Source organism: Nocardia sp. NPDC049707 (assembly GCF_040674855.1).
In the GTDB taxonomy this organism is placed as follows: domain Bacteria; phylum Actinomycetota; class Actinomycetes; order Mycobacteriales; family Mycobacteriaceae; genus Nocardia.
The window spans coordinates 1-57,671 of the sequence record NZ_JBFANN010000015.1; the positions used below are offsets into that span (position 1 = coordinate 1).

The 57,671-nt window shown below is 65.8% G+C and carries 21 protein-coding genes (1 of these 21 running past the window's edge); 10 read left to right on the forward strand and 11 right to left on the reverse strand.

All coding sequences use genetic code 11. The features are described 5' to 3' along the window. Positions 1 to 92: 92 nt before the first annotated feature. Complete coding sequence (locus AB0J29_RS15895; protein WP_364785636.1) at positions 93 to 449, reverse strand: helix-turn-helix transcriptional regulator; 357 nt, start codon at positions 447 to 449, stop codon at positions 93 to 95. A 334-nt stretch (positions 450 to 783) separates the two neighbouring features. Here AB0J29_RS15895 and AB0J29_RS15900 point away from each other — a divergent pair, with 334 nt between their 5' ends. The 5 genes from AB0J29_RS15900 to AB0J29_RS15920 all read left to right on the forward strand — a co-directional run bounded on the left by AB0J29_RS15900 (position 784) and on the right by AB0J29_RS15920 (position 4,968). Further along, positions 784 to 1,269 carry a DNA-directed RNA polymerase subunit beta gene (locus tag AB0J29_RS15900; RefSeq protein WP_364785639.1) on the forward strand — a complete coding sequence of 162 codons (486 nt, stop codon included), beginning with the start codon at positions 784 to 786 and terminating at the stop codon, positions 1,267 to 1,269. Between the two features lie 81 nt (positions 1,270 to 1,350). After that, entirely contained in the window at positions 1,351 to 1,662 is a 312-nt protein-coding gene (locus tag AB0J29_RS15905) for a hypothetical protein (RefSeq protein ID WP_364785642.1), read from the forward strand. Between the two features lie 107 nt (positions 1,663 to 1,769). Further along, positions 1,770 to 2,792 carry a dTDP-glucose 4,6-dehydratase gene (rfbB, locus tag AB0J29_RS15910; protein WP_364785645.1) on the forward strand — a complete coding sequence of 341 codons (1,023 nt, stop codon included), beginning with the start codon at positions 1,770 to 1,772 and terminating at the stop codon, positions 2,790 to 2,792. Then, positions 2,782 to 3,774 carry an ATP-grasp domain-containing protein gene (locus AB0J29_RS15915; protein WP_364785648.1) on the forward strand — a complete coding sequence of 331 codons (993 nt, stop codon included), beginning with the start codon at positions 2,782 to 2,784 and terminating at the stop codon, positions 3,772 to 3,774. Before rfbB ends, AB0J29_RS15915 begins: the two co-directional genes overlap by 11 nt. 51 nt (positions 3,775 to 3,825) lie before the next feature. Continuing rightward, entirely contained in the window at positions 3,826 to 4,968 is a 1,143-nt protein-coding gene (locus AB0J29_RS15920; protein WP_364785651.1) for a DegT/DnrJ/EryC1/StrS family aminotransferase, read from the forward strand. On the opposite strand, the gene AB0J29_RS15925 is transcribed toward AB0J29_RS15920, so the two are convergent. Then, positions 4,954 to 6,129 carry a UDP-N-acetylglucosamine--N-acetylmuramyl-(pentapeptide) pyrophosphoryl-undecaprenol N-acetylglucosamine transferase gene (locus AB0J29_RS15925; RefSeq protein ID WP_364785653.1) on the reverse strand — a complete coding sequence of 392 codons (1,176 nt, stop codon included), beginning with the start codon at positions 6,127 to 6,129 and terminating at the stop codon, positions 4,954 to 4,956. The two genes, AB0J29_RS15920 and AB0J29_RS15925, sit on opposite strands and share 15 nt — an antisense overlap. 203 nt (positions 6,130 to 6,332) lie before the next feature. Here AB0J29_RS15925 and AB0J29_RS15930 point away from each other — a divergent pair, with 203 nt between their 5' ends. Genes AB0J29_RS15930 through AB0J29_RS15945 form a run of 4 tightly spaced genes read left to right on the forward strand, consistent with a single transcriptional unit; the run spans position 6,333 to position 8,377 of the window. Continuing rightward, positions 6,333 to 6,767 carry an SRPBCC domain-containing protein gene (locus tag AB0J29_RS15930; protein WP_364785656.1) on the forward strand — a complete coding sequence of 145 codons (435 nt, stop codon included), beginning with the start codon at positions 6,333 to 6,335 and terminating at the stop codon, positions 6,765 to 6,767. Next, positions 6,757 to 7,089, forward strand: coding sequence for a metalloregulator ArsR/SmtB family transcription factor (locus tag AB0J29_RS15935; RefSeq protein WP_364785659.1), 333 nt, complete (start codon positions 6,757 to 6,759; stop codon positions 7,087 to 7,089). The genes AB0J29_RS15930 and AB0J29_RS15935 overlap by 11 nt, the downstream gene beginning before the upstream one ends. A gap of 32 nt (positions 7,090 to 7,121) precedes the next feature. Continuing rightward, positions 7,122 to 7,907 carry a DUF899 domain-containing protein gene (locus AB0J29_RS15940; RefSeq protein ID WP_364785662.1) on the forward strand — a complete coding sequence of 262 codons (786 nt, stop codon included), beginning with the start codon at positions 7,122 to 7,124 and terminating at the stop codon, positions 7,905 to 7,907. Then, positions 7,904 to 8,377, forward strand: coding sequence for a hypothetical protein (locus AB0J29_RS15945; RefSeq protein WP_364785665.1), 474 nt, complete (start codon positions 7,904 to 7,906; stop codon positions 8,375 to 8,377). The genes AB0J29_RS15940 and AB0J29_RS15945 overlap by 4 nt, the downstream gene beginning before the upstream one ends. On the opposite strand, the gene AB0J29_RS15950 is transcribed toward AB0J29_RS15945, so the two are convergent. The 6 genes from AB0J29_RS15950 to AB0J29_RS15975 form a co-directional block, all read right to left on the reverse strand. After that, on the reverse strand, positions 8,311 to 9,429 hold the full coding sequence (locus tag AB0J29_RS15950; RefSeq protein WP_364785668.1) for a serine hydrolase domain-containing protein: 1,119 nt from the start codon (positions 9,427 to 9,429) through the stop codon (positions 8,311 to 8,313). The genes AB0J29_RS15945 and AB0J29_RS15950 overlap by 67 nt on opposite strands. A 364-nt stretch (positions 9,430 to 9,793) precedes the next feature. Further along, the gene (locus AB0J29_RS15955; protein ID WP_364785671.1) at positions 9,794 to 10,612 is read right to left on the reverse strand and encodes a thioesterase family protein; all 819 of its coding nucleotides are present in this window, start codon (positions 10,610 to 10,612) and stop codon (positions 9,794 to 9,796) included. 49 nt (positions 10,613 to 10,661) lie between these two features. After that, positions 10,662 to 11,357: a GntR family transcriptional regulator gene (locus AB0J29_RS15960; protein ID WP_364785674.1), complete on the reverse strand. Its 696-nt coding sequence runs from the start codon at positions 11,355 to 11,357 to the stop codon at positions 10,662 to 10,664. A gap of 10 nt (positions 11,358 to 11,367) precedes the next feature. Then, positions 11,368 to 12,429, reverse strand: coding sequence for a 2-dehydropantoate 2-reductase (locus AB0J29_RS15965; protein ID WP_364785677.1), 1,062 nt, complete (start codon positions 12,427 to 12,429; stop codon positions 11,368 to 11,370). A 60-nt stretch (positions 12,430 to 12,489) separates the two neighbouring features. After that, positions 12,490 to 12,696, reverse strand: a complete 207-nt coding sequence (locus AB0J29_RS15970; RefSeq protein ID WP_364785680.1) for a DUF397 domain-containing protein — start codon at positions 12,694 to 12,696, stop codon at positions 12,490 to 12,492. Then, entirely contained in the window at positions 12,686 to 13,582 is an 897-nt protein-coding gene (locus tag AB0J29_RS15975) for a helix-turn-helix transcriptional regulator (RefSeq protein ID WP_364785683.1), read from the reverse strand. Before AB0J29_RS15975 ends, AB0J29_RS15970 begins: the two co-directional genes overlap by 11 nt. Before the next feature lie 434 nt (positions 13,583 to 14,016). Here AB0J29_RS15975 and AB0J29_RS15980 point away from each other — a divergent pair, with 434 nt between their 5' ends. Continuing rightward, positions 14,017 to 14,328, forward strand: a complete 312-nt coding sequence (locus tag AB0J29_RS15980; protein WP_364785686.1) for a hypothetical protein — start codon at positions 14,017 to 14,019, stop codon at positions 14,326 to 14,328. 349 nt (positions 14,329 to 14,677) lie between these two features. Here the strand turns inward: AB0J29_RS15980 and AB0J29_RS15985 are convergent, their stop codons facing one another. The 3 genes in view from AB0J29_RS15985 to AB0J29_RS15995 are tightly spaced (at most 26 nt apart) and all read right to left on the reverse strand, a layout consistent with a single transcriptional unit that may run on beyond the window. Next, on the reverse strand, positions 14,678 to 14,896 hold the full coding sequence (locus AB0J29_RS15985) for an MbtH family protein (RefSeq protein WP_364785689.1): 219 nt from the start codon (positions 14,894 to 14,896) through the stop codon (positions 14,678 to 14,680). A 26-nt stretch (positions 14,897 to 14,922) separates the two neighbouring features. Beyond that, complete coding sequence (locus AB0J29_RS15990; RefSeq protein WP_364785692.1) at positions 14,923 to 40,212, reverse strand: non-ribosomal peptide synthase/polyketide synthase; 25,290 nt, start codon at positions 40,210 to 40,212, stop codon at positions 14,923 to 14,925. Then, on the reverse strand, positions 40,212 to 57,671 hold the 3' portion of the coding sequence (locus AB0J29_RS15995; RefSeq protein ID WP_364785695.1) for a non-ribosomal peptide synthase/polyketide synthase. 237 nt of this gene lie beyond the right edge of the window; the window shows 17,460 of its 17,697 coding nt (coding positions 238-17,697); its start codon lies off the right edge, out of view — the gene reads right to left on this strand; it ends in the stop codon at positions 40,212 to 40,214. The genes AB0J29_RS15990 and AB0J29_RS15995 overlap by 1 nt, the downstream gene beginning before the upstream one ends.

Consider the following 57,671-nt stretch of genomic DNA (forward strand, 5'->3'; position numbering starts at 1 on the left):
GAACGACCGACGCTTACGAGGAGGCATGCAGACATCCTAACCAGCAGGAACAACCATCCCGCTAACTCAGTGTCCACTCCCCGGGGTGAACCTCACACATGACGAGGGCCGGTTTCATTGCCCGATGCATCGGACACCGCACCGTCGAGCCATCCTGGAACCAACACGGACGCGCTGATAGCTGTGGAGTATCCGACACGTAGAAAAGAGCGCCGTTCCACATCAGCCCTTCCGAGGTTGAGCAAGGTAGCTACAGGGTGTTGGATGCCACCGAAACGCCTTTCATACCACGCTATGACATCGGACGTCGGCGTACGCCCTCCGGTCTCGTAGTACCAGAGCGCAGATTTGCTATAGGGGATCTGAGCAGCAAGCGCAGCCAGGGATACCCCAGCGGCTTCGCGGGCCGCTCGGAGCTGCGCGCCGATGACAACGGCGGGACCGTCCATGCCGTCGAATCTAGCCTCTTTGTGAACGCGCTGTGGATGCCAACCCGTATTTTTCCGGACCCTCCCGTGGTCAGCTGGATATGCGCCAGGAGAGACAACTCTTCTCCTTCATCAGGGAGTTCGTTTCAGGGGCCTGGCGCACCTTAGCCGCAGCTGAACTGGGGGCAATGACGTTGAAACCAGAACCACCGCACCGGAGGCCACTCGTCGGCCCGCCCGCCGCACTAGCGGTCGAAGTCCCTACCGATGTTGTCGAGCGGTACCTAGACGCCCTACGCGAGTGGCAATCCGAACAGACCGACATTGAACAACCCGAACAAGGGATCTAAAACCGATGGACCACAAAACTTTTGGCGACAGCCCGTTGACCCGATGTCACTTCTACAGGCAGGTATGCGACCTGCCCGCCACCGTCGACCCGCCACACCTCGGCCGCATCGTCATGAAAGCCGAGCACGTTTGGGCACTGATACTTCCCGCATATCTCGGCCAAGCGGTGAAAATTCACATGCAGCAGCATGATTCGCACATTGGTCCGATTCTGTCGCATCCCCGCTCGAATCGATGGACGCTGCTCGTGCGACCAGACATCCCCGATGATGTACGTCTGTTCGCCGAGATGTTCCGCCTGAACGTATCCGTGGTACGAACCGGTGGCACCGTCGCGTTACCGTCGCCCGCCGACCAAGGTGAGCAGTTCCGGCGCTGGATCGAAGCACCCCGATGCACGTTCCGGCCCTCCGGCCTTGTGGTGGTTGATGCGATTCGCGCCTGCTCGGAACCATGTCGGCCTGTGCAGCGGAGGAGGGCTCATATCTGAATGTGATCGCTCCAAGCACGCCTAGAGCGAGGAGCCAATCCGGACCGCTCCCGCCGTCCGGATACCGGGAATGAAAATCCCATGCAGCCACGAGCAATCGGACTGTTGCGCCTGGATGTCACCGATGACAGACCGCGCGATGAAGCCGTGATCGGCAGCTTGGCTCACCGTCTCGACTGCACACTCGTCGGACTGGTCACCATCGCGCCGGACACCTACATGCCGACAACACTGGTCGTTCACACCGCGCACAAGGTTGAGGCAGCAGTGATCGTGACGCCGGATCGCACACATTTCGCTGGGGCCGCGCGCAGTCAGTATGGCGTGCGATCTGGTGACCCCGGTTGGGACCGTGACGCGCTCCAGCAGAGTGCAGTGAACCCTCCGGCCTGACCTGGAACTGGGTTGACATTCCAGCTTCGGCGTGTGGACAGACGGGCAACCCTGGCCGCGATTGGCTTGAAACATATTCATACACAACGACTCCCGACGGTGGAAATATGGAAAACGTTCTGGTCACCGGCGGCGCGGGATTCATCGGATCGCGCTTCGTCAAACGACTACTAGCCTCCGACGACACCGGCAAGGTGACCGTCCTGGACGCACTTACCTATGCGGGACACCGCAGCAATCTCGGCGCAGCGATGTTGTCCGACCGGCTGACCCTGGTGGTCGGCAATATCCTCGACGTAAGGCTCGTCGACGATCTCGTTGCAGAGCACACGACCATCGTCCACTTGGCCGCGGAGTCACATGTCGACCGCTCCTTTTTCCAGAGTGGCCACTTCCTGAGCACGAACGTGCTGGGTACGCACATCTTGCTCGATGCCGCACGGCGATCGGATGTCCGCAAGTTCGTGCATGTTTCCACCGACGAGGTCTATGGACCGCTACTGACGGGATCGGCATCCGAGGAATATCCGCTGCGCCCAACAGTTCCCTATGCGTCGTCGAAAGCAGCATCGGACCTGGTGGCCTTGTCGTACTGGCGAACCTATGGTGTGCCGGTATGCATCACCCGCAGCAGCAACAACTTCGGCCCTGCCCAGCACCCCGAAAAGATCATTCCCGCATTCATCACCGCCCTACTGAAGGGCGGGAAGGTCACCTTGCACGGCGACGGCGGTCACGTGCGCAACTGGCTGTGGGTCGAGGACAACTGTCAGGGCCTGGAATTGGTGCTGCGACACGGCCAGCCCGGTGAGGTCTACAACATCGGTGGCGGCACCGATCTGACGAACGAACAGCTCACTAGCCTGATCCTGAACCAGTTGGACACGGACTGGGGCCAGGTGCAATACGTCGCCGATCGCCCCTCCAACGACCGCCGCTACTCCATGAGCTGGGACAAGATCGCGGGCCTCGGCTACCGGCCTACACAGGATTTCGAAGACGCACTCGCTCAAACCGTGCGGTGGTACCGCGACCATCCCGATCGGTGGGCACCGCAGCTCCGCAACCCCGACGCACCCGTATCGGCAATCCAACTCGAGACCCCTCAGGCGACCAACCATGTCCATTGATCGAGTGGCCGCATCGCGCCGCGTACTCGTAACCGGGGTCGGAGGTCAACCGGGATTCGACCTCGCCCGGCGACTCCAACAGCACGGCTGCACCGTCATCGGCACCGATGCCAACCCGGTTGCCAACGGACTACAGCTGCCCGGCCTGATCGCCCGCCTATCCTTACCCTCCACCCACCCGAGCTACGGCATCGAACTGCTGAAGCTGTGTGAGGACCTGCGGCCCAACGCAATGTTGTCCGCCGTCGAGTGCGAACTGCCACAACTTCTCGCACTCCGCGCGACACTGAACCAGATCGGTGTTCGGACCTGGCTACCGTCGCAACGCGCGGTCAACGCCTGTCGGGATAAAGCCGAGTTCTATACGGTCTTGACCGAGCACGGGATCCCCACTCCGCGGACCTGGCTACCCCACCAAATCGCCACCATCCCCGATGGCTGCCCGCTGGTCGTCAAACCGCGCCACGGTCAGGGCTCACAGAACGTGGTGTACTGCCGGACCTGGCAGCAGGCGCTGATCTTGTGCGAATTGGTGCCCGACCCCATCATCCAGGCCCGCGTCGATGGCCGCGAGTTCACGGCGGACTGTCTTGTCGACAACAGCGGGCGCGCATCGGTGATCCTGCGATACCGGCTACTCACCAAGGGCGGACTTTCCATGGTGGCCAGCACATTCCATGATCCAGAAGTTGCCGACCGCGTTGCCGAGACATTGGTTGCCGTCGGAATCGTTGGGTTGTGTTGCGTACAGGGCTTCGTTCGTGACGGCCATGAACAGCGCATCGTTCTTACCGAGGTGAACGCTCGCGCCGCCGGTGGATTCGTGCTCGCCGAAGACGCAGGCGCCGACCTGATCGGACAAACTCTTGCCGGGCTGTGGGGCGGACCGGTCGCGCACGACCGATTGCGGTATCGGCCCGGTGTTTGTTTGACCAAGTATGTCGAAACACTCGCCGTCTCGCGAGACGAGCGCGGATGGTAACTCCGCACCATCGAATTCCACAGTGTTCCAATGTATTACGAGAGAAGTTTGATGTCCGCTTTTGAGAGAAACGCGTCACCCTGGATGCACGGCCCGGAATACGCGGTCGTGGCCGAGGCAATGCGGATCGGTCAGTGGGGCCACAACACCGCTACCGAGGCATTCGAAGCCGAACTCGCCGCTTTCCTCGGAGTTCCTGATGTGGTTGCGGTCAGCTCATGCACCGCCGCGCTGCATATCGGACTGCTCCTAGCCGGTGTCGGTCCAGGAAACGAGGTGATCGTTCCGTCGCAAACGTTCTGTGCCACAGTCCAAGCCATCCTGATGGCAGGAGCACACCCCCGGTTCATCGATATCGACGCCGACACACTGTGCGTGGACAGCGCCGCCGTGCAAGCAGCGATCACACCCAGCACTGGCGCGGTCATACCAGTGCTTTACGGCGGTCGCGCAATCGATCTCACCGAGATCAAACCTGAACTAGATCGAAGAGGAATCGCAGTCGTCGAAGACGCTGCGCATGCGTTCGGATCTCGACTCGGCGACAAGCGGGTCGGCGCGACCGGCATGCTGACCTGCTTCAGCTTCGGCCCGATCAAGAACCTCACGTGCGGCGAAGGCGGAGCACTGATCCCGCGCAGCCCCGCCGAGGCTGACGCGGCCCGCACGTTGCGCCTGCTCGGCGTCACCCAGTCCCAAGCCGCGCGGATCCGAACCACCTCCTACCAGGTAGACGGTGTCGGATGGCGCTATCACCTCTCGGCAGTTCATGCAGCGATCGGTCGGGTCCAGCTCGCACGTTTCGCCGATATCGAAACCGTCCGGCGGCGTCTTTGGCGTGCCTACGCTCGCGAATTGTCGGGCTTGGAGTACGTCGCGTTGGTAGACCTCGATATCGAGCACACTGTCCCGTTCAACTGCGTCGTGCGCGTGGTCGACGAGCGCGACAAGGTGTTCGAGACCTTGCGCGACCGCGGCATCGGGGTCGGGGTGCATTACCCGCCCAACCACACTCAACCAGCGTTCCGGCAGTGGTACCGCCCGCTACCGGTCACCGAGACAACGGCCCGGCAGACCATCAGCCTGCCCTTTCACCCTGCCATGACCGAGCACGACATAACGCACGTCGTATCGGAGCTGCGGACCGCCCTTGCCGACCTCAGGCGCAATTCGGTCCAGTCAGCCCGCCGCTGATAACACAACCCGCGCAAGACGATCCGCAGCATCAGGGCGACCACACGTCCGAGCCTGCTGTGCAACGGCGTTGCGGCGCTGCGGATCAGCGAGCAGCGGCTCGAGGGCGGTGCTCAGGCTCTCGGTGGACACTTCGTCCAGCAACGCCATCGCCGCTCCCTGCTCGGCGAGGACGCGCGCGTTGTGGGCTTGCTCCCCACCAGCGGACGACGCGAGCGGGATCAGTACGGCAGCCTTGCCCAGCGCAGTAACTTCGGCGATCGTGCCCGCTCCGCTGCGGGAGATCACCACATCCGCTAACGCCAGCACATCGGGCAGCTCCGCGCCGACGAACTCGGTGAGCCAGTATCGGTCTGCCACATCAGGATCGAGACCGCTCGCGTACTCTCGCAGCCCCGCGATACCGGACTTCCCACACTGATGAATGACGTTGGCACGCGACAGCAGCCACGGCAACAGCTCCCGTACCACAGCATTGATCTGTACCGCCCCCTGCGCGCCGCCAGTAACGTACACGGTCGGCAACGTTGGGTCGAACCCGTCCAACCCGAGCGAGGCGAGCGCCTTATCTCGTTGGCCCGCAAAAATTTCCGGCCGGACCGGATTGCCCGTGACTACCGTCTGTGTCGACCGCGGGAGCAATTCGACGCTCGACTCCGAACTGACAGCCACCACATCCGCGACTCTCGCCAACAACCGATTGGCCAACCCCACCCGAGTTGTCTGCTCATGAATCACCAACGGCCGACGCCGTAACCACGCGCCCAACCCAACCGGCACAGCGACATAGCCGCCAGTCGCAAGCACCACATCCGGCGCGAATCGACCCACCATCCGCCATGCCTGCGCGACACCGATCGGCACCCGGCACATGTCGGTCAAGTTCGCACGGGAGATCATCTTCAGCAGATTTCGGTCACGGCGGATCTTGCCGGTGGCCACTGCGGCGAATGCGATGTCATTGTCGGCGGCGACCCGCGCTTCGAGGCTGTCTGCCTGCCCGATCCATAAGACCTCGAGCTTTATGTCCTGGGCTGTGAGCTGATCCCGCAGAGTGCGGACTGTCGTCAATGCCGGAAAGGTATGCCCACCTGTGCCACCACCGGCGACCACCAAACGGATAACCGTCCGCCCACCGGTAGGCGGAACTGCGTTCGTCATGCCAGGAAGCCTAGAGATGGTTGATTCCAAGGGGTGGCCGGCCTTGCGGACCCGTCACCTTGTGCGGCCTCCGGTGCTACCCATGGCAGCCCTTCGCCGCCGAGTACGGCCCGTTCCGGTGGCGGAGATTCAGGCCAAGGTTGACGCAACCCATCGGTTGCAATAATATCGCAACCAGTAAGTTGCTACTAATGGAGGTGGTTATGGGATTTCCTGATCGCATCGAGCGGACGATCGAGCTGACACACCCACCGGCGAAGGTGTGGTCGGCGCTGACCACGGCCGAGGGGTTGGGCACGTGGTTCGGCAATGAGGCCGGCATCGAGCTGCGCCCGGGCGGTAAGGCGTGGATGCGCTGGAACGAGGGGGGACACCACGCAGACATGCGGGTGGAGCGGGTAGAGGAACCGCACGTATTCGGGTTCACCTGGCATATCTTCGGGCTGCCTGAGAAGGATCCGCGCCGCACCTATGTGGAGTTCACGCTGGAGCCGGTGGCGGCGGGTACACGACTGACCGTGGTCGAGTCCGGTTTCGCTCAGCTCGCGGAGGACGCCTACAAGACGGCGTTCGAGGGCAACACCCGCGGCTGGCAGAGCGAGCTCGGAGAGCTGGTCGGCTACCTCGATGCGGCCTGACCAGGAAGCGATTGCCGAGCAGGTCTTCGTGGCCTTGGCGGACCCCAGCCGGCGTGCGATCCTCGCCGCGCTGGCGTCCGCCGGGCCCACCACGGCGACCGACCTGGCGGCCCGGCTGCCGATCACCCGGCAGGCGATCGCCAAACACCTGGCGCTGCTGTCCGAGGCCGGTCTGGTGACCGCGGAGCCGGGCGAGCGCCGTCGGGTGCGTTACCGACTATGTTCCGCGCCGATGCAAGTGGCGCAACAATTCCTCGCTGCGATGGCGCGTGACTGGGACAGCCCACTCGACGCGTTGAAGACCATCCTCGACCGGGCCTGATCAACAATCCGAAATCGAAGAGGAGTATCGCTATGAAGACACCGCAGATCGTTTCGCAGAACGAGTGGGAGGCAGCGCGTCTGAAGCTGCTGGTGCAGGAGAAGGAGGTGATGCGGGCCCACGACGCGCTGGCTGCCCAGCGCCGCCGCATGCCCTGGCTGGCCGTCGACAAGCAGTACGTGTTCGAAGGATCAACGGGCCCGGTGAGCCTGCTCGACCTGTTCCAGGGCCGCCGCCAGCTGATCGTCTACCGCGCATTCTTCGAGCCCGGCGTGCTCGGCTGGCCCGATCACGCCTGCCGCGGCTGTTCCATGATGGCCGACCACGTCGGCAATCTCGCGCACCTGAACGCCCGCGACACCACGCTCGTATTCGCCTCGCGCGCACCGCAACCCGAGATCGAGCAGGTGAAGGCCCGGATGGGCTGGTCGGGGATCCCGTGGTACACCATGACCGACGAGTTCGATGTGGACTTCGGCGTCGATGAATGGCACGGCACCAACGCCTTCATCCGCGAGGGCGACCAGGTGTATCGCACGTATTTCATCAACCGCCGTGGCGACGAGTATTTCGGAAACACCTGGAGCTACCTGGACATGACGGCCCTCGGCCGCCAGGAGAACTGGGAGGATTCGCCCGAGGGCTACCCCCAGACACCGACGTACGAGTGGTGGAACTGGAACGACGAGTACGCCGCCACGGTTGACGAGACCGCCTCGGACTGGCTGGGCAAGGTCGCCGGCGCCATCGACAGGGGCGAAGCCGGCCGTCAGCAGCAGGAAGCACCGCACGACTGCTGCGCACACCCGGTGCAGTGATGCACTACCCGTCGATCCCGGCCCGGTCCCGGGTGGGCCGGGCGGGAGCGGCCCTGTCGCTGCTCTCGGCGACCCTGCATGCTGCCTGCGACGGAACCCATTGCACCGCAGTGTGGTTGGTTGTGTTGCCGGCGTTGATGTCGCTGGGCTGCCTGTGGTGCGCCTGGCACCTGTGGACCCGGCCGTCCCCTGGGGCCTGGGCCATGACCGCGGCGATGAGCAGCGCAATGCTGGTGCTGCACTGTGCCGTTCCGATGCCGGGCGCGGTGATGCACTGGGCTTACCTGGCCGCCCTAGCCGACGTGACGCTGTCCGGCGGGATGCTGCTCCGCCCCTGGTTCGGGTTCGGCAGGCTGTCTTCAGGAAGCGGCAGCGACATCACCGGCCCATGCGGCGTTCTTCATCAGGGACACAGGGCGTGCGAAAGCATGGTCGTGACATCGGGCATGGCTTTCGGCGACTTGGTGTAGGCGTAGGTCACCGCCCTGCCATCCGGCGTCGCGCCGGAGATGGTGACGAATCCGGTGATGCCGCCGGTGTGCCCGGAATACTCTGCGCCACAGGGCAAGTGGGTCGAGTCGAGGCCGAGCCCGTAGTTCATATCCGCCTGTCCCATCGGCACACCGGTCCGCATTTCCCGCAGTTCGGCGGCCGGGACCACCTCTCCGGCCAGCAGCGCCTGATAGAAGCGATTCAAATCGTTGCCGGTGGCGACCATCCCGCCCGCACCCCCCGGCACCGACGGTTCGATGCGTGACACATCGGTGACCACACCGTCGATGTCGGCGTACCCCTTGGGATGTGGGCCACGGATATCGAGTTCGCCCGGTCCCGGTAGGTAGGTGTCGTCGAGCGCCAACGGCCGCAGGATGCGCCGATTCAGCTCATCGACATACGGTGCGCCGGTGACCCTTTCGACCAGCATGCACGCAACGAGGTAGTTGGAGTTGCTGTACTCGAACCGCGTCCCCGGCGCGAAATCCGCTGGCTTACTCAGGGTGATCGCGAGTTGCTCCTCTGGAGTCATGATCCGCCCATCCACCGCCGCTTGATACTCATCCACCCGCGGATCATCGGCGAATTCCGGCAGACCACTCTGGTGCCGCAGGATCTGGCGCACCGTGATTACCCGCCCGTCGATCCCCTCCCCACGCAACACCCCAGGTAGATAGGTATCGACCGGCTCATCGAGCCGAATCTTCCCCTCTGCCACCAACTGCAGCACCACCGAACTGACAAACGTCTTACTGATACTGCCGATCCGCACCTGCTGCGGCGGCTCGGCTGGAATCGGCGCGCGGGTTCCGATATCGGCAACACCACTGGTAAGAGTGACCGTCTGCCCATTCTCGGTCAGCGTCGCGATCATCCCGGTGATCCCGTCCTCCACCGCCCGATCGAGATCTGCCTGCACCATCCGAATCCGATCCGCCGAAACCCCCACTGGCGCAGCGGAATCCTCCGCACATCCCCCGAGCAGGGCAACCACACCAACAGCGATACCGACCGTCACAAGGCGCATGCCCCGACGCTAGCGATATCCCCCGCCCTGCACATCGGGGTCGCTCCCTGAGATCTCCCTCGGGAGGCCCCTGGTATCGCCCGGTGATCGTCTGCCGCGTCGATGAGTGGGCCGCCGAGGTCGGGTTGGAGCTCTTCATCCAGACGCCACTTGACCGAACACGCGGGATTCGGTCCAAAGCAGCAACACAGGTTGGCGGCGGTCCCCATGTTGCGGCGCTGGGTGATCAGGTCGGTACTGAGACCACCCACGGGCTCGGGCAATGGCAGGTCTTCCTCTGTCATCCGCAGGAACACCTGTTCGTGGCGGGTGGTCACGTCGTCCAGCCTGATCTGGGTGATGCGGGACGCCGCTGTCATCCGGGTCAGCGCGTGCCGAGCAGCAGGGTTTGGGTGCCGCGTCCGATCGGGCCCTTCTGATCGAACAGGCGGGACTCGGCCAAGCCGATGCCACTGTGTTCGGGGTAGGTGACCGCGTCCAGACACAGCCACTCGCCGACCGGGTCGCGGTGCAGGATCACGGTGAGGTCGGTGTTGATGAAAAAGGATCGGCTCCATGGCAGGACTGAGCTGACTCCGTTGCCGAAGTCAGCGGCGGCGAGGGCCCGCTGCAATGGGCTGAGCGAGGTACCGGCCACGATCGGGTAGCGCAGGCGAATCCAGCACACGGCCGGGCCCGGGGTCTGGAAAGCGCCCGAGACGAAGCGGTATTCGACCCCGGTATGGAAGCCGACCGGTTGAGTGCTCGGGAAGCTGTGCTCCGGGCCGGGCGTCACGGTGTCGGGGCCGGGGTGGATGCCGGTCGGCAGCATCTCGGTCGGCACGTCGAGTTCCGGCTCCACCGGTTGAAGCCGCCAGGCGGTGGCCTTCAGCACTGGTCCCCGGTCGGAACTCAGTGTGGCCTCGATCAATTCGACATCGCGCCCGGGTTGAGCGACTCGCGCCTCGGCTCGGGTGACCCGCGCTGCGGCCCGCAGCGGCGTGATCGGCACCGGCCCGAGGAACTCCACCGTTACTCGTGCGACCCGGCACTGCGGTCGCGGCTCGCACTGCTCGATCACATGCGCCAATAGTGCCGAAGGCGCCCCACCGTGCTGTGCATGCGGCGACCACGGCCCACGGGTGAGTTCGGTGGGATGGAACAGGTCCGGGTCCGAGGAATCGGGCAGGTAGAAGGCATCCATGGTGTTACTCCTTCGGGCCACCGGAAGTACCAGCGGTGCACTGCGCAACTCAGCGTGTCACTTCGCGGCGGTTGATGGTCTTCACGATTGCGTCGCGCACGGCGTCGGCATGCTGGCGGAGTGTGGATACCAGGGCCGCGGCGTCCCTTTCCTCCAGGGCGTGCGCGATCTCGATATGTTCGTTCCGGCGTTGAGTTTCGTGTGCACCAGCGTCCAGCACCAGGTAGTGAGAGATCAGCAGGTGAAGGTTCAGCGACCGATAGGCATCGCAGAGGTAGGGGTTGTTTGCGCCGGCGATGATCCGTCGGTGAAACTCGACATCGTTGTCGATGAATTCGATCCGGCGAGCTAGTTCGTCCGGTGTCTGCTCCTCCTGCGACGGCACGGAGGTCAGGGCGGGGACCAGTGCGAGCGCATCAGCGATCTGTTCGTCGGTGATCCGCTCGGCGATGAGGGGAGCCGCAGCATCCTCATACAGTGAGCGCATCTCGAACATCTGCACGACCCCGGTCGCGGTCAGCCTGGTCACCGACGTGCCACTGCGGCCACGAATATGGAACAACCCTTCGCCGGCGAGCCGGTCGACGGCGGCTTTGACCGGCGCCCGGCCCAGACCGGTCGCAGCCGACAACTGACCGACCGACGTCCGCTCACCGGGTCGAAGCTCCTGGTAGAGGAGCATCGATCGGATCCGGCTGTACGCGGCATCGGTCAGATCTCCGCCAACGCCTGCTGGTTCCGTCACCCGTGCCCCTCTACGCGGCCGTGGCGTTATCGAGAGCTACGCGCATTCCATGTGCGGCTCGGGTGGCCGGAGTCGGGACGCCGTGGGTCTCGCCGAGTTGGATGACATAGCCGGTGAAGGCATCGAGCTCGATCTTTCGTCCGGCCGCGAGGTCCTCGGCCATGGACGAGGAGATGTCCATCCGAGCGGCGGTGTCATCGACGCGGGCCTTGTGATCGGGTGCCAATGGCGCGCCGGCCGCGAGGGCCACAGCCGCGGCTTCGCCGACGAGCATGTCGAACACATCAGCAGTCGCCGGGTGTGACAGCAGCTCACCCAGGCGCTTCTTCGTGATCGCCGTGAGGGGGTTCAGGCCGCAGTTGAGCAGGAATTTCTGCCACTTCGACGCGCCCACATCGGGTTCGACCGCCGCTTTGATGTTGGCGCTGGAGAACAACTCCTGCACTTCGGAACTCACGGCGAGATCGGCGCCGACATACGGGCCGACGATCAGCGACGGCGGTGCTGAACAGCGGATCACACCGGGCCCCAGACGATTCGCGCCGATGTAGAGCACGCCGGAGAGGATATGCGACGGTCCAAGCTTGTCAGCGAGGATCTGCTCGTTCTGCACACCGTTCTGCAGGCACAGCACATGGCCGTCGGGTTTGACCAGAAGCCTGACAGATTCTGTCGCAGCCTCGGTGTCGTAGGACTTCACACAGAACAGGACCAGATCAGCCCGATGATCGACGTCTTCGGCAGCCAGCACATGATCAGGCCGAATGGTTTCTCGCTCGCCGCAGGCGTCTTCCAACACAATGCCGTGCTCGCGGATCTGCCGCAGACTCTCGTCCCGGGCGATCAATGTTACCGGCACGCCGGCCTTGGTCAGCTGTGCGGCGTCGAACTCACGGTCCACAACGCCAGCGGTGAACGCCGCCCATTCACCTGAAGTGAAGACCAGGGCCGGGGCGATGGGGTTCTTGGAATCGCGGACGCCGACCATGCCACCGTCGAGGAATGCGACCTCGACACACCCGCCATTGGACTCGCTGTAGCTGCTCTCGCCAGCGCGCCCCGGAGATGTCAACGGTCACCGTACTTCTCCTTCACCACCTGTTGTGAACCGAACTCGGCAGAGTGGAACGAGCTAGGGGTGAGTGAATTCGCCGTCCACAACGCCAGCAGTGAAGGCAGCCCATTCACCAGGGGTGAAGACCAGCGCCGGGCCAGTCGGATTCTTCGAGTCGCGCACACCAACCGCGTCGCAGTCGAGGAATGCGACCTCCACGCACTGACCATTTGAGGCGCTGTAGCTGCTCTTGAACCAGCGTGCTCCGGACGTGTCAACGGTCACCGTACTTCTCCTTCGCCACCTGTCGCAGCAGGTCTCGCGTGCTCTTCTCATCCAGCGCTATCTGCCGGATAATGTCAGCCATTTCAGTATATCGCTCCACCAGCTCGGGCTTCTCGAGGTAAAGGTCGCTAACCATACCGCCATCGAGGTACACCACTGGCGGTTCGATCGCCTTGCCCTGGCTGTCGACGCCGAAGTCCAGAATCGCGAACGAACTGTGCAAGATTCCGCGCGTGAATCCCGCTGAATGCGGATGTATTCGAAGGTTGACATTGTCGAGCGTGCTGACCTCGGCGAGTTGGCGAAGCTGCGCCGCCATCACCCGTGGACCTCCGACAACCCGATGCAAAGCGGATTCATCGAGAAGTATCTCCAACGCCAACGGCTTGGTTTTCCGGGTGACTACCACTTGGCGGCGCAGCCGCACCTCCACCCGGCGCTCGATCTCATCGCGGGTCCCGTCATACAGAAACGCACCGATCAGCGCGCGTGCGTAGTCGGCGGTTTGAAGTAGACCAGGGATCTGAACTTCATAGGACGTGAGATGCCGCGCCGACCGCTCCAAGCCGACGTAGATGTTGAACGCATCCGAGAACATCCCGCCGAGAGACGTAATACCGTCCTCACCCTTGGCAGTAGCGGCACGGAAGGCAAGGTCAACGGCCTGTTTGGTCTCGCCGTCATCCACCTCGTACAGCGAACATAACTCGCGCACGTCCTGACGCCGCGGTTTGACGGTGCGGCCAGTCTCGAGGCGCTGTAAGCCGTTGTAGCTCAGTTGAACTGCCTTGGCGGCATCTTGGATTGCGAAGCCCTGCCCCTCACGCTTCTCGCGGAGGAAACGGCCAAGCTGGCGACGCAGCAGCGTCGGTGACTCCTCAGGCATGTCATTGCTCCCCACAGTGAATGCTGTTTCGCTCGAATTCCGAACACTGTTTTACAGCACATTCGCCCAGCGTCTTGGGGCTTTCGACGGGTTCATCTGAACATTCGGATTTCACTCGTGCGGCTACCTGCCCGGTGGTCTGCTGAACTTGCGCTCGGAGAGGACTTTTCCCACATCAGGAGTTGTTTTCAGGGCCCCGGGCGCACATCTATCCGTTGAGGTCCGGGAGGTCGGCAGATGCCGAAGAGACAACTGCCACAGCGAGATCCGTTCGTCGGTCCGCCAGCCAGCTACTGCGGCCCGCCAGCCGATGTGGTCGAGTGGGTCGCGGACGCGGTTCGCGAGTGGGCAGATCAGTCGGTACTCACCGAGTCGTCCCGGTGCCGGGGTGTCGAGTCCCCCGGGATCGGGCGTACCAACGGCGAGGTTTCGTGATGCGTCGAGATGCCTTGCGCACCACGCGAACCCAGGACGGCAGCAAGGTCGCGGTGTGGCAGCTGATCGGAAGTTCCGTGCGTATCCTGCGCCTGCAACTCCCCCGTCGGTCTTTCACCGCCTACCGACTCCCGTCGCGCACGCTGCTTCCCGGAGCCCAACCCGGCACGATTGTGTTCGACACATACCCGGACTTGGCCGACGCCCGCGAGCTGCTCCCCCGGCACGAGGACCTGTGGAACATCCTGCGCGATGACTACTGGACCGCCCTGCTCAACCCAGCAGATCACCCAGACCCGTTGGAGCCGTGACTCATATGTCTCGACTTCCGCCGAACGAAATCTGCCCGTCCGTCAGTGCACTGCTCGTTGACTTCCACCGAGACACTTGGTTCAAGCTCGAACTCGCCCCGTCGGACAGCCGCCCGCTGTGTGAACTCGCGGACGGTTCACTGTGTGAGGTCGGCGAAGACGGATGGCTCACGGAGTGCGCGGCTCCGGACAGCCGCTACGATTCGATGCTTGCGTGTGGAGCACACTCCAACTTCTAGAGTTCGGGAAGCGGGCCCGGATGATCGTTGATACCCCGCGCACCCGGCCAGAGGGGGCGGGGCCGCACCGGCCGGCAGGGGGGATGTCCGTGCCGGCGCGCCCCACCAATTCAGTTGGCCTCGGGCCGCATCGCGGTAATGAGTGAATTGGGACGCATGTCCAGCCAGTGGTCCTCGACGTACTGCAGGCAGGAGTGGCGCGTGGCCGCGCCGTAGGCGATGGTCCAGCCGCCGGGGACGGCGGCGAAGATCGGCCACAGCGAGTGCTGGCCCTCGGCATTGATCAGGACGTAGAACTGGGCGTCATCGTCGTCGAAGGGGTTGGTCATCTGGTCGGCCTTCCTGGTGGGAGGGTTCAGGCCCGGTCGGCGTGTGCCAAGACGTTGGTCAGGACGTGGCCGATGCGGGCGAGGGCGGATTCGGAGGTCATGCGCCAGTGCGTGGCCTGGACGGCGTGGTTGTGCACGATGCCGTCGACGACGTCGGACCAGCTGGCCGCGCCGGTGGCCCCGGTGGGGTCGTCGAGCGCGGCGGTGAAGTAGACGAGGTTGCCTTTATAGGGCCGTGGCCGGTAGCGGGTGATGAGCTCCAAGGAATGCGTACCCGCGTCGAGGAGACGGCCGAGGCGGTCGAATCCGAAGGAGGCGAACGGTTCCGGGAGTTCGGCGATGCGACGGGCGAGTTGGGTGCGATCGAGTTCGGTATCGGCGTCGTCGGCTCGTTCGCCGAGTAGCCCGCCGAGCAGATCGGCCAGCGGAACCGTCGCCGTCTCGTCCACCGTAATGTGCAGCGGGCTGTCCATCATGGCCAGCAGCGCGACATGGTGGCCCTGGCCCTGCAATTGGTTCGCGACGGCGTGCGCGAGCACACCGCCCAGTGACCAGCCGAGCAGATGGTAGGGGCCCTCCGGCTGGACCGCGCTGATCTCGCGGACGTAGTGCGCGGCCCAGTCCTCGATGGAATCCGGCAGTGCCGCAGCGGAATTCAGCACCGGGGACTGGATGCCGTAGATGCCGCGCTGCGGATCGATATGTGCGGCAAGACCGGCGAACGACCAGGCCACGCCGCCGACCGGGTGGATGCAGAACAGCGGTTCCCGAGAACCCCCGGGACGCAGTGGCAGTAGCACATCGAAGGCGGCCTGAGCGTCGACGCGACCGCGGCCGCAGCGGTGCGATTCCAACTGCGTGATCAGGTCGGCGGGCGTCGGCGCGGCGAACAGCCAGACCACCGGGATGTGTTCGGCGAGTGCGGCACTCAGCTGAGTTGCCAGTCGAGTGGCCAGGAGCGAATTGCCGCCGCATTCGAAGAAGTTGTCGTCCATGCCGATTCGCTCGACCGCCAGTACTTCCGCGAAGACTGTGCAGACCAGCAGCTCCAACTCGGTTTCCGGAACCCGGAATGCTCGGGTACCCAACTCGGGCTCGGGTAGTGCGGTCCGGTCGACCTTGCCGTTGGCGTTGAGCGGCAGGGCGGACAGTTGGATCAGCACCGGCGGAACCATGTAGCTGGGCAGGGTTTCGGTCAGCGCGGAGCGCAGCGCATTCGGATCGATCGGCTCGGCGGCGGTGAAATACCCGACCAGCAGGTCACCGCGATGGGTACCGACGACGGCGTCGACCACCATCGGACGCGAGCGCAGGGCATGCTCGATTTCGGCGAGCTCGATGCGGTAGCCGCGTACCTTCACCTGGAAGTCACGGCGCTCCACGTACTCGAGATTGCCGTCGGCGCCCCAGCGGACCATATCGCCGGTGCGATACAGCCGGGTGCCCGGTGCGCCGAACAGGTTGGCCACGAACCGTTCCGCGCTCAGGTCGGGCCGGCCGTGGTAGCCGCGGGCCAGCTGCGCGCCGCCCAGGTACAGCTCACCGGTCACGCCCGTCGGCACCGGATGCAGCCGGTCGTCGAGCACGTAGACCTGATTTCCGGATTCCGGTGTGCCGATAGGAACCACCGTCTGCCGGGTACCGGCGCCGGTGCGGAATCGGGTCACCGAGACCGCCGCCTCGGTGGGGCCGTACAGGTTATCGATGCGGGCGGCGGTGCGTGCGCCGATTCGGTCTACGGTCGCGGCGGGCAGTGCCTCGCCGATGACGAGCAGTCGCCGCAGCGATATCGGCAGTCGCTGATCACCGCGGATCTCGGCCATCATGGCCAGCAGCGATGGCACCAGCGTCACGGTGGTGACCGAGGCGCCCCGGATCAGATCGAGCACGCTGGCCGGATCACGCTGTGCGCCTTGCGGTGCCAGCACCACGCGGGCACCGGTGCGCAACGCCCACCAGAACTCCCAGACGGATAGATCGAAGGCCGCCGAGGTCATCAATAGGGTGGCGTCGTCGGTGTCGAGCGCGTATTCCGATTGCAGCCAATCCAATTGGTGTGCGATGGCAGCATGCGGGACGGCGACGCCCTTCGGAGTTCCGGTTGATCCCGAGGTGAAGATGACATAAGCGGTATGCGCGGGAGTCAGCGTGGTCCGCCGCTCCGCCGCACGTATCGGACTGCCGTCGAGAACCCCGGCGGCAATCGAGATATCCAGCACCACATCGTGATCCGCTACTGACTCGGGCAGCATGGGCCGCTCGGCCGAGGTCAGCACCAGCGCGGGTTCGGCGGCGGCGAGTACGTTCGTGGTGCGGTCGAGCGGGTGGTCCGGATCGAGCGGGACATACGCACCGCCCGCCGCCACCACCGCGTACATCGCGACCAGCAGTTCGACGCTGCGTGGAATCGCCAGGGCCACCAGTGATTCCGGGCCGATGCCGCGGCCGATGAGCGCGCGGGCGAGCCGGTTCACCCGCGTGGCGAACTGGCCGTAGGTGACCGTTACGGCGTCATCGACGATTGCCACCGCATCGGGCGTCTCGGCGACCTGTGCCTCGAAAGCGGCGATGAGGGTGGCCGGAGTGGATTCGTATTCGGTCCGGTTCCAGGACACCAGCATTCGGTCGCGTTCGGCGGTGTCCAGCAGCGCCAGATCCCCGACCGGCACCCGCGGTTCGGCGCAGACGGCGGTCAGCAGGCGTTGCAGTCGTCCGGCGAAACCGGCGACCGTGGCTTCGTCGAACAGCGCGGTCGCGTAGGTGATCGATGCGGCCATACCCGCCGCATGTCCATCCTGGTCATACCTATCGGTGACGACCAGGTGCAGGTCGAATTGCGATACCTCGGAGTCGAAATCGGCTGCCGTGGCGGTCAATCCGTCCAGCGCGAAGTCCGCCTCGGCCTGGTTGTGAAAGGAGAAGCCGACCTGGAACAGTGGATGCCGCGCGGTCGACCGCTCCGGATTCAGCACCTCCACCAGCCGTTCGAACGGTACGTCGGCATGGGAGAAGGCGGCGACATCCGCGGTGCGGACCCGATCCAGGAGTTCGGTGAACCCGGTGGCCGTATCGACTCGGGTGCGCAGCACCAGGGTATTGACGAACATGCCGACCACATCGTCGAGTTCGGCCGCGCCACGGCCCGCGACCGGGGTTCCGACGGCGATATCCGCAGTGCCGGACAGGCGAGCCAGCAGCACGGCGAAGGCGGCGTGCACGACCATGAACAGTGTCGCTCCGGAGTTCCGGCCCAAATCCGCCAGCCGCGCCTGTAGGTCGGCGTCGATAGTGAAATCGATATGGCGGCCGCGGGTGGCGACGATGGCGGGTCGGGGGCGGTCGGCCGGGAGGGTGAGTTGTGCGGGTAGTCCGGTGAGAGTTTCGGTCCAGAACCGGAGTTGCCGGGAGATCAGCGAATCCGGGTCGTCTTCGCTGCCGAGCAGATCGCGTTGCCAGCGGCTGTAATCCGCGTATTGCACCGGCAGTGGGGACCATTGCGGCGCCAAACCGTGCTTACGTGCCGCGTAGGCGGTCATCACGTCACGCGCCAGCGGGACCAATGACGAGCCGTCCGCGGCGATGTGGTGCACAACCACGACCAGCACATGATCGCCGAGGGCCGCCGGGCCGGCCACGGGTCGGAACAGCCTGGCGCGCAAGGGAACCGAGTCGGTGACATCGAATCCGCCGCCGACGAAGTCAGCGACCGCCGAGGTCAGATCATCGATGGGCACCGGAATGGGTGCCAGCACCGGCGCTCCCGCCTCCGCCATCGGCAAAACCACCTGTACCGGGCCGGTTTCGCGCTGCGGATATACCGTGCGCAGCACTTCGTGACGTTCGACCACATCGGTGATGGCCGCATTGAGTGCCGGAATATCGAGATCGCCGGTGAGCCGCACCGCCAGCGGAATGTTGTAGGCGGTGGACTGGCGGTCGAGACGGTTGAGGAACCACATGCGCTGCTGGGCCAGCGAGAGCGGGACCGGGTCGGTGCCGGTGCGCCGGGTCAGTCGCGGACGTGCGCGCATTGGCTCGGCGGTATCGAGGGCCGCCGCCAAGGCCGATACCGTCGAGTTCTCGAAGACGAGTCGCACACCGACCGAAGCGTCGAATCGAGCGCTCAGGCGCGCAGCCAATTGTGTTGCGGTCAACGAGTTTCCACCGACCGCAAAGAAATCGTCATCGAGGCCGACCGCCGTAAGGCCCGATACCTCGAGGCCCAGCACCTCGGCGAAGACTTCGGCCACGATCCGCTCGGCGGCGGTCTCCGGAGCGCGGAAGATCGCGGTGCGGAACTCGGGTGCGGGCAGTGCCTTGCGATCCAGCTTGCCGACCGGCGTCAGCGGGATCTCGTCGAGGACCATGATGGCGGCGGGCACCATATAGGACGCCAGTGAGCGCGCGGCGAAGGCGGTGAGCTCCGCGGTATCGATCGCCCGGTCCGCTACCACATACGTGACCAGCGAAACGGTTCCCGTGGCATCGGTATGCCCGATGGTCACGGCGAATTCGACGCTCTCGTGGGCCGCGAGCACCGCATCGATCTCGCCGAGTTCGATGCGCAGACCGCGCACCTTCACCTGATGGTCGGCGCGTCCGACGTACTGGATGGCGCCGGATGCGGTCCAGCGCACCAGATCACCGGTCCGGTACAGACGTCCGCCCGCGGGACCATAGGGATCGGCGATGAAACGATCCGCGGTAAGTGCCGGCCGTGCGTGATATCCGCGAGCCAGACCCGGCCCACGCAGGTACAGTTCGCCGGTCACCCCATCCGGGACGGGTTGCAATCGCGTATCGAGCACCACCGCGGACATGCCGTGAATGGTGGTGCCCATATCGAATTCGCCGGGCCGCAGCGGTGCGCTGATAGTGGTGATGATCGTTGTCTCGGTCGGGCCGTAGGCGTTGTAGAAGCCACGTCCGGTTCCCCAGCGCCGCACCACATCCGGACCGTAGGACTCGCCGCCGACAGCCAGGTGGGTGAGTTCGGGTAGTTCGTTCGGATCCAGTGTTTGCAGCACGGCCGGGGTGATGAAGGCATGCGTCACCCGTTGATCCCGGATAAGCGCCGTCAATTCGGCGCCACCGTAGCTACCGGCAGGTGCGATTACCAGTGCGGCACCGGCGGACAGGGCGAGCAGGAACTCGAGCATCGAGGCGTCGAAGCTCGGTGATGCCACATGCAGGACACGGGATGTCGCGGTGACCTGATAGCGATCCCGCTGTGCCCGCGCGACGCCAGCGAGTCCGCCGTGGGTGGCCACCACGCCCTTCGGAGTGCCGGTCGAACCCGAGGTGTAGATCATCCAGGCGGGATTGGCCACGCATACCGGACGCGTCAGCTCGCCGGGAGTCAGGGGTGCCGCGCTCGAATGCCGCATACGGGCCGTCGTGGTCGGTGCGTCGAGTACCAGCCATTCGGCGGTGCTGGGCAGCGCGGGGCGGCATGTGGTCAGCGTGAGGCCCACCGCGGCACCGGAATCCGACAGCATGTGTGCGATTCGATCCGCCGGGTAGGTCGGGTCGACGGGGACGAAGGCCGCACCGGTCTTGGCCACCGCCCAGACCGCGAGCACGGATTCCGCCGAACGCGGGATGGCCACGGCGACGAAATCCTCGGCACCGATACCGTGGCCGATGAGCATTCTCGCCAGACGGGACGACTGTTCGTCCAGTGCGCGATAGGTCAACTGGCCGTCATCCGAAATCAGCGCTGGTGCATCGGGATTCAGCACAACCGCGGCGGCCATCAGCTCAGCGAGGGTCTGCGGCGGCACCGGTTCACCGCCCCGCCTGCCGAGCAGTTCGGTGCGTTCGGCCGGAGACAGCAGTTCGATCGCGCCGATCGGCGCGGACGGCTCCGCCGTGAGTCTGCCGAGGACGCGGCCGAATCGCCGAAGCAGCCCGGCGGCGGTCGACTCATCGAAGAGGTCCGTCGCGTAGTCGAGTTCGACGGCGAAGTGCCCATTGGCATCGAGTTCGGTCGCGACGGTGAACTGGAGATCGAATCGCGCGACCGGTTCATCGAATTCGACAGGCGTCAGCTCCAGGCCCGGCAGCCTGAATTCCGCCGCACCGGTATTCAGATAGCTCAGCGCGACGGTGAACAGTGGATGCTTGGACTGCGAGCGCTCGATGCCGAGTTCATCGACGACGCGTTCGAATGGGACGGTCGCATGCGCGTATGCGGCCAGATCCGTTGCTCTTGTCTCGTTGAGCAGATCGGCGAACGAGCGGGCCGGATCCGGATATGTGCGCAGCACCAGCGTGTTCACGAACATGCCGACCAGGTCGTCCAATGCCGCCGCGCCGCGGCCCGCGACCGGGGTTCCGATCGCGATATCACCGGAACCCGACAGCCGGGACAGCATAATGGCGAGTGCGGCGTGCACCACCATGAAGGGCGTCGCATTGTGCCGCGCGGCAAGTTCCTGGATGCGGGCCCCGACACCACCGCCGACGCGGGCGCGCACCGCGGCGCCGCGCTTGGACGCGATGGCCGGGCGTGGCCGATCGGTCGGCAATGCCAGCTCTTGCGGCAGATCGTGTAGAGCTTCGGTCCAGTAGGTGAGTTGTTCGGCCGCGACCGAATCCAGCTCCGCCGTCTGCCAGAGCGCGTAATCGGCGTACTGTGCGGCGAGTTCCGGCCAGACCGGGGCGCCGCCGACGACTCGGGACAGATAGGCCGACAACAGGTCTCGCAACAGCGGGCCCATCGAATAGCCGTCCGCCGCAATGTGGTGCAACACCGCGACGAGCACATGGCTGGTCGCGTGCTCGCGCAGCAGTATCGCGCGCACCGGCACCCCGGCGGTGATATCGAAACCAGCGCCGAGGAATTCGGCGATGCGATCGGCCACCGGCCCCGCCAGTGTCTCGATCGTGAGCGACACCGGAGCGGGTTCGGCGGGCAGGATCACCTGGTATCCGATGCCATTCGTATCGGCCGGATACACCGTGCGCAGCGCCTCGTGCCGGGCGATCACATCCGTGAACGCGGCACCCAGCGCGGCCTCGTCCAGCTCGCCGCGGAGGTGCACCGCGACCGGGATATTGTGCGCGGCCGAGTCCGGATCGAGCCGGTTGAGGAACCACATGCCGCGCTGCACCGGTGCCAGCGGTATGCACTCGGGGCGTGGCCCGGCGATCAGTGGTACGACCTGGTCAGCTGCGTCCGCTCGGGCGGTTAAGCGGGCCGCGAGCGCGTGCACGGTGGGTGCCTCGAACAGCAACCGTACCGGCAGGCGACCGAGCCGCTCGCCGAGCCGGGCCAGGACCCGGGTGGCGATCAGTGAGTTGCCACCCAGGTCGAAGAAGTTGTCGTCGGCACCGATCGGCGACCGTGCCAGTACGGCCTCGAAGGCCGCGGCCACCAGCCGTTCGGCCGGGGTGATCGGCGCACGATAGGCCAGGCCGTCGAATACCGGCTCCGGCAATGCCTTTCGGTCCAATTTGCCGGATGTGTTGAGCGGGAATGATGCCAGCACGGTGATCGCCGATGGCACCATGTACGACGGCAACGCACCCACCGCGGCCGCCGAAACGGCCGCGCGGAGGTCGCTTTCGTCCTGTGCATCGCTCACCACATAGCCGACGAGCTGGTCGCCGGTAGGCGTGACGACCACACGGGCGGCGGCCTGCGAAACACCGGGCACGGCCGCGAGCACCGCCTCGATCTCGCCGAGTTCGATGCGCTGGCCACGGAACTTGACCTGGAAGTCGGTGCGGCCCAGATACACCAGTTCGGGAGTGACGCCACTGGTGTCCCAGCGCACCAGATCTCCGGTGCGGTACATGCGCTCACCGGCAGGTCCGAATGGACTGGCGACGAAGCGATCCGCCGTCAGATCGGGCCTGCCGTGGTAGCCGCGGGCGAGTTGGGTGCCCGCGAGATACAACTCCCCCGTGACCCCGGGCAATGTCGGTCGCAGCCGGGAATCCAGCACGTATACGCGGCTGTTCCATTCCGGATTGCCGATCGGCATGATGGTGCGGTCGATTTCCCCCGTGACATCGCGGTAGGTGATGCTCACCGCGGCCTCGGTCGGGCCGTAGAGGTTGTGCAGGCGCGCGGAACTCACCGCACCGAAGGCACGGACGGTTTCGGCGGGCAGTGCCTCGCCGATCGCGAATGCCGTGCGCAATGTATCGAGATCGGTACGTGCTCCGGTGGTTTCGACATGTCCCGCGAAGGCACTCAACATCGACGGCACGAAATCGGTGATAGTGACGCCGAATTCGCTGATTGCCGCCGCAAGGTAGCTCGGATCGCGATGGCCGACCGGCGCGGCCAGCACCAGCTTCGCACCGATGCGCAGCGGCAGGAAGTAACCCCACAGCGAGACATCGAAGGTGGTCGCCGTCTTCTGCAGGTACACGTCTTCGGCGGTCAGCCGGTACTGCGACTGCATCCAGGTCATCTGGTTGACGATCGCTGCGTGGGAAACGCTGACACCCTTGGGTTTTCCGGTCGAACCCGACGTGAAGATCACGTAGGCCGGGTTCTGCGGGTGGATCGGTGCGCTGCGCTCATCGACCGCGATCGGGTCGCCGGCATAGCCGTCGAGCGCGACGCTATCGACACACACTGTCGCACCGGCATATCCGTAGCCCTGCCGATCACGCTCGGTGGTGAGCAGTGCGATAGGTGCGGCGGTGTCGATGATGTGGGCGATGCGCTGTGCCGGATGGTCCGGGTCGATCGGAACATAAGCACCGCCCGCCTTGAGCACCGCGTATATCGCGACCACCAGGTCGGTGGAACGCCGAATCGCCAATGCCACCAGCGACTCCGGGCCGACACCGGTTGCAATCAGATAGCGGGCGAGCTGGTTGGTGCTGCGGTCCAATTCGCCGTAGGTCATGGCGGTCCCGTCGGCCGTGCAGACCACGGCGATATCGTCCGGTGTCGCGGCGGCCTGTTGCTCGAATTCGTCGAACAGCATTTCCGCGACGAACGCCGTGTGCGCGGAATCGTTCCATGCGGTCACCACGCGTTCCAGCTCATCGGTCCGGAACAGATCGATATCGCCGACCACCCGTTCCGGATCGTCGATCACCGCACCGAGCAGCCGGATGAGGCGTACGCCGAAGGTCGTGACGGTCGATTCGTCGAAGAGGTCGGTGGCATAGGTGAGGCGCACCGCGTCCTCGGCGACGGTCAGTTGTAGATCGAATCGTGTTGTCTCGTAATCGATCTCGTGCTCGGCAACCGTCACGCCCGCCAGCTCCACCGATACGGGTGCGAGATTCTGGAAGAACAGCGCGATCTGGAACAGCGGGTGCCGCGCCTCGGAGCGCGGCGGATCCAATACCTCCACCAGCCGCTCGAACGGCACATCGGCATTGGCGAAGGCATCCAGGTCGCCATCGCGGACGCGACGCAGGACGGCGGCGAAGGAGTCCGAACCCGCCACCTCGGTGCGCAGCACCAGGGTGTTGACGAACATGCCGACGAGTGCGTCGAGCGCGGCGGCACCGCGGCCCGCGATCGGCGCGCCGATGGCAATGTCAGCCAGGCCCGACAAGCGTGCGAGCAGGGTGGCCAGCGCCGCATGGACAACCATGAACGGGCTGACGTCGTATCGGGCGGCAATGGCGGCTATGCCGGCGCGGATCGTGGCATCGAGCCCGATAGTGGTGCTCGCGGCGGCATGGCTGGCAGTGGCGGGGCGTGGCCGATCCGCAGGCAGATCGAGCTGAGCGGGCAACCCAGCGAGTGCCTGGGTCCAATACCGCAACTGCTGTGCGGCCACCGATTCCGGATCGTCCTCGGCTCCGAGGATCTCGCGTTGCCAGAGCGCATAGTCCGCGTACTGCACCTGGAGTTCCGTCCACACCGGTGCGGTTCCTGCGGCGCGTGCCGCATACGCGGTGGCGATATCGCGGGCCAGTGGGGCCATGGAAAAGCCATCCGCCGCAATGTGATGCACCACGAGGGCGAGCAGGTATTCACGATCCGACAGGGTGGCCAGGCCGACGCGTAGCGGTACCTCGGTTGTCACGTCGAAAGGTGTGGCAACCAGGTCCAGCAATGCCGCTGCGATATTCGCCGAATCCAGCTCGACAATGCCGGGCACGTGCGTGCGGTCCAGAATCCGTTGATATCCGGTGCCATCGACATCCGGGTATACGGTGCGCAGGGTTTCCTGCCTGGCGACCACGTCGGCCAGCGCGACAGCGAGCGCATCGGTGTCGATAGCTCCGGTGAGCCGGAGCGCGACCGGAATATTGCTCACGGTTTCGCCGGGGTCGAAGCGGTTGAGGAACCACATTCGTTGCTGTGCTGGTGAGAGCGGAATCAGGTCGGGACGTCGGCGCGGAGTGAGCTGCGGGCGATTGCCGGTGCCGATGAGCCGGGCGGCGCGGGTGGCAAGTCCGGCAACGGTGGATGCCTCGAACACCAGCCGCACGGGGACCTCGGCAGCCACAGCCGCACCGAGCCGAGCGGCCAACTGGGTGGCGATCAGGGAATTGCCGCCGAGTGCGAAGAAGTTGTCCTCGGCACCGATTCGGTCGATGCCGAGCAGTTCGCTCATGATGTCGGCAACGATCTGCTCGGTCTCGTTCGCGGGGGCACGGTAGCCCGCGGTCTCGAACACGGGGGCGGGCAGCGCGGTGCGGTCGAGCTTGCCGGAGGTATTGAGCGGGAGGACAGCCAGTACGACGAAGGCCGCCGGCACCATATAAGCAGGCAGTGCGGCGTCCAGTTCCGCGCGAATGTCGTCGATATCGACCGCGGAATCGGCCACCACGTACGCCACCAGCTGATCGCCGAGTCGCTCATCGCCGCGCACCACGGCGACGGCCTGATCGACGCTGTCCAGTGCGGTCAACGCGGATTCGATCTCACCGAGTTCGATCCGCAACCCGCGCAGCTTCACCTGGAAGTCGGTGCGGCCCAGGTACTCCAGCTCACCGTCGGCATGCCACCGGACGAGATCACCGGTTCGATACATCCGCTCCCCCACGCCACCATGGGGATTCGCGACGAAACGCGCCGCGGTCAGCTCCGGCCGGGCCACATAGCCGAGCGCCAATTGCGCGCCGGCCAGGTACAACTCACCCGGTACACCCACCGGCACCGGACGCATCCGGGCATCCAGCACCAGCAATCGGGTATTGAATACCGGCTTGCCGATCGGCACCGAGGCCACATCGGCATCGGTGACCTCATGACAGGTGACATCGATCGCGGCCTCGGTCGGTCCGTACAGATTGTGCACGCGGGCACCGGTCAGCTCGCGCGCCCGCTGAGCGACGAGTGCGGGCAGCGCCTCACCGGAGGCGAACAAAGCGCGCAGCGTGCCACATTCGCGCGCGTGCGGTTCGGCAAGGAACACCGCGAGCATCGAGGGCACGAAATGCGCGACGGTAATACCTTCATCGATGATCAACCGTGCCAGATAGGCCGGATCCCGATGACCGTCCGGCAGTGCGATGACCAGCCGCGCGCCGATCTGCAACGGCCAGAAGAACTCCCACACCGAGACATCGAAGGTCGCCGGGGTCTTCTGCAATACCGCATCCTCGGCGTGCAGCCCGTACTCGGACTGCATCCACACCAGCCGGTTGACGATCGCGGCATGCGAGACCGCGACGCCCTTCGGACGGCCGGTCGAACCGGACGTGAAGATGACATACGCGGTGTGGCCCGGCAACAGCACGCCGAGCCGATCCATGGTGGTCAGCGGCGCGGGTGAATATCTCCTCAGATCGAGGTGATCGATCCGAACCTGTTGTACCGCAACCATTTCGAGATCAGTTCCGGACGTCAGCACCCACACCGGCCGCGCTGTCTCGAGCACATACTCGATCCGCTCGGCCGGATGGTCGGGATCGAGCGGCAGGTAGGCACCACCGGCAACAGTGACCGCGTACATGCCGACCACCAAGTCGAGCGAGCGCCGCATGCCGAGCGCGACCACCGAATCCGGCCCGACACCATGCCCGACCAGCCAGCGCGCCAGGCGATGGACCCGGTTGGCGAACTCGGCATAGGTCAGCGTCGCGTAACGGCTGGATGAAGGGTGGTGGCCGGGCGACGGGTCGGCCGGACTCCGAACCTCGAATGTCACCACGGTCGCGTTGGGCGTACGCAGCACCTGTTCCTCGAACAGCGAAACCAGCGTCTGCGTGCTGTCCACCGAGCACGCGGTGTCGTTCCACCGATTGAGCAGGGACAGCTCGTTGCGATCCAGCAACTCGATATCACCGACACGTACGGCGGGATCGGCCACGACGGCCTCGAGCAGGCGCACGAACCGGGCCGCGAACGATTCGACAGTCGCCCGGTCGAACAAATCCGTCGCATAGCGCATGACCGCACGCAGCGCGGTACCATCGCCCGCCGCGTATTCGGCGAGTTCCAGCGCGAGATCGAACTGTGCGACCTGGTTGTCGATCGGATATGCGGCGACCTCGAGCCCGGGTAGGCGCAGCACCGTATCGTCGCGGTGCTCGAAGGTGAGCAATGTCTGCACGATCGGCGAATGCGCCTGGGCACGAACCGGATTCAGTTCGTCGACCAGTCGCTCGAACGGCAGATCGGCATGTGCGAAGGCCCGTACGTCGGTGGCACGCACCCGCCCGAGCAGTTCGGCGAAGGTCGCCTCGGCCGCCACCTCGGTGCGCAGCACCAGGGTATTGACGAACATGCCGACCAGATCGTCCAGCGCCGCCTCGGCCCGACCGGCGACGGGGGTGCCGATCGCGATATCGTCCACGCGGGCCAGGCGGGCCAACAGTGCCGCGTAGGCGGCGTGCACCACCATGAACGACGACACCCCGCATTTACCTGCCAGCTCCGCGATCGCGGCGGTCAGCTCCGCGGTAACCGCGAACTCGACCGTGGCACCACGACCGGACGCCACGGCGGGGCGCGGCCGATCGGCGGGCAATTCCAGCACCGGCGCGAGTCCGTCGAGTTCGGTGCGCCAATGCGCGATCTGGCGGGCCAGTACGGCATCCGGATCGTCGGCCGAGCCGAGCACCTCGTGCTGCCACAGTGTGAAGTCCGCGTACTGGACCGGCAGTGGCTGCCACTGCGGTGGTGCGCCTGCGGTGCGCGCGCTGTACGCCACCATCAGATCCCGCGCCAGCGGGGCGGTCGAGACACCGTCGGCGGCGATGTGGTGCACCACAAAGACGAGCACATGATTGTCGGAAGAAACCCGGAACAGCATGGCACGCACCGGTATCCGGGTGCGCAGATCGAACCCGATTCCAGCGATGCCGACAACCGCTGCGGCGAGGTCGGATTCGGCGATATCGACCCGCCGCAGCTCCAGTTCGGTCGCTTCGGTCAACACCACCTGCACGGGACCGATCTCGTCCGCGGGAAATACTGTGCGCAGCGATTCGTGCCGCGCGACGACATCACCCAAGGCGGCACGCAGGGCCGCTTCGTCCAACGCACCCGTCAGACGGATGGTGATCGGAATGTTGTAGACGGCGGATTCCGGATCGAGCCGGTTCAGCAACCACATCCGGGTTTGCGCCAGCGACAACGGAATACGCTCCGGACGATCCCGTGCCACCAGGGCGGGGCGCGTGGTATCGGCGCGAGTCACCCGCAGTGCCAATTCGGCGACGGTCGGTGCTTCGAAGATCTCGCGCACGGTCAGCGCGCTACCGAAGGCGGCGTTCGCCCGTGCGACAAGGCGCATGGCCACGAGCGAATTACCGCCGCGCGCGAAGAAATCGTCATCCGCGCCGATCCGCACGCCGCCGATCAGATCCGCCATCAATACGGCGAGTACCGATTCGGTGCCTTCCAGCGGTGCGCGGTATCCCGCAGCGGTTCCGGCAACCTCTACTACCGGCAGCGCGGCGCGATCGAGTTTGCCGACCACGGTGAGTGGCATCTCGTCGAGCACGACCAGCTGCGCGGGCACCATGTACCCGGGCAGCTGCGTACGCACCTGCGCGAGCACCGCGTCCGCGGACAGTTCCGCCCCACTGATATAGCCGACCAGGCAGTCCTGGCCGGAGGTGTCGCGCGTCGATATCACCGCGGCATTCGTCACGCCCGCCACGGCAACCAGCGCCGACTCGATTTCCCCGAGTTCGATCCGCTGACCGCGCAATTTGATCTGGAAATCATTGCGGCCCAGGTAGATCAGATCGCCGCCGCGATTCCAGCGCACCAGATCGCCGGTGCGGTACATCAACCTGCCCGGCACACCGAATGGATCGGCCACGAAACGCTCAGCGGTCAATCCGGGGCGCCCGTGGTAACCGCGGGCCAGTTGGTCGCCCGCGAGATACAGCTCACCCGTGACACCGATCGGAACCGGCCGCAACCGTGCGTCCAGCACATAGGCGCGGGTGTTCCAGCACGGACGTCCGATGGCGACATCCCGGCCGGATTCGGCGTCGGCATCGGTGAATTCGTGATAAATCGCCGAGATCGCCGCCTCGGTCGGGCCGTACGCATTGTGCACCGCACCCCCGACGTGTTCGCGAATCGACGCGAGCAGGTCCGGCGTGAGCGCCTCACCACCGCAGTGCAGATGGCGGAAGGAGCGCAACGCGTCACCCATACCCTCACCGATGAGCGCCGCGAGTACCGACGGCACGTATTCGGCAATGGTGATGCCGTGTTCGCGCAGGAGTCCGGCGAAGTAGGCCAGGTCGAGATGGCCACCCGGACGGGCGATTACCAGCGGAGCACCGACCGCGATCGGTAGGAAGCACTCCCACACCGAGACATCGAAAGTGAGCGGGGCACGCTGCAGAATACGGTCGGCCGCGGTGACGCCGTAGCGGGATTCGAGCCAGCGCAGCTGATTCATGATGGCGCGGTGGGTAATCGCGACGCCCTTGGGTCGCCCGGTCGAGCCGGACGTGAACAGCACGTACGCCGTATTGTTGTGACGCGGTGGCGCGGCGGCGATCGGCGTTGCGTCGAAACCGCTGAGGTCGGTCAGATCGACGACGCGGATATCACCGAGGTCGGGCAGTACCGCACCGCCGACGGCCAACACCAGAGCCGGTGCGGCACTATCGATCACCTGCGCGATCCGGTCGGCCGGATGGCTCGGATCCAGGGGCAGGTAGGCACCACCCGCGCGCACGATCGCGAATATGGCCACGAGCATGTCGATCGACCGCAGCGCGGCGAGTCCGACGATTGTTTCCGGGCCGACACCCGCCGAAATGAGCCAACGCGCAAGGCGATTCACCCTGGTTTCGAATTCCGCGTAGGTCATCGAGGTGTCCTCGAAAATCACCGCGGCCGCATCGGGTGTCGCGGCCACCCGGGCCGTCAGCAGATCGTCGAGGGTCTCGGCCGGCAGTGCCCACGCGGTGGCATTGCGATCCGACAGCAGCAGTCCGCGTTCGGCCATCGACATCAGCTCGACATCACCGACGCGGGTTCGCACGTCACGCACCATGGCGCGCAGGACCCGCTCGAAACCAGCCAGGAACCCATCGATGGTTACTTCGTCGAAAAGGTCCAGCGCGTAATGCAGATGCACATCGATGCCGTCGGCCGCACCGTCGGCGTCGTAGCGGTCGGTCAGCGTCCAGTCCAGATCCAGCTGAATCGGCGCGGGTCCGGTATCAAGGGCCGCAATATGCAAACGGTGCAGTTGGAAGTCCGGCTCGGCCTGGTTCTGCAGTGTCATCGCGACCTGATACAACGGCGCATGCGCCTGTGAGCGACCGGGATTCACGACATCGACGAGCTGCTCGAACGGCACGGCGGCGTGGTCGAAGGCGGCCAGATCGGCGGTGCGGACCGTGGCCAAAAGCTCGCCGAGCGTGGCATCCGCGCGCACCTCGGTACGCAGCACCAAGGTATTGACGAACATGCCGACGAGCTCGTCCAGGGCTTCGTCACCGCGACCGGCGACCGGCGTTCCGATGACGATATCGTCGCTCGAGCTCACGCGGCTCAGCAGTACGCCGAGCGCGGCGTGCAAAACCATGAACGGGGTGACCCGATGTGCGGTCGCCAGATCCTCGATGCCCTGGTGCAATACCCGATCCAGGCGACCAGTGATGGCACCGCCGCGGTTGGTCGCGACCGCGGGCCGTGGGCGGTCCGCAGGCAGCGTCAACACCTCGGGCACACCCGTGAGCCGACCGGTCCAGTACCGCAGTTGATGGGCCAGCACCGAACCCTTGTCGTCGGCATGTCCCAGTGCATTGCGCTGCCAGATCGCGAAGTCCGCGTACTGCACGGTCAGCGGACTCCACGCCGGCGCGACATCCGCGCAGCGGGCCACATAAGCGGTAGCCAAATCCCTGGTCAGCGGAGCGAAAGACCAGCCATCGGCGGCAATGTGGTGCACGACGAACAGCAGCACGTGCAGCTGTTGACGGGACCCGCCGTCTTCGAGCCGCAGTAGCCGCACCCGCAGCGGAACTTCGGTGGTGACGTCGAATCCCGTCTGGGCCGCGGTCGCGATGAGTTCGGGTAGCTCCGCCGCCGACGCCGGACGAGCGACGAGTTCGACCAACCTGGTCCGAGCGGGCAGCACCACCTGCGTCGCGGCCCCATCGTGTTCGGGATAGATGGTGCGCAGTGTCTCGTGCTTGGCGATCACATCTGCGATCGCACGTTCCAGCGCCGGCACATTCAGCGCACCGGTGAGGCGCAGCGCGAACGGAATGTTGTATCCACCACTCGCGGAGTCGAATCGGTTCAGGAACCACATGCGCTGCTGGGCGATCGATAGCGGAATCGGCTCGTTGCGATCCTGAGCCGTCAATGGCGGCAGGGGCGGTGGTGCGGCCTCGACATCGACAGGCTGCTCGACCGTGATCCGACGCGCCAACTCGCGCACGGTCGGGGCGTCGAAAATGGTGCGCACGGGCACGTCCGCGCCGGTCGCCTTGGTGAGCCGGGCGGCGAGTTGGGTGGCGATGAGCGAGTTGCCGCCGAGGGCGAAGAAGTCGTCATTCGCACCGACCGGGTCGGCGCCGAGCAGCGCGGTGAACGTTTCGGCGACAAGGGATTCCGCGAGATCGCTCGGCGCGCGGTATTCGGTGGCGGCAAAAGCCGGTGCGGGCAATGCGTTTCGGTCCAGCTTGCCGGAGACGGTCACCGGGAAGTCGTCGAGCACCACATAGGCCGAAGGAACCATATAGGCGGGCAGCCGCCGCGCGAGTTCGGCTCGAACGCGGTCGATATCGAGTTCACCGTCCGGGACCAGGTAGGCGACCAGTTGGTCGCCGTGGTCGTGTCGAACCAGAACGACGGCCTGCGCGATTGCGGTAATCGACTGCAATGCCGACTCGATCTCGCCGAGCTCGATCCGCAGGCCGCGAACCTTCACCTGGAAGTCGGTGCGGCCGAGGAATTCCAGCACACCACGGCCATCCGCGGTCGCTCGCCAGACAACCAGATCGCCGGTGCGATACATCCGGTCACCGGCCGCACCGAAGGGATCGGCCACGAACCGCTCACCGGTCAGATCGGCCCGACCGAGGTAGCCGCGGGCCAACTGCGCACCGGCCAGATACAGCTCGCCCGGCACACCGACCGGAACCTGACGCAATCGCGCATCGAGCACATGCGCACGGGTATTCCAGTTCGGCCCGCCCAAGGGCAGCGGACCACCATCGGCATCGGTCACCTCGTATGCGCTGACCTCGACCGCCGTTTCGGTGGGCCCGTACATGTTGTGCACGCGTGCGCCGGTAATCGCCCGCGCTCGCTGCGCGATTGTCGCGGGCAATGCCTCGCCCGAGCAGAACAGGTGCCGCAGTGTGGGCACATCGATATCGTCCGCGACGAAGACAGCGAGCATGGACGGCACGAAGTGTGCTGCCGTAATCGATTCGCGCCGAATCAGATCCGCCAGGTACACCGGATCCTGATGACCACCCGGACGAGCGAGCACGAGCCGGGCACCGACCTGCAGCGGCCAGAAGAACTCCGGCACCGAGACATCGAAGGTCACCGGCGTCTTCTGTAGCAGCGTGTCCCTGCTGTCGAGCGCGACATGCGCCGATTGCATCCACAACAGCCGATTCACGATGCCGCGGTGGCTCATCGCGACACCCTTGGGCCGACCGGTGGAGCCAGAAGTGAAGATGACATAGGCGGTATTGGCGGCCCGCAGCGGCGCGCGCCGATCCGCATCGGTAACCGGTGCGCCGGCGTACCCGGATAGGTCGAGTCGATCGATACGGACCTGCGCGACAGCGATATTCAGATCCATACCAGCGGTCAGCACACAGCGCGGAGCAGCGGTTTCGAGGATATGGCCGATGCGTTCGGCCGGATGATCCGGATCCAGCGGGACATAACCACCGCCCGCCGCGGTGATGGCATACATGCCGACCACCAGATCGATGGAGCGGCGCATGCCGAGTGCGACAAGAGAATCCGGGCCGACACCCTGCGCGATGAGCCAACGTGCCAGCCGGTTCGCCCGTCTGGCGAGTTCGGCATAGGACAGCGTTGTGCCCTCGAAGGTGAGCGCTGGCGCGTGCGGGCTCCGAGCTACCTGCGCGGCGAATAGCGAAGCGAGCGTGTGGGTTTCGTCGATGACGCGCGTCGTGTCGTTCCAGCGTTCCACCATCGACCGCTCGTCGGCGGCCAGCAACTCGATATCGCCGATCCGGGTCTGCGGCGTACCCGCCACGGTGGCGAGCACCTGCCGAAAGCGGGTGACGAAGGCGGCGACGGTCGGCGCGTCGAACAGATCGGTGGCGTAGCGCAGGCTGCCGGTGAGCCCGTGATCGCCGGGCCGTTCGTTCACCACCAGGTGCAGGTCGAATTTCGCGGTGGGATCGGGTGATTCGATCGGTTCCACCGTCAGCCACGGCACCTCGAGTGCCCGACTGCCCGCGACAATGCGCGGCGCCGTACCGAAGCTGAACAGCACCTGGAACAGCGGATGCGCGCCGGTGCTCCGGTCTACGGCCATGGCATCGACCAGCTGCTCGAACGGCAGATCGGCATGGGCGAAGGCGGCGAGATCGCCGTCACGCACGCCCGCGAGCAGTTCGGCGAAGGTGGCCGAAGCATCGACCGGGGTGCGCAGTACCACGGTGTTGACGAACATGCCGATGAGCGCGTCGAGTTGGCGCTCGCCGCGACCGCCGACGGGCGAGCCGATCACCACGTCATCGGTGCCGCTCAGTCTGGCCATTGTCGCCGCGAAGGCCGCATGCACCACCATGAACAGCGTTGCGCCACTGCGCTGTGCGAGTACGCGCAGCGCGGCGGCCAATTCGGGCTCGACCTCGAAATCCACCGCGGCACCGCGATGGGAGGGCTGTGCGGGGCGGGGCCGGTCGGTCGGTAGTGCGAGTTGGGTCGGCATGCCGTCGAGGGCGGCGCGCCAGAATCGCAACTGCTGATGGCCCAGATCGCCCGGCCGGTCCGCGGCGCCGAGCAGTTCGCGATGCCAGAGGCTGTAGTCCGCGTACTGCACCGGAAGCTCATGCCAATCCGGCCTGCGGCTGGTCAATCGGGCCAGGTAAGCGTGCACCAGATCGGTGATCAGCGGTGTCATCGAGAGTGCGTCGGCCGCGATGTGGTGGACGACGAAGACCAGCACGTACTCGTCTCCGGTAATGCCGCGCCGGTCGTCGACTCGGTCGACGCTCAATAACGCTACGCGGGACGGCAGTTCGGCCGTCACATCGAATCCGGCGGTCGTGATCGCGGTAATGGCGGCGGTCAGATCCGCAGGTTCGACAGGCGCCGGATTGAGGGTCAGGCCGATATCGGTCGCTGCCAGAATCGACTGGTATGGACCGGATTCACCGTCCGGGTAGATGGTGCGCAGGGATTCGTGCCTGGACAGCACATCGAGCACCGCACGCTCCAGCGCGGTGACATCGAGTCGGCCGGTGAGCCGGAGCACGACCGGGAGGTTGTACGCACTGGTGGCGCCGTCCTGGGTTTCGATCCGGTTGAGAAACCACAGTCGCTGCTGGGCAGGTGAGAGCGGGATACGGTCCGGACGCTCGCGGCGCACCAGCGGCCGTGCCGACGCACCCGCCCTGCCGAGTTCGTCGACGGCGGCGGCGAATCCCTCGACCGTCGAGGCGTCGAACAGGGCGCGCACCGGGATGCGCGTGTCGACAACCTCCCCCGCCCGCGCGGTGACCTGGGTTGCGTCGAGCGAACTGCCGCCGAGCGCGAAGAAGTCGTCGTCGAGGCCGACTCGTTCCACCCGCAATACCTCGGCGAATACCGCGGCGACCAGACGTTGTGCCGCAGTGGTCGGTGCCCGGAAACTCCGCTGCCGCAGCACCGGCAGTGGCAGTGCCTTGCGGTCCAGTTTGCCGCTGGTGTTGCGCGGGAATTCGGACAGCTCGACCAGCGCGGTCGGCACCATATATCCGGGAAGGCGCCGGGTCAGCCCGACCTTGACCGCATCCAGATCCACAGCACTGCCCGGCGTGCGAATCACGTACCCAGCCAGATAATCGCCGCCATCACCCGCGATCAGCCGTACCGCGGCCTGACTCACCTCCGGGACCGCCATCAGTGCCGTCTCGATTTCGGCGAGCTCGATGCGCTGACCGCGGAACTTCACCTGGAAGTCCATCCGGCCTAGGTAGACGAGCTCCCCATCGGCACTCCAGCGCACCAGATCCCCGGTGCGATACATGCGCGTGCCCGCCGTGCCGAAGGGGTTGGCCACGAAGCGATCCGCGGTCAGATCGACTCGACCGTGATAGCCGCGAGCCAGCTGGTCACCGGCCAAATACAATTCGCCGGGCACCCCGATCGGCACCGGATGCAGTCGCGCATCCAACACGTACACCTGGGAATTCCACTGCGGCTCGCCGATCGGCACCAGCTCGTCGGCGACCGTGACCTCGCGGTAGGTAATGGATACCGCCGCCTCGGTCGGGCCGTACAGATTGTGCAGCGCGGCATCGCTCACCGCGTCGAGGGCCGCGATGGTCTCCGGCGGCAAGGCCTCGCCGATGACGAAAACATCTCGTAGCGAATCGAGTTCGTTCGCCTCGGCATGGGCGGTGAGAACCGCGAGCATCGATGGCACGAAGTCGGTCAGGGTGACGCCGTGGCGGGCAATGGTTTCCGCGAGGTAGCGCGGATCGCGATGGCCATCGGGCGCGGCGAGCAGCAGGGTCGCGCCCGCGCGCAGCGGCAGGAAATAGCCCCACAGCGAAACGTCGAAGGTGGTCGCGGTCTTCTGCAGATAGACATCGCCGACGCGCGGCCGATATTCGGCATGCATCCAGGCGAGTTGGTTGGCGATGGCGCGGTGCTCGACCGATACGCCCTTCGGTCGGCCCGTCGAACCGGAGGTGAAGATGACGTAGGCGGGGTGCTCGGGCCGCAACAGCGCACAGCGCTCGCGGTCGGCGATCTTTGCCGCCGAGTATTCCGACAGATCCAGTTCATCGATATGGTGCAGGCGCACGCTCGGAGGCACGGTCGCGGGGAGGGTGAAACCGGTGCCGCGCATGGTGAGTACCGAATGCGGCCGGGCGGTGTCGAGGATGTGCCAGATGCGTTCGGCCGGATGCTCGGGATCCACCGGCACATAGGCGCCACCGGCCCGCAGCACCGCGTACATCGCGACAACCAACTCGGCAGAGCGCGGCATCGCGAGCACTACCAGCGATTCCGGGCCGACGCCGGTGCTGATCAGTAGGCGCGCCAGGCGATTGGCCCGCTCGGACAGTTCGGCGTAGGTGAATTCGGTGGTATCGGATACCAGGGCAATGGCGTTCGGCGTGCGGTGAACCTGGCTGTCGAAGCCTGCGTGCAGAAAGCGATCGGCGACCTTGTGCCCGCTGGCATTCCAGCTGGCGGTGACGTAATCGAGTTCCCCCGCATCGAGCAGTTCGATATCGCCGACCGCGCGATCCGGCTCGGCGGCGGCGGTGCGCAGCAGCCGGAGAAATTTTCTGCCGAATTCACGCACGGTCGTGGCATCGAACAAGTCGGTGGCATAGGTGAATTCGGCGCGGTAGCCGGTTTCGTCGGCACCGATATCGGAAAGTGTCAGCTGCAGATCGAATTTGGCGAAGCCGGGATCGAAATCGACCAGCTCCGCATCCAGGCCGGGCATCGTCAATGCGATCGGCCCGATGTTCTGCATGAACAACGCGACCTGGAACAGCGGATGCCTGCCTTGGGAACGAGCCGGATTCACCACCTCGACCAGGCGCTCGAATGGAATATCGCTGTGCGCGAAGGCATGCAGATCGCGCTGACGCGCATGGGCGACGAGGTCGGCGAAGCTCAGCTCACCGCGGACCTCGGTACGCAGCACAAGGGTATTGACGAACATGCCGACGAGGTTGTCCAGTGCGCGATCGCCGCGGCCCGCGACCGGCGTGCCGATGGCGATATCGCGGGTGCCGGACAGCCGCGCGAGCAGGACGGCGAGTGCGGCATGGACCACCATGAAGGGCGTGGCCCGGGTGCGGGCGGCAATCTGGTCGATCGCACAGCGTAGCTCCGCATCGATGGCGAACTCATGGGTCGCCCCGCGATAAGACGCGACGGCGGGGCGCGGCCGATCGGTGGGCAGATCCAGCTGTGCGGGCAGGTCGGCCAATTCGGTGGCCCAGAATCCGAGCTGGCGCGCGGCCACCGAGTCCGGATCGGCCTCGTCGCCGAGTACCTGCCCCTGCCACAGCGCGTAGTCCGCGTACTGTACGGGCAGCGGCGCCCAGTCCGGCCGGCGTCCGGCGCGGCGGGCCGCATAGGCGGTGACCAGATCGCGCATCAGCGGCCCCATCGAGACACCGTCAGCGGCAATGTGATGCACAACGAGGACCAAGGTGTGGTCCTCGGGTCCGCTGCGCAGCAACCGAACCCGGACCGGAATCTCCTCGGTGACATCGAATCCCTGTACCGCGCTCGCCAATACGGTGGCGGCGAGTTCGGTCTCGGGAATATCGCTCGGCGACAGGTCGAATGCGGCGTGCACCGACCGCACCACCTGCGCCGGACCATCGGCGGTCTGCGGGTAGACGGTGCGCAGGATCTCGTGCCTGGCGACGAGATCGGTGATCGCCGCGGACAGCGCGGTGACTTCGAGTGCACCGCGTAGCCGCAGCGCGACCGGAATGTTGTCCACGGCGGCGGTATCGAAGACATAGGTGGATTCGATGTGCGTGCCGAATCGGTTGAGAAACCACATGCGCCGCTGCGCCGGGGACAGCGGAATGTGCTGCGGTCGGGTCACTGCCGTGAGGGCCGGTCGTGCGACTCCCGTCCGTGTCAGCCCGGCCAGCGCCGCTACCGTCGGACGGTCGAAAAAATCGCGGACATCGACAGCAATGCCGAGTGCGGCCCCGATTCGGGCGATGGCGCGGGTGGCTATGAGCGAATTGCCGCCGAGTGCGAAGAAATCGTCGTCGGCGCCGACCCGGTCCAGCTCCAGCAGTTCGCCGAAGATCGCGGCGACGGCCGCCTCGGCCTCGGTCGATGGTGCCCGGTATGCGGCCGCGTCCGATCCGAATACCGGTTCCGGCAGTGCGCGCCGATCCAGCTTGCCATTGGCATTGATCGGCATTTCGTCCAGAACCTGCACCAGCGACGGCACCATGTAGTCCGGGAGGTCCCGCCGCGTGGATTCCAGCACCGCGGCCGGATCGAGAGTGACGCCACGGTCGGCCACCACATAACCGACCAGATGATCGCCGCCCGCATGCCGATGCAGCAGCACCGCAGCCTGCGCGACCTGCGCATTGCGTAGCAACGCCGCCTCGACCTCGCCGAGTTCGATGCGCAGCCCACGCAGCTTCACCTGGAAGTCGATGCGGCCCAGATATTCCAATTCGTCCGGACCGCCGTCACTCGCGGCACGCCAGCGGACCAGGTCGCCGGTGCGGTACATCCGGTCGCCCCGCGCACCTTCGGGATTGGCAACGAAGCGGTCGGCCGTCAGTCCGGGACGAGCCACATACCCGCGGGCCAACTGCACCCCGGCGAGATACAGCTCACCGACGACGCCACTGGCCACCGGCCGCAGATTGTCATCGAGCACCAGCAATTCGGTGTCGTCCGCGGGTGCGCCGATGGGCACGGTCGTGCTATCGGCGGCGGTGACTTCGTGCGCGGTGACATCGACGGCGGCCTCTGTGGGGCCATACAGGTTGTGCAGTGTCGCGCCACTGATATCGCGGAAGGCCGCCGCGGTGGCCGCCGGTAGCGCCTCACCGGAGGCGAAGACCAGCCGCAAGGTCCGGGCCGCGCTGTCGATCTGCGGTTCGGCCACGAATACCGCGAGCATCGAAGGCACGAAATGTGCGACGGTGACGCGACGTTCGGCGATCGTGCGCGCCAGATATGCCGGATCACGATGACCATCCGGTGCCGCGATCACCAGCCGCGCGCCGACCTGCAATGGCCAGAAGAACTCCCACACCGAGACGTCGAAGGTGAACGGTGTCTTCTGTAGCACCACATCGTCGCCGCGCAGTCGATACAGCCGTTGTCGCCACCGCAGGTTGGTCAGGATCGAACGGTGCGATACCGCAACGCCTTTCGGGCGTCCGGTCGAGCCGGAGGTGAAGATCACATAGGCCGTATTGTCTGCCGAGAGCCGCGGGCCGTCCTGGTCCAGCGACGTCACCGCCTCGACAGTGTCGAATTCATCGATCCGCAGAACCCGGATATCCGGCCCGAGTTCGGGCTCGTCGTGGGTCGTGGTGAGGACCAGGACCGGTGCGGCGACCTCGAGCACGTACCCGATGCGTTCGGCCGGATGCTCCGGATCGATCGGCACATACGCACCACCCGCCTTCAGAATCGCGTACATGCCGACCAGCAGGTCGAACGAGCGTCGCACGGCAAGCCCCACCAGGCTGTCCGGGCCGACGCCCAGGTCGATCAACCGCCGTGCGAGGGCGTTCACGCGTCCGTCGAACTCCGCGTAGGTGAGCGTCGCACCCGCGAATTCCAAGGCCACCGCGTCCGGGGTCCGGCGCGCCTGCGCCTCGAATTCGCTGACCAGGGTCTCGATCGGCGCGAATATCTTCGGTAGCACAGGGGCCGCCGTCGTCAGGGCGTCATCGAGCAATTGCTCGAGCACGGCGCCGAGTGCGCCGTCTCCCGACTCGAGCAGGGTAGGAAATTGACCGGAAACCACCACCGATACCAATGCGTCGGCACCGAGACCGCCGCCCATGGCCTCGTCCAACACCGTGATCTCGGTGGCCAGCGCACCGTAGGTGATCGTGGTCCCGTCGTGCCGCAGGGCGACCCGCTCCGGATCCAATTCGGCGACCTTATCGATCAGGATCGGTAAGTCATCGAGTCCATATGCCCGGCGCAGCGCCGAGTGATCGTACGCGGCACGGCGATTGCCGAGTGTGCTGGATGCGACCGATTCTGCCTTGGACATCAGCGGATTCCTTCCGAATCGAGTGCCAACCCCGAGTTGGCGAGCACGGCCAGCGACTCGGTGCGCAGGGTCCGCAGCACCGCGGCGAGACCACTGCCGCCGAGGGCGGCCAGGAGGCCGGGCACCAGCCCGGCGAGGGCGACATTGACCAGCGCTTCCGGTTTCGCGGTCGCGCCCATGGCCTTGGCGACCGTCGCGAGCTTGGTGGCCAGCTCGCCGTAGGTCACCGTATGCACGTCATGGGTGAAAGCGACTGCACCGGAATCGATTTCAGCCGCCGCGGCGATCAGCGCGGGTAGGCTGTCCGGCTGTTCGGCTCCGATACGTGACCGTTCGCCGGTACCGCGAATGTCGATGGCGCGGATGGCGATGGCCGGGTCGGCCGCGACGACCTCGAATATTCGAAGTAGCCGCTGGACGAACAGCCGGACCGTCGCGGCATCGAAAATATCGGTCGCGTAACCGAATCGCATATCCAATCCGGCCGGCGCGCCGGCCGCGTCGAACAACTCGATGCCGGTGAGCTGCAGATCGTATTTGGCCTCCGCCAGCGCGAGATCGAGCACCTCGACCGCGAGACCGGGCAGTGCGACGCGGCCGGACGGCATGTTCTGGAAGGTGAACAACACTTGGAACAACGGCGTATAGGCACTGGACCTGGTACCCACAGCGTCGACCACCCGTTCGAACGGCACATCGGCATGCGACAGTGCCGCGATATCGCGATCCCTGGCCTGCCGAAGCAGATCCGCGAAGCCGGTGCGTGCGTCGACCTCGGTGCGCAATACAACGGTATTGACGAACATGCCGATCAGATCGTCGAGCGCACGTTCGCCACGCCCCGCCACCGGTGCGCCGATCGCGATATCCGCCGTGCCGGACAGCTTGGCGAGCAGGACCGCGAACGCACTGTGGATCAGGGTGAACAGCGTCGTACCGTGCGCACGGGCAATGGTCTCCAGCCGTCCGGCGAGCTGCGCGTCGACCTCGAAATCGACCGTGGCACCGCGCATATCGCGGCGCGCCGGCCGCGGTCGATCGGTCGGCAATGGAAGTACCTCGGGCAGGCCCGCCAATTCCGTTGTCCAATAGCCGAGTTGCCGAGACAGCAGACTGTCCGGATCGCGGTCGGAACCGAGCACCGCGCGCTGCCACACGCTGTAATCGGCGTAGTGGATCGGCAATGGATCCCAGTCGGGCGCAGTGCCCGCGATCCGGCTGAGATAGGCACGCATGAGATCCCGCGTCATCGGTGCGACCGAATAGCCGTCGGCGCTGATGTGGTGCAGGACCACCACGAGCACGTGCTCCTCGACATCGGTGCGAAACAATGCCGCGCGGACCGGTGGTGCCGCGGTGATATCGAAACCGGTGGCGACGAATTCAGCGATGCGCGCGTCGATATCGCCCGGTGCCACGTGGATCGGTGCCAGATCGACCGCGATTTCGGCAACTTCCAGCACGTGCTGCACCGGTTCGGGCTCGGCATCCGGATACCGGGTGCGCAGGGTTTCGTGGCGTTCGATCACATCCAGGATTGCCGCGTGAAGCGCGGCTATATCCAGTGCGCCGATCAGACGCAACGCTGCGGGGATGTGATAGGCCGAGGAGTCGGGGGCGAGCCGATTGACCACCCACATCCGTTGCTGTGCCAGCGATAGCGGGGCGGGTGTGGTGCCGGATCGCCGGGTGAGCGCGGGCCTGGTGTCGGTGTCCCCGAGGTCGGCCAGTCGCGCAGCGAGCAGCCCGGCAGTCGGCGCATCGAATACCGCGGTCACCGGCACCCGCACGCGGAGCGCCGAACCCAACTGCGCCGCCAGCCGGGTCGCCAGCAGTGAATTGCCGCCGACCGCGAAGAAATCGGTATCCAGCCCGACCTGCTCCGCTCCGATTACCGCGACGAAGGCGGCCACGACCAGGCGCTCGAGCTCGCTGGTCGGTGCGCGGAAAGCGGTGGCGGCGAACGTCGGCTGCGGCAATGCGGCCCGATCGACCTTGCCATTGGCATTGAGCGGCAACGACTCCAGCACGACGATCGCGGCGGGCACCATATAGGTGGGCAGCTCGGTGGCTACCGCCGCACGCAACGCACCGGCCAGTTCACCAGGTGCCGTCGATTCCGGCACCGCGACATAGGCGATGAGCCGAGCTCCGGCGGGCTCGTCATCGTGCGCCACCGCGACCGCGGCGCGCACCTGCGGCAGCCGCAGCAGCGCGGCCTCCACCTCACCGAGCTCGATCCGGAAGCCGCCGATCTTGACCTGGAAGTCCGCCCGCTCCAGGTACTCCAGCGTGCCGTCCGGACGCCAGCGGACGATATCGCCGGTCCGGTACATCGTGGTTCCCCCGCGACCGGCGAAGGGATCCACCACAAAGCGCTCGGCCGTCAGTGCGGGCCTGCGTTGATAGCCACGCGCCAATTGCGCACCGGCCAAATACAACTCGCCGGGTACACCCACCGGAACCGGTTGCAGTCGTCCGTCGAGCACGTAGACCCGGCTGTTCCAGGCAGGCGCGCCGATCGGCACGATATGGGTCGGGTCAGCATCGACTGCGAAGGCCGTGATCGACACGGCCGCCTCGGTCGGGCCGTACAGGTTGAACAGTCGCGCGCCGGAATGTCGGGCCCGACGACGGAATTCGATCGCGGTGGCGGGCGGCAGCGCCTCGCCGATGGCGAGCACCTGCCGCAGCGCATCCGGTAGCGGGGCATCCGATGCCGCGAGCAGCATGCCGACCAGCGACGGTACGGCGTGCAGTGTCGTCACCGCATGTCGTTCGATCAGCGTCCGCAGCCGGTCCGGATCGCGTTCGGTACCGGGCTCGGTCACCACCAGACGACCGCCCGTCGTCAGGACCGACCAGAACTCCCATACGGATAGGTCGAAGGTCGCGGGGGTCTTGAGCAACGCACTCGCGTGCGGTCCGAGAGCGAATCGGTCACGCAGCCAGGACAATTGGTTGACGACCGCCGCGTGCGACATGGTGACGCCCTTGGGCAGTCCGGTCGACCCGGATGTGAAGATCACATATGCCGGGTGCTCCGGCCGCAACGGTCGCACCCGTTCGCCATCGGCAATCGGAGTCGCCGCGTAGTTGGCCAACTCGAGCCGATCCACTTCCATTGTGGGAAGCGCTGTTTCGATGGGCACACCGTCGTGTGACGTGGTGAGCACACACACCGGCCCGGCAGTCTCGATGACGTAGGCGATCCGGTCGGCCGGATGATCCGGATCGATGGGCACATACGCGCCACCGGCCCGCACCACCGCGTACATGGCGACAACCAACTCGACCGAGCGCCGCATGGCGAGCACAACGGTCGTTTCCGGGCCGACCCCGTCCGCAATCAGCTTGCGCGCCAACCTGTTGACCGCAGCGTCGAATTCGGCATAGGTGAGCACTGATTCCGTGCTCGCATCGATCAATGCGATGCTCTCAGGCGTCAGCGCGGCCTGCGAATCGATGAGATCGGCCAACGTCGCAGCGGCCACCGGATGCGCGGTCCGGTTCCACTGCTCGAGCAACCGCGCACGCTCTGCCGCGCCCAGCAAATCCAGCCCACCTACAGCCGTATCCGACTGGGCGACAATCGATTCGAGCACTCGCAGCAGCTGATCACGCATTCGCTGCGCACTAGCAGACTCGAACAGGTCGGTCGCGTACCCGAGCGCGAGATCGATCCCCTCGGGCGCGCCATCCGAACCGTAGTGATCGACAGCGAACAGATGCAGATCGAATTGTGCTACCCCACTGTCGAATTCGATCTCACTTACCTCGAGCCCGGGCAGCTTCAGTTCGCCGCGCTCGTGATTCTGGAACGAAAGCCCGACCTGGAACAGCGGATGCCGCGCCGTGGATCGTTCCGGATTCAGCACCTCCACCAGGCGCTCGAACGGCACATCCGCATGCGAGAAGGCGGCGATATCGGCGGCCCTGACCCGCTCGAGCAGTGCATCGAAGTTGGCATCGCCATCGACTCGAGTCCGTAATACCAGGGTATTGACGAACATGCCGATCACATCGTCGAGTTCCGCATCGCCGCGTCCCGCGATCGGGGTGCCGACCGCGATATCCGAACTGCCGGACAGTCGAGCGAGCAATGCGGCGAATGCGGCATGGACGACCATGAACAGTGTTGCGCCGCTGCGTCTTCCGAGCACGATGAGCGCGCTGTGCAAGCGCGCGTCGATCGCGAACTCCACCTTCGCGCCGCGCAAACTCTGGCGCACCGGCCGCGGGTGATCGGTGGGCAGGGCCAGCTGATCGGGCAAGCCGTCCAATGTCCGGGTCCAGTACGCGATCTGCTGCGCCGACAGCGATTCGGGCTCATCCTCGGCGCCGAGCAGCTTGCGCTGCCACAGTGCGTAATCGGCGTACTGCATGGCGGGCGGTGTCCAGCCGGGCGCGCTGTCGTCCAGGCGCGCGCGGTAGGCAAGCATCAGATCGCGGACAAATGGCGCGAGCGAGGATCCGTCCGCGGCAATGTGATGCAACACCGCCGCCAATACGTACTCCGCGCGTCCCGCGATCCGGAACAGCCGCATCCGCACCGGGATATCGACGGTCACGTCGAACGTGGTTGCGGCCAGTTCCCGAATCCGTTCCGGCAGTTCGGCTTCGGCGATATCGATCGGATACAACGACGGAATCGCCTGCGCGACCGGCACGATCAGCTGGGTCGCCGAACCTTCGACCTCCGGATACCGGGTCCGCAGCGACTCGTGTCGGCCGATCAGATCCGCGACCGCGGCTTGTAGCGCCGCGGTATCCAATGCGCCGGAGAGCCGCAGCGCCACCGGAATGTTGTAGGCGATGGACTGCTGGTCGAACCGATTGAGAAACCACATCCGCTGCTGGGCCGGGGAGAGCGGAATTCGGTCCGGACGCGCACCGGCCACCAGCGGGGGCCTGGCCGCGGCGTAGTCGCTCGCGGTGACCGCCGCGGCGAGGTCGGCGACCCGCGGCGATTCGAACAGCGCGCGCACACCGACGGTGCACCCGAGCGCGGCGCCGATGCGGGCCGCGGCCTTCGCGGCCAGCAGGGAGGAACCACCGAGGGCGAAGAAGTCGTCATCCGCACCGACATCGGCCAGCCCGAGTACATCGGCGAAGGCTCCGGCGACAATCTCCTCGACGAACGTGCCCGGCTTGCGGTACGTCGTGCCCTCGAACACCGGAGCGGGCAGCGCGGCCCGATCCAGTTTCCCGTTGACGGTCAAAGGAATTCGGTCCACCACCAGGATCGCGGCGGGCACCATGTGCTCGGGCAACCGGCGCGCGAGTTGCTGGCGCAGCTGCGCGGTGTCGATCGCGTCGGAGCCGACCACATAGGCGACAATGCGGAGCTCATCCACCAGATCGCTGCGCACGACCACCGCCACCTCGCGCACCGCCGCGCTCGCCGCCAGCAGCGCTGCCTCGATCTCCCCCAGCTCGATGCGGAACCCGCGCAGGTTCACCTGTTGATCGGCCCGGCCCAGGTACTCCAACTCGCCATCGGCCGTCCATCGTGCGAGATCACCGGACCGGTAGGCCAGGGCACCCGCCCCGGCGTACGGATCGGCCACGAACCGGCTCGCGGTGAGCGCGGGCCGCCCGAGATAGCCACGCGCCAACTGACCACCGGAGACATAGATTTCGCCGGGTACACCGACCGGCACCGGCCGCAGCCGCGCATCGAGGATGCGTACGACCAATCCGGGTACGGCGCCACCGATCACACTCGCCGAGCCGGTGTCCGCCTCGATCGGCCGATAGGACACATGCACGGTGGTCTCGGTGATGCCGTACATATTCACCAGTCGCGGCGACCGCGGGTGCCGGGCGAACCAGCCGCCGAGTCGCTGCGGTTCCAGCGCCTCGCCACCGAAGATCACATAACGCAAGGCGAGTTCGTCCGGCGGCTCGGCGGCGATCAGTTGATAGAAGGCCGACGGGGTCTGGTTCAGCACCGTCACCCGCTCCGCGGCGAGCAGTTGCGCGAACTGCTGCGGTGAGCGCGAGGTGTAGTAGTCGACCACCACGAGTGTGCCGCCGTGCAGCAGCGCACCCCAGAGCTCCCAGACCGAAAAGTCGAAGGCATAGGAGTGGAACAGCGTCCAGACATCGGCGGGACCGAAATCGAAGTGGCACTGGGTATTATCCAGCAGTCGCAGCACATTGCGGTGCGGGATGACCACGCCCTTCGGTTGCCCTGTGGATCCGGAGGTGTAGATGACGTAAGCCGTATGCGCCGGATTCAGCGGCGCGCGGCGCTGCGCCTGGGTGATGGCGGAGGAATCGATCGAACCCCGATTCGCGGCGGCGATATCGAGCACCGGCCCACCGAACCAACCGGGTGTCAATTCGGCAGCGGTGCTGGTGATCGCGCAGATCGGGCGCGCATCGTCGAGCACATATTCGATCCGATCCGCCGGATAGTTCGGATCGATCGGTAGATAGCCGCCACCCGCCTTGATCACCGCGACCAATGCGACGACCAGTTCGACCGATCGCGGTAACGCCACCGCCACCAGCGCTTCCGGTCCGACCCCGGCCGCGATCAGCCGCCGGGCCAGACGGTTCGACCAGGCGTCGAGTTCGGCATAGGTCAACGATCGGGTGCCCGCGCGGACCGCGACGGCTGTCGGATCGAGCGCGGCGGCCAGCGCGAATCGCTCGGTCAGCGTGGCCGTCTCGGTAACGTAAGTCCCTGTCGGAGTGGACCATTCGTGCAGCGCCCGATGTTGTTCCTCGGCGCTGAGCAATTGGATATCCCCGACCACCACCGTGGCATCGGCCGCAATGGCGGCCAGCACCTGAGTGAGGCGGCGACCCAGCACCGCGATCGTGCCCGCATCGAAAAGGTCGGTCGCATAGGTGATCTCGATATCCATGCCATCCGCGCGACCATCGGCGTCATCGGATTCGGCCACCGTGAACTGCAGATCGAATTTGGCCGCCGCCGCATCGAATTCGACCGGACGCAGCACGAGATCGGCGAGTTCGAGCGACGGCAGTGTGAAGTTCTGGAAGGTCAACGCCACCTGGAACAGCGGGTTCCGATTCTGGGCGCGCGTCGGCGCGATGACCTCGACCAGCCGATCGAACGGCAGATCGGCATGCGAAAGCGCGTCGATATCCTGTGCGCGCACAGTATCCAGCACGGTCTCGAAGCGCGCCCTGGTGTCGATGTGGGTACGCAATACCAGCGTGTTGACGAACATCCCGACGAGCCCGTCCAACGCGGCATCACCGCGACCCGCGACGGGCGTGCCGATCGCGATGTCCTCGGTGACCGACAGCCGGGACAAGAGCACCGCGAGCGCCGCACGCATCGTGCTGAACAGCGTCGTCTCCCGTTTGCGGGCGAGTTCGCGCAGTTCACTGTGCAGATCGGAGTCGATGCGGAGCCGGTGGGTGGCACCGCGATACGACGAGACGGCGGGACGCGGCCGGTCGGTGGGCAGTTCCAGTTGTTCGGGCAGTCCCGTCAGCGCACGCCGCCAGAAGGCAAGCTGCCGGTGTGCCCGCGACGCCGGATCCGCATCGTCACCCAGTGTCTCGGCCTGCCACAGCGTGTAGTCGGCATACTGTACGGGCAATGCCGCCCATGCGGGCGCGGTGCCATCTCGACGTGCGGTGTAGGCGGTCATGAGATCGAGCGCGAGCGGTCCGAGCGAGAATCCATCGGCCGAAATATGGTGCAGTACCAGGGCAAGCACCGCATCGCCAGCGCTGACCGCGAACAGCCGGGCCCGCAGTGGCAGCTGCGTGGTCAGATCGAACGGTGTCCCCGCGAATGCGCGAAGGTGCGCCCCGAGTTCGGCTTCCGTGATCTGCTCCGGCTGTAACGCCGGAACAGCCTGCGCCGCAACGATAAGCACTTGCTCGGCACCATCGGGACCGTCGGGATAGACCGTCCGCAACGTCTCGTGCCGAGCGATCACATCCGCCAGCGCGGCAGTCAACGCCTGCACATCGAGATCACCGGTGAGCCGCAACGCGACGGGGATGTTGTCGACGGCACCCGCCGGATCGTCGGCCAGGAACCGGTTGAGAAACCACATGCGCCGCTGCGCCGACGACAGCGGAATCCGCGCTGGTCGCGGGCGCGCGGTCAACGCGATATAGCCGCGGTCCTCATATACCTCGGTCGCCGCCGCCAATGCCGCAACCGTTGCTGCTTCGAACAGCATCCGCACCGGCAGCCGCATATCCAGCGCCGCCCCCAACCGCGCGACGACCTGGGTGGCGTTCAGCGAATTTCCACCGAGGGCGAAGAAGTCATCGTCGAGGCCGACCAGCTCGACGTCCAGTACCTCCGCGAAGGTTCGGGCAACGATTTCCTGGGTCGCCGTGACGGGCGCACGGAAAACAGCCGCCTCGAATACCGGGGCCGGCAGGGCCTTGCGATCCAACTTGCCGGAAGCATTGAGCGGAAATTCATCGAGGACGACGAACGCCGACGGCACCATGTATGCCGGCAGTTGCGCGCGCAGAGCGGATTCCACGGCATCGGTATCGACCCGCGCTCCGGCTTCCCCGACGAGGTATGCGACGAGTTGCCGCCCGTCCCGCAGCACAACCACCGCCTGCGCGATGGCGGCCACGGCAGTGAGCGCGGATTCGATCTCACCGAGTTCGATCCGCAAACCACGCAGCTTGACCTGGAAATCCGTGCGTCCCAGATACTCGAGCTTCCCATCCGAACGCCAGGCCGCGAGATCCCCGGTGCGATACATCCGTGCACCATCGCCGAACGGATTCGCGACGAACCGATCACTCGTCAGATCCGGCCGTCCGAAGTATCCGCGCGCCAATTGCGCACCGGCCAAATACAATTCGCCCGCGACCTGCGCCGGCACCGGACTCAACCGATCATCGAGGACATAAACCTGGGTGTTGAATACCGGCGCACCGATCGGCACGGTATCCACATCGGCCGCGGTGACCTCGTGGCTGGTGACATCCACCGCCGCCTCGGTCGGTCCATACAGATTGTGCACCGCCGCACCGGTCAGCTCACGAAGCCGATGCGCTGGCTTGGGCGCCAATGCTTCCCCCGATGCGAATACCAGCCGCAGCGAATCACAGTCGGCCGCCGCGGGTTCCGCGACGAACACCACCAACATCGACGGCACGAAATGCGCGACACTGACTCGCTCGCGCCGAATCACCCACGCCAGATACGCCGGATCACGATGCCCATCCGGCCGCGCGACCACCAAACGCGCCCCGACCTGCAAGGGCCAGAAGAACTCCCACACCGACACATCGAAGGTGGCGGGTGTCTTCTGCAGCACGACATCATCGACGGTCAGCGGGTAGGTGTCCTGCATCCACACCAGACGATTGACGATGGCCGCATGCGAAACCGTGACACCTTTCGGCCGCCCTGTCGAGCCGGAGGTGAATATCACGTACGCGGCATGGCCCGGCACCAGGGAGCCGAGCCGATCATCTTCGGTCACCGGCGCATCCGAGTAGTCGGAGGTGTCGAACAGATCCACATCGAGCACCGCCCACGCGCGCGAACGCTCCTCGGCGCCGAGATCCAGCCCATCGCCGGTGCGGGTCAGCACACACACCGGACGCGCCGACCGCAGCGTCTCGGTGATTCGCTCGGCCGGATGCTCCGGATCCACCGGAACGTAGGCACCACCCGCGGTGAGCACCGCGTATACGGCCACCATCAGATCCAGCGATCGCCGCATGCCGATGGCCACCACGGTATCCGGACGAACACCGATCGACACCAGCAGCCGCGCGAGCCGATTCACCCGACCCGCGAACTCCGCATACGTGAACGACTCATCCTCGAAGGTGACCGCAATGGCATCCGGCGTCCGCGCGACCTGCGCCTCGAACAGCGATACCAGTGTCGCGTTCGAATCCACTGGATGCGTTGTCGCATTCCAGCTATCGAGGATCAGCGCCCGCTCGCGGGCATCGAGCAGATCGATATCGCCGATCAGCACGTGCGGATCCGCGATCGCATCGAGCACGCGACACAGCTGAATCGCGAACGACGCAACCGTTCGCGCATCGAACAGGTCGGTGGCGTACTCGAAAGTCGCGGCCATGCCCGCCGGAGCACCGGCCGCGTCGATGGTCTCGGTCAGCGTCAGTTGCAGATCGAATTTCGCCGTCCGCGTATCGATATCGAGCACCGAGGCCGCGACCCCGGCCAGCTCCAGGCTGGTCTGGGCGGTGTTCTGAAAGTCGAGCATGACCTGGAACAGCGGATGCCGTGCCGCGGAACGCTCCGGATTGAGTACCTCGACCAGCCGCTCGAACGGCACGTCGGCGTGTGCGAGGGCGCGCAGATCACCGTCGCGGACCGCGGTGATCAAGTCGGCGAAGGCCAGTTCCGGTCGCACATCGGTGCGCAGCACCAGGGTGTTGACGAACATGCCGACCAGCTCGTCCAGCGCGGCGGCACCGCGACCCGCGACCGCGGTTCCGATCGCAATATCCCGCTGCCCGGCGAGTTTCGCCAGCAGCGTGGCGAAGGCGGCATGCAGCACCATGAACAGGGACGCGTTGGCGTCCTCCGCCACATCCCGTAGCCGGCGATGGGTCGCGGCATCGATGGTGAAGGCGTGGCGCGCACCACGACCCGACGCGACCGCGGGACGCGGCCGATCCCCCGGCAGGGCCAGCACATCGGGCAGATCGGCCAATTCGGTTGACCAATAACGGATCTGCTCGGCGATCAGGGAATCAGGATCGTCCTCGGCACCGAGCATTTCCCGCTGCCACAGTGTGTAATCGGCGTACTGCACCGGCAGCGCCACCCAGTTCGGCTCCGAGCCCGCGCGACGCGCGGCGTAGGCGGTCATCAGATCCCGCGTGAGGGGTGCGATGGACCAACCGTCCGCGCTGATGTGATGGATGGAGACAACCAGCACATGCTCGCTCCCGGTGCGCAGCAAGGTGAGTCGAACCGGCGCCGCCCGATCGACCGCGAAAGGCATTGCCGCCACCGCTCGAACCCGGTCGCTCAAATCCACCGCATCGACCGGCTCCGGCAGCAGCGAAACCGCCTTGCGATCCACCGGCAGCACTTCCTGCTGCGCAATGCCCTCGACCGCTGGATATCTGGTGCGCAGCGCCTCGTGTCTGGCGATGACATCGCCGACCGCATCGGTCAGCGCGCTGAGATCGAGCATGCCGACCAATCGCACCGCGGCGGTCAGATTATTCGCGACCGAGGCGGCATCGAACTGATTCAGGAACCACATCCGCTGCTGCGCATAGGAGAGCGGCACCACATCGGGGCGGACCTGCGCGACCACTGCCCGTCGGCCGCGCGCAGTCCCCGAATCGGGCAGATGTGCGGCCAATGCGGCCACCGTCGAATGCTCGAATAACAGCCGCACCGGAATATCGGCATCGACCACCGCACCGATCCGCGCGGCAATCTGCGTGGCGACCAGGGAGTTTCCGCCCAGGACGAAGAAGTCGTCGTCCAATCCGACCCGGTCGAGACCGAGCACCGCCGCGAATACCTCGGCAACCGCATGCTCGGCCGCCGTGCCGGGCGCCCGAAACGTCTTCGCGGCCAGCACCGGATCGGGCAATGCCTTGCGATCCAACTTGCCCGAGCTGGTCAGCGGCATTTCGGCCAGTCCGGCATAGGCCGTCGGCACCATGTACGAAGGCAGCACAGCGCGCAGCCGCTGCCCGAGCACCTCGGCCAGCTTCGCCTCCGGAATGGCGGCGACCACATAGGCGACCAGCAGCTCACCCGCGGCATGCGCGAACACCCGAACAGCGGCCGCACGCACATCGTCGGCGGCGACGAGCGCCGCCTCGATCTCACCGAGCTCGATCCGCTGCCCTCTTAGCTTCACCTGAAAGTCACTGCGTCCCAGGTATTCCAGATCCCCGGTACGATTGCGCCGCACCAGATCGCCCGTCCGATACATCCGGGCTCCGGCCGGTCCATACGGATTGGCCACGAACCGCTCGGCGGTCAATTCCGCTCGACCGTGGTACCCGCGCGCCACCTGAACACCGGATAGGTACAGTTCACCGACGACCAGATCCGGCACCGGCCGCAACCGGGCGTCGAGCACCAACACCTGACTCGAATGCACCGGCCGACCGATCGGCACCGCCCCGGGCCGGGCAGTATCAACCGCGGCATAGGTCGCGTGCACAGTGAATTCCGTTGGGCCGTAGAGATTGTGCAGCTCGGCCCGGCACACCGCGGCGAAGCGGGCCGCGGCTTCACCGGTCATCGCCTCACCCGCCACGAAAACCACACGTAACGAAGCGATCTGGGCGATTCCGCTGGCATCGGCGAACATCGTCAGCATTGATGGCACGAACGAGGTCATCGTCACCCGCTGCGCCGCAATGGTCGCGGCCAGATACGCCGTGTCCCGATGCCCGTCATGCTCGGCGACGACCATGCGCGCACCGCGCGCCAATGGCGCGAACAGCTCCCACACCGACACATCGAAGGTCGCCGGAGTCTTGAACAGCACCACATCGTCGGCCCCGATGCCGTATTCGTCGGCAATCCAGTTGATCTGATTGACCACCGAGGCATGCTGTACCGCAACACCTTTCGGCTTGCCAGTAGATCCGGAGGTGAAAATGACGTACGCCGTATTGGTCGCCCGCAAGGGACGCAATCGATCCTTATCCCGCACCGGCGCATCCGAATAGCCCGAGCAATCCAAGGCATCGACCACCAGGACCGACTCCGAAGATCCAGTCGCCCACCCGTCATCGGCCCGAGTCAGCACACACACCGGCCGAGCCGCGGCAAGAACGTGCGCACGCCGCGCCGCCGGTTGATCCGGATCCACCGGCACATACCCGCCACCCGCGGTCAGTACGGCATAGGCGGCGACAACGAACTGCACCGAACGCCGCATACTCAGCACGACCAGCGCCTCGGGCCCGACCCCGGCGGCAATCAGCCGACGAGCAAGCCGATTCACCCGCCCGGAGAACTCGGCATACGTCAGCGCACCGTCCCCGTCGACCAGTGCGACCGCCTCGGGCGTCCGCCGCGCCTGCGTCTCGAATGCGGCGAGCAGCGTGGCGGCACTGCTCGACGACTCGGCCATTCCGCAGTCGATCGCGCGCTGCCGACCCGCGACGTCCAGCAGCGACAGATCCCCCACCACCAGCTCGGCATCGACCACGATCGCGCGCAGCAACCGAACCAACCACTGCGCATAATCCGCGATGGTGGCTTCGTCGAATAGATCGGTGGCGTAGGTGAATTCCGCCCGGATCCCCGCCGGTGCCGGACCTTCCCCGAGTCCGGCACCGGCGAAGCCTTCGGTGACCGTGAGCTGGAGATCGAATTTGGTCACTCCGGTCTCCAGCGTACTGGTGCAGACCGACAAATCGGGGAGTTCGAAGGCGATGTCGGAAGCATTGTCGAAAGCGAGCAATACCTGGAACAGCGGATGCCGCGCCTGCGAGCGCGGCGGGTTGATGGCATCGACCAACTGCTCGAATGGCAATTCGGCATGGCCGAAGGCGGCGAGATCGGTCTCCCGTACCCGAGCCAGCAGCGCGGAGAAGGGAGCGGCGGCATCGACGACGGTCCGCAGCACCAGGGTGTTGACGAACATGCCGACGAGGTCGTCCAGCGCCCGTTCACCACGTCCGGCCACCGGCGTGCCGATCACGATGTCGTCACCGCCGGACAGCCGCGAAAGCAGCACAGCCAGCGTGGCATGCAGCACCATGAAGTTCGAAACACCGTGGGCACGCGCAAGTTTCACGACTTCGGCATGTACTTCACCCGGAATTTCGAACCCGAAGACCGCACCCCGCCCGGATGCGACGGCGGGCCGGAACCGATCGGCGGGCAGTTCGATCAGATCGGGTGCACCGGCGAGCGTGGCCGTCCAGAACTCCAACTGGCGGGCCGCTGGCGCATCCGAATCCGCTACGGAGCCGAGCAGTTCATGCTGCCAGAGACTGTAATCCGCATACTGCACCGGCAGCGGCAGCCATTCCGGCGCATTGCCCGCATGCCGGGATCGATACGCGAACATGACATCTCGTGCCAAGACCCGCAGCGACAGGCCATCCGCGGCAATGTGATGCAGCACCAGCGCCAGCGCGCAGTTCTCGTCGTCGACCAGGAAAACCCGTGCGCGCATGGATATTTCACGTTCCAGATCGAATCCGAGCGCGGCGAACCGGGCGAGCTCGTCATCCAGGTCATCCGCGCCGATCGACTCCGGCTCGCCCACTACGGTTACGTCGTTCGCGGACAATACGACCTGCTGGGCCGCCACCCCCTCCGATACCGCGGGGAAGATCGTGCGCAGCACCTCGTGCCGATCGACCAGATCGGCCAAGGCGAGCCGCAACGCGGAAATATCGACCGCACCGCGCATCCGCACCACGAACGGCATGTTGTAACCGGCGCTCGCGGTTTCGAACCGGTTGAGGAACCAGATCCGCTGCTGCGCCGGAGATAGCGGAACCAGCGGCGGCCGGTGTCGCGCCCGCAGCCGCGCGAGCACCGGTCCGCCACTGGATCCACCCGCCCGCTCGATGAGTTCGGCGAGTGCGGACACCGTGGTAGCGGTGAACAAATCGCGAACCCCGAGCCGGCAGCCCAGTTCGGCGCCCAACCGCGCCGCGACCTGGGTGGCCACCAAACTATTGCCGCCGAGCGCGAAGAAATCGTCGTCGCGCCCGATCCGATCGTGTCCGAGCACCGCACCGAACACCCGCGCGACCACGGCCTGCACCGGCGTCACGACCTCGGCGTATTCGGTCGAAATCCGCTCGGGCGCGGGCAGCGCGGCCCGATCCAATTTGCCGGAGGCATTGACCGGCAGTGCGTCCAGCACCACGAACGCGGCAGGCACCATGTATGCGGGCAACGCGCGCAATGCCGCGGTACGCAGTTGGGCGACAGACACCGTGCCGGGTTCGGATTCGACCACATAGGCGACCAGTTGCTCGCCCACTCCGGCGTCATCGCGCACCACGACCACCGCGCGCACCACCGAATCGATGGCCCCGAGCACGGCTTCGATCTCGCCTAGCTCGATCCGCAGCCCGCGCAGCTTCACCTGGAAGTCGGTGCGGCCCAGGTACTCCAGCTCACCGCGGGTGGTCCAGCGGACCAGATCACCGGTGCGGTACATCCTGGTGGCCGACCCGAACGGGTCCGCAACGAACCGATCGGCGCTGAGCCCGGGTCGGCCGAGATAACCACGGGCGAGCTGTACCCCCGACAGATACAGCTCGCCCGCAGCTCCGACCGGTACCGGCCGCAACCGCGAATCGAGCACGTAGAGCCGGGTATTGAAGACCGGCGCGCCGATCGGCACCGAGAGGGTATCGGTATCGGTCACTTCATGGAAGGTGACGTCGACCGCCGCCTCTGTGGGACCGTACAGGTTGTGCAGCCGTACACCGGTCAGCACCCGCAGTCGCTGTGCCAGCGCGGCGGGCAGCGCCTCACCGGACGCAAAGACGGTGCGCAGTGCCGTGCGTCCGGTGAACTCCTGCTGTGCCAGAAATACTTCCAGCATCGATGGTACGAAATGCGCTGTTGTGACACCGTATTCATCGATCGCCGCCCGGAGATAGGCCGGATCACGGTGGCCGTCGTGCTCGGCGAGCACCAACTGCGCCCCGATCTGCAAGGGCCAGAAGAACTCCCACACCGACACATCGAAGGTGGCCGGCGTCTTCTGCAGTACGACATCATCGGCCGACAACCGATACTGCTGCTGCATCCACACCAGCCGATTCACGATCGCCTCGTGGGTGACGGCGACCCCCTTCGGCAGCCCGGTCGACCCTGAGGTGAAGATCACATACGCGGCCTGCCCCGGCCGCAGTGCGGCGGTGCGTTCCCGATCCCAGACCGGACCATCCGCATAGTCGGCGAGATCCAGCCCACCAAGCCGGATCACCGGCACTCCGGCCAGCTCGGTGGCATCCGTTGTCAGTACACATGCCGGTTGCGCGGTGGCCAGAATGTGCGCGGTGCGCTCGGCCGGATGATCCGGATCCAGCGGCACATACGCCGCACCCGCGGCGAGGACGGCGTAGATCGCGACAACGAGTTCCGGCGACCGATGGATATCAACCGCGATCAGCGTCTCGGGTCCGACGCCGAATCCGATCAGATGCCGTGCCAACCTATTGCTGCGCGCCGCGAGTTCCCGATACGTCAGATCCGGCACACCCGCGAACCGCACCGCGACCGCATCCGGCGTCCGCGCGACCTGCGCCTCGAACAGCGAAACCAGCGTCGGGGCACCGGCGACCGCCGCGGGCACATCGAAGTCGGTCGCATTCCACATCCGGGTGCTGACCTCGAGCTCCAATTCGGTTGCTATCGTCACCGCGGCCAGCGGCGTATCGACCTCGGTGGCCACCAAACGCTCCAGATACCGCACGAACCGCCGGTGATGGCGCGCAATGTCGTCGGCGGCGTAGAGATTCGGATTCACCTCGAAATCGATATGCACGCTGTCGCGCTCGCCGTAATAGACATTGAGGCTCAGATCCTCCACCGGCCCGGTGGACAACACGTGGTACCGGCCGACCGCATCGCCCAGCGTCAGCTCGCTGCCGAACAGCATGATGTTGGCCAGCGGACCGAACAGCGCACGGCGCGCGGGCCGCCCATCATGCTCGGCATCGCGGCGGATGTCTTCGTGCCGATACCGCTGGTGCCGCAGCGCACCCGCCACCTCGACACGCATCGCCCGCAGCAGCTCACCCCAGGTGCCGTCGACCGGAAGCCGCAGCGGCACGATATTCGACAGCATCCCCGCCGACCGCCGCATCAGCGCGGTGGTGCGCGCGGTCACCGGCAGGCTCAGCACCGCCTCGTCCCGATCGGTGAGCCGCCCGAGATATCCGGCGAAGGCGGCGAGCAGTACCACCGCGAGCGTCGAATCCTGGTTCGCCGCAAGCCTATTCATCCGATCGACGAGCACGTCCGGCAATACCCGGCCGACGATCAGATTGGTCGCCGAGCGCGGTGCCGTCCGCCCTTCCAGGCTGGTCGCGCCGTCGAGCCCGGTCACCCGCTCGGCCCAGTGCGCCCGGTCGGTCTCGAAGCGCGGGCTGTCCCGGTAGGCGAGTTCACCATCGACCAGTTCGGTCAGCGCACCCGGCCGGACCGCCGGCGGCTCGGTACCGAGCACCCTGGCGGTATACAACTGCGCCGCCCGCTGTGTATTGGTCAGCGCGCCGTACCCGTCGAGCACGATGTGATGCGCCCGCATATACCAGAAGGTCCGCTGGTCCGCGACACGCAGCAGGGCACCGGCGAACAGCCGATCGGCCAGCATATCGACCGGCGCGCTCGCATCCGCGCGCATCCATTCGTGCGCCGCGGCCACCGGATCGGCGTGTTCGCGCAGGTCGATTGCCTGGATATCGACGGAATTCGCCGGATCGACGCACTGGTGCGGCACACCGCCGGATTCACCGAGCCGCACCAGCACCGATCCGTA

Excerpts from the sequence above, each read along its gene's own strand:
- AB0J29_RS15895 (WP_364785636.1), bottom strand. The coding sequence starts at position 449 with ATGGACGGTCCCGCCGTTGTCATCGGCGCGCAGCTCCGAGCGGCCCGC.
- AB0J29_RS15900 (WP_364785639.1), top strand. The coding sequence starts at position 784 with ATGGACCACAAAACTTTTGGCGACAGCCCGTTGACCCGATGTCACTTC.
- AB0J29_RS15905 (WP_364785642.1), top strand. The coding sequence starts at position 1,351 with ATGCAGCCACGAGCAATCGGACTGTTGCGCCTGGATGTCACCGATGAC.
- rfbB (WP_364785645.1), top strand. The coding sequence starts at position 1,770 with ATGGAAAACGTTCTGGTCACCGGCGGCGCGGGATTCATCGGATCGCGC.
- AB0J29_RS15915 (WP_364785648.1), top strand. The coding sequence starts at position 2,782 with ATGTCCATTGATCGAGTGGCCGCATCGCGCCGCGTACTCGTAACCGGG.
- AB0J29_RS15920 (WP_364785651.1), top strand. The coding sequence starts at position 3,826 with ATGTCCGCTTTTGAGAGAAACGCGTCACCCTGGATGCACGGCCCGGAA.
- AB0J29_RS15925 (WP_364785653.1), bottom strand. The coding sequence starts at position 6,129 with ATGACGAACGCAGTTCCGCCTACCGGTGGGCGGACGGTTATCCGTTTG.
- AB0J29_RS15930 (WP_364785656.1), top strand. The coding sequence starts at position 6,333 with ATGGGATTTCCTGATCGCATCGAGCGGACGATCGAGCTGACACACCCA.
- AB0J29_RS15935 (WP_364785659.1), top strand. The coding sequence starts at position 6,757 with ATGCGGCCTGACCAGGAAGCGATTGCCGAGCAGGTCTTCGTGGCCTTG.
- AB0J29_RS15940 (WP_364785662.1), top strand. The coding sequence starts at position 7,122 with ATGAAGACACCGCAGATCGTTTCGCAGAACGAGTGGGAGGCAGCGCGT.
- AB0J29_RS15950 (WP_364785668.1), bottom strand. The coding sequence starts at position 9,429 with ATGCGCCTTGTGACGGTCGGTATCGCTGTTGGTGTGGTTGCCCTGCTC.
- AB0J29_RS15955 (WP_364785671.1), bottom strand. The coding sequence starts at position 10,612 with ATGGATGCCTTCTACCTGCCCGATTCCTCGGACCCGGACCTGTTCCAT.
- AB0J29_RS15975 (WP_364785683.1), bottom strand. The coding sequence starts at position 13,582 with ATGCCTGAGGAGTCACCGACGCTGCTGCGTCGCCAGCTTGGCCGTTTC.
- AB0J29_RS15980 (WP_364785686.1), top strand. The coding sequence starts at position 14,017 with ATGCGTCGAGATGCCTTGCGCACCACGCGAACCCAGGACGGCAGCAAG.
- AB0J29_RS15985 (WP_364785689.1), bottom strand. The coding sequence starts at position 14,896 with ATGACCAACCCCTTCGACGACGATGACGCCCAGTTCTACGTCCTGATC.
- AB0J29_RS15990 (WP_364785692.1), bottom strand. The coding sequence starts at position 40,212 with ATGTCCAAGGCAGAATCGGTCGCATCCAGCACACTCGGCAATCGCCGT.